This window comes from Streptomyces sp. R818 (assembly GCF_056172735.1).
The window spans coordinates 360741-410569 of sequence record NZ_JAOCNE010000002.1 but is presented as its reverse complement, the minus strand read 5'-3'; the positions used below and the strand labels follow the sequence as shown (position 1 = coordinate 410569).

Annotated in this window: 57 protein-coding genes and 3 pseudogenes; 25 read left to right on the top strand and 35 right to left on the bottom strand. The window is 72.0% G+C overall.

What is annotated here, in order from left to right; all coding sequences use genetic code 11:
- Both N5I75_RS04795 and N5I75_RS04790 read left to right on the top strand, forming a co-directional pair.
- A partial coding sequence (locus N5I75_RS04795) for a DUF6153 family protein (RefSeq protein ID WP_476674762.1) occupies window positions 1-152 on the top strand: 152 nt, incomplete at its 5' end.
- A gap of 131 nt (window positions 153-283) precedes the next feature.
- A complete protein-coding gene (locus N5I75_RS04790) occupies window positions 284-916 on the top strand; it encodes a DUF305 domain-containing protein (protein WP_476674599.1) in 633 nt (210 codons plus the stop codon).
- On the opposite strand, the pseudogene N5I75_RS04785 reads toward N5I75_RS04790, so the two are convergent.
- From N5I75_RS04785 to N5I75_RS04755, 7 genes and pseudogenes are all read right to left on the bottom strand, one after another.
- Window positions 861-1431, bottom strand: a pseudogene (locus N5I75_RS04785) (class I SAM-dependent methyltransferase). The gene N5I75_RS04790 and the pseudogene N5I75_RS04785 overlap by 56 nt on opposite strands.
- Window positions 1432-1472: 41 nt before the next feature.
- Entirely contained in the window at window positions 1473-3230 is a 1758-nt protein-coding gene (gene murJ / locus N5I75_RS04780) for a murein biosynthesis integral membrane protein MurJ (protein WP_476674760.1), read from the bottom strand.
- Window positions 3227-3766, bottom strand: coding sequence for an EF-hand domain-containing protein (locus N5I75_RS04775; RefSeq protein ID WP_476674597.1), 540 nt, complete (start codon window positions 3764-3766; stop codon window positions 3227-3229). Before N5I75_RS04775 ends, murJ begins: the two co-directional genes overlap by 4 nt.
- Before the next feature lie 270 nt (window positions 3767-4036).
- Window positions 4037-4873, bottom strand: coding sequence for a DUF2637 domain-containing protein (locus N5I75_RS04770; protein WP_476674595.1), 837 nt, complete (start codon window positions 4871-4873; stop codon window positions 4037-4039).
- Between the two features lies 1 nt (window position 4874).
- Window positions 4875-5102 (bottom strand): hypothetical protein, encoded by a 228-nt coding sequence (locus N5I75_RS04765; RefSeq protein WP_476674593.1) that lies wholly within the window; start codon window positions 5100-5102, stop codon window positions 4875-4877.
- 192 nt (window positions 5103-5294) lie between these two features.
- Window positions 5295-6035 (bottom strand): Crp/Fnr family transcriptional regulator, encoded by a 741-nt coding sequence (locus N5I75_RS04760; protein WP_476674591.1) that lies wholly within the window; start codon window positions 6033-6035, stop codon window positions 5295-5297.
- A 25-nt stretch (window positions 6036-6060) separates the two neighbouring features.
- Entirely contained in the window at window positions 6061-6714 is a 654-nt protein-coding gene (locus N5I75_RS04755; protein ID WP_476674589.1) for a chemotaxis protein CheB, read from the bottom strand.
- A gap of 145 nt (window positions 6715-6859) precedes the next feature.
- On the opposite strand from N5I75_RS04755, the gene N5I75_RS04750 reads away from it, so the two are divergent.
- Window positions 6860-7300, top strand: coding sequence for a VOC family protein (locus N5I75_RS04750; RefSeq protein WP_476674587.1), 441 nt, complete (start codon window positions 6860-6862; stop codon window positions 7298-7300).
- A gap of 103 nt (window positions 7301-7403) precedes the next feature.
- Here N5I75_RS04750 and gvpJ read toward each other — a convergent pair.
- A pseudogene (gene gvpJ / locus N5I75_RS04745) lies at window positions 7404-7667 on the bottom strand (gas vesicle protein GvpJ); the annotation flags it as partial.
- Between the two features lie 444 nt (window positions 7668-8111).
- On the opposite strand from gvpJ, the gene wrbA reads away from it, so the two are divergent.
- Window positions 8112-8711 (top strand): NAD(P)H:quinone oxidoreductase, encoded by a 600-nt coding sequence (gene wrbA, locus N5I75_RS04740; RefSeq protein WP_476674585.1) that lies wholly within the window; start codon window positions 8112-8114, stop codon window positions 8709-8711.
- A 42-nt stretch (window positions 8712-8753) separates the two neighbouring features.
- On the opposite strand, the gene N5I75_RS04735 is transcribed toward wrbA, so the two are convergent.
- From N5I75_RS04735 to N5I75_RS04710, 6 genes are read right to left on the bottom strand one after another with little or no spacing between them, the layout of a single operon-like run.
- Window positions 8754-10427: a SpoIIE family protein phosphatase gene (locus N5I75_RS04735; protein WP_476674583.1), complete on the bottom strand. Its 1674-nt coding sequence runs from the start codon at window positions 10425-10427 to the stop codon at window positions 8754-8756.
- Window positions 10424-12256, bottom strand: coding sequence for a hybrid sensor histidine kinase/response regulator (locus tag N5I75_RS04730; protein WP_476674581.1), 1833 nt, complete (start codon window positions 12254-12256; stop codon window positions 10424-10426). The genes N5I75_RS04735 and N5I75_RS04730 overlap by 4 nt, the downstream gene beginning before the upstream one ends.
- Window positions 12253-13329 carry an ATP-binding SpoIIE family protein phosphatase gene (locus N5I75_RS04725; RefSeq protein WP_476674579.1) on the bottom strand — a complete coding sequence of 359 codons (1077 nt, stop codon included), beginning with the start codon at window positions 13327-13329 and terminating at the stop codon, window positions 12253-12255. The genes N5I75_RS04730 and N5I75_RS04725 overlap by 4 nt, the downstream gene beginning before the upstream one ends.
- Window positions 13326-13745 (bottom strand): ATP-binding protein, encoded by a 420-nt coding sequence (locus N5I75_RS04720; RefSeq protein WP_476674577.1) that lies wholly within the window; start codon window positions 13743-13745, stop codon window positions 13326-13328. The genes N5I75_RS04725 and N5I75_RS04720 overlap by 4 nt, the downstream gene beginning before the upstream one ends.
- The gene (locus tag N5I75_RS04715) at window positions 13742-14122 is read right to left on the bottom strand and encodes an STAS domain-containing protein (RefSeq protein WP_398205496.1); all 381 of its coding nucleotides are present in this window, start codon (window positions 14120-14122) and stop codon (window positions 13742-13744) included. Before N5I75_RS04715 ends, N5I75_RS04720 begins: the two co-directional genes overlap by 4 nt.
- Window positions 14119-14967 (bottom strand): STAS domain-containing protein, encoded by an 849-nt coding sequence (locus tag N5I75_RS04710; RefSeq protein WP_476674575.1) that lies wholly within the window; start codon window positions 14965-14967, stop codon window positions 14119-14121. Before N5I75_RS04710 ends, N5I75_RS04715 begins: the two co-directional genes overlap by 4 nt.
- Before the next feature lie 121 nt (window positions 14968-15088).
- Here N5I75_RS04710 and arr point away from each other — a divergent pair, with 121 nt between their 5' ends.
- A complete protein-coding gene (gene arr / locus N5I75_RS04705; RefSeq protein ID WP_476674573.1) occupies window positions 15089-15499 on the top strand; it encodes an NAD(+)--rifampin ADP-ribosyltransferase in 411 nt (136 codons plus the stop codon).
- A 165-nt stretch (window positions 15500-15664) separates the two neighbouring features.
- Complete coding sequence (gene fabV, locus N5I75_RS04700) at window positions 15665-16882, top strand: enoyl-[acyl-carrier-protein] reductase FabV (RefSeq protein WP_476674571.1); 1218 nt, start codon at window positions 15665-15667, stop codon at window positions 16880-16882.
- A 7-nt stretch (window positions 16883-16889) separates the two neighbouring features.
- Here the strand turns inward: fabV and N5I75_RS04695 are convergent, their stop codons facing one another.
- Both N5I75_RS04695 and N5I75_RS04690 read right to left on the bottom strand, forming a co-directional pair.
- Complete coding sequence (locus tag N5I75_RS04695) at window positions 16890-17528, bottom strand: ATP-binding protein (protein ID WP_476674569.1); 639 nt, start codon at window positions 17526-17528, stop codon at window positions 16890-16892.
- 31 nt (window positions 17529-17559) lie between these two features.
- On the bottom strand, window positions 17560-19071 hold the full coding sequence (locus N5I75_RS04690) for an alkaline phosphatase family protein (protein ID WP_476674567.1): 1512 nt from the start codon (window positions 19069-19071) through the stop codon (window positions 17560-17562).
- Window positions 19072-19367: 296 nt separating this feature from the next.
- Between N5I75_RS04690 and N5I75_RS04685 the strand changes: the two genes are divergently transcribed.
- Window positions 19368-21014: a purine-cytosine permease family protein gene (locus tag N5I75_RS04685; RefSeq protein ID WP_476674565.1), complete on the top strand. Its 1647-nt coding sequence runs from the start codon at window positions 19368-19370 to the stop codon at window positions 21012-21014.
- A gap of 2 nt (window positions 21015-21016) precedes the next feature.
- On the opposite strand, the gene N5I75_RS04680 is transcribed toward N5I75_RS04685, so the two are convergent.
- Window positions 21017-21751 carry an SOS response-associated peptidase gene (locus N5I75_RS04680; protein ID WP_476674563.1) on the bottom strand — a complete coding sequence of 245 codons (735 nt, stop codon included), beginning with the start codon at window positions 21749-21751 and terminating at the stop codon, window positions 21017-21019.
- 126 nt (window positions 21752-21877) lie between these two features.
- On the opposite strand from N5I75_RS04680, the gene N5I75_RS04675 reads away from it, so the two are divergent.
- The 3 genes from N5I75_RS04675 (at window position 21878) to N5I75_RS04665 (ending at window position 24227) form a co-directional block, all read left to right on the top strand.
- Window positions 21878-22618: a hypothetical protein gene (locus tag N5I75_RS04675; protein ID WP_476674561.1), complete on the top strand. Its 741-nt coding sequence runs from the start codon at window positions 21878-21880 to the stop codon at window positions 22616-22618.
- A gap of 9 nt (window positions 22619-22627) precedes the next feature.
- On the top strand, window positions 22628-23143 hold the full coding sequence (locus N5I75_RS04670) for a DinB family protein (RefSeq protein ID WP_476674559.1): 516 nt from the start codon (window positions 22628-22630) through the stop codon (window positions 23141-23143).
- A gap of 115 nt (window positions 23144-23258) precedes the next feature.
- On the top strand, window positions 23259-24227 hold the full coding sequence (locus N5I75_RS04665) for an alpha/beta hydrolase family protein (RefSeq protein WP_476674557.1): 969 nt from the start codon (window positions 23259-23261) through the stop codon (window positions 24225-24227).
- 21 nt (window positions 24228-24248) lie between these two features.
- Here the strand turns inward: N5I75_RS04665 and N5I75_RS04660 are convergent, their stop codons facing one another.
- Window positions 24249-24437: a hypothetical protein gene (locus N5I75_RS04660; RefSeq protein ID WP_476674555.1), complete on the bottom strand. Its 189-nt coding sequence runs from the start codon at window positions 24435-24437 to the stop codon at window positions 24249-24251.
- 232 nt (window positions 24438-24669) lie between these two features.
- On the opposite strand from N5I75_RS04660, the gene N5I75_RS04655 reads away from it, so the two are divergent.
- The 6 genes from N5I75_RS04655 to N5I75_RS04630 all read left to right on the top strand — a co-directional run bounded on the left by N5I75_RS04655 (window position 24670) and on the right by N5I75_RS04630 (window position 31022).
- A complete protein-coding gene (locus N5I75_RS04655; protein ID WP_476674553.1) occupies window positions 24670-24807 on the top strand; it encodes an azolemycin family RiPP peptide in 138 nt (45 codons plus the stop codon).
- Window positions 24808-24897: 90 nt separating this feature from the next.
- On the top strand, window positions 24898-27039 hold the full coding sequence (locus N5I75_RS04650; protein ID WP_476674551.1) for a YcaO-like family protein: 2142 nt from the start codon (window positions 24898-24900) through the stop codon (window positions 27037-27039).
- A 49-nt stretch (window positions 27040-27088) separates the two neighbouring features.
- Window positions 27089-28162: a SagB family peptide dehydrogenase gene (locus N5I75_RS04645; protein WP_476674549.1), complete on the top strand. Its 1074-nt coding sequence runs from the start codon at window positions 27089-27091 to the stop codon at window positions 28160-28162.
- Window positions 28163-28203: 41 nt separating this feature from the next.
- Window positions 28204-29136 (top strand): AraC family transcriptional regulator, encoded by a 933-nt coding sequence (locus N5I75_RS04640; protein WP_476674547.1) that lies wholly within the window; start codon window positions 28204-28206, stop codon window positions 29134-29136.
- A gap of 108 nt (window positions 29137-29244) precedes the next feature.
- Window positions 29245-30249 carry an SDR family NAD(P)-dependent oxidoreductase gene (locus N5I75_RS04635; RefSeq protein WP_476674545.1) on the top strand — a complete coding sequence of 335 codons (1005 nt, stop codon included), beginning with the start codon at window positions 29245-29247 and terminating at the stop codon, window positions 30247-30249.
- Between the two features lie 107 nt (window positions 30250-30356).
- Window positions 30357-31022, top strand: coding sequence for an MSMEG_1061 family FMN-dependent PPOX-type flavoprotein (locus tag N5I75_RS04630; protein ID WP_476674543.1), 666 nt, complete (start codon window positions 30357-30359; stop codon window positions 31020-31022).
- Here the strand turns inward: N5I75_RS04630 and N5I75_RS04625 are convergent.
- Window positions 31013-31675 (bottom strand): hypothetical protein, encoded by a 663-nt coding sequence (locus tag N5I75_RS04625; protein WP_476674541.1) that lies wholly within the window; start codon window positions 31673-31675, stop codon window positions 31013-31015. The genes N5I75_RS04630 and N5I75_RS04625 overlap by 10 nt on opposite strands.
- 60 nt (window positions 31676-31735) lie before the next feature.
- On the bottom strand, window positions 31736-32773 hold the full coding sequence (locus tag N5I75_RS04620; RefSeq protein WP_476674539.1) for a sulfotransferase: 1038 nt from the start codon (window positions 32771-32773) through the stop codon (window positions 31736-31738).
- Window positions 32774-32894: 121 nt separating this feature from the next.
- Between N5I75_RS04620 and N5I75_RS04615 the strand changes: the two genes are divergently transcribed.
- Window positions 32895-33344: a universal stress protein gene (locus tag N5I75_RS04615; protein WP_476674537.1), complete on the top strand. Its 450-nt coding sequence runs from the start codon at window positions 32895-32897 to the stop codon at window positions 33342-33344.
- A 77-nt stretch (window positions 33345-33421) separates the two neighbouring features.
- The gene (locus tag N5I75_RS04610; protein ID WP_476674758.1) at window positions 33422-34399 is read left to right on the top strand and encodes an adenylate/guanylate cyclase domain-containing protein; all 978 of its coding nucleotides are present in this window, start codon (window positions 33422-33424) and stop codon (window positions 34397-34399) included.
- A 22-nt stretch (window positions 34400-34421) separates the two neighbouring features.
- Here the strand turns inward: N5I75_RS04610 and N5I75_RS04605 are convergent, their stop codons facing one another.
- The 3 genes and pseudogenes from N5I75_RS04605 to N5I75_RS04595 form a co-directional block, all read right to left on the bottom strand.
- Window positions 34422-34640 (bottom strand): lipocalin-like domain-containing protein, encoded by a 219-nt coding sequence (locus tag N5I75_RS04605; RefSeq protein WP_476674756.1) that lies wholly within the window; start codon window positions 34638-34640, stop codon window positions 34422-34424.
- A gap of 116 nt (window positions 34641-34756) precedes the next feature.
- Window positions 34757-34927, bottom strand: a pseudogene (locus tag N5I75_RS04600) (lipocalin-like domain-containing protein); the annotation flags it as partial.
- A 168-nt stretch (window positions 34928-35095) separates the two neighbouring features.
- Window positions 35096-36469 (bottom strand): lipase family protein, encoded by a 1374-nt coding sequence (locus N5I75_RS04595; RefSeq protein ID WP_476674535.1) that lies wholly within the window; start codon window positions 36467-36469, stop codon window positions 35096-35098.
- A 335-nt stretch (window positions 36470-36804) separates the two neighbouring features.
- Between N5I75_RS04595 and N5I75_RS04590 the strand changes: the two genes are divergently transcribed.
- On the top strand, window positions 36805-37545 hold the full coding sequence (locus N5I75_RS04590; RefSeq protein WP_476674533.1) for a maleylpyruvate isomerase family mycothiol-dependent enzyme: 741 nt from the start codon (window positions 36805-36807) through the stop codon (window positions 37543-37545).
- Here N5I75_RS04590 and N5I75_RS04585 read toward each other — a convergent pair.
- Window positions 37539-37808, bottom strand: a complete 270-nt coding sequence (locus N5I75_RS04585; RefSeq protein WP_476674754.1) for a TetR-like C-terminal domain-containing protein — start codon at window positions 37806-37808, stop codon at window positions 37539-37541. The two genes, N5I75_RS04590 and N5I75_RS04585, sit on opposite strands and share 7 nt — an antisense overlap.
- Window positions 37809-37990: 182 nt before the next feature.
- Here N5I75_RS04585 and N5I75_RS04580 point away from each other — a divergent pair, with 182 nt between their 5' ends.
- The 3 genes from N5I75_RS04580 to N5I75_RS04570 are packed head-to-tail and all read left to right on the top strand — an operon-like array spanning window position 37991 to window position 40103.
- Entirely contained in the window at window positions 37991-38434 is a 444-nt protein-coding gene (locus tag N5I75_RS04580; protein WP_476674531.1) for an SDR family oxidoreductase, read from the top strand.
- On the top strand, window positions 38431-39069 hold the full coding sequence (locus N5I75_RS04575; RefSeq protein ID WP_476674529.1) for a DUF6082 family protein: 639 nt from the start codon (window positions 38431-38433) through the stop codon (window positions 39067-39069). Before N5I75_RS04580 ends, N5I75_RS04575 begins: the two co-directional genes overlap by 4 nt.
- 50 nt (window positions 39070-39119) lie before the next feature.
- Entirely contained in the window at window positions 39120-40103 is a 984-nt protein-coding gene (locus tag N5I75_RS04570) for a GNAT family N-acetyltransferase (protein WP_476674527.1), read from the top strand.
- Window positions 40104-40130: 27 nt separating this feature from the next.
- On the opposite strand, the gene N5I75_RS04565 is transcribed toward N5I75_RS04570, so the two are convergent.
- The 5 genes from N5I75_RS04565 to N5I75_RS04545 all read right to left on the bottom strand — a co-directional run bounded on the left by N5I75_RS04565 (window position 40131) and on the right by N5I75_RS04545 (window position 44184).
- Window positions 40131-40319, bottom strand: coding sequence for a hypothetical protein (locus N5I75_RS04565; protein ID WP_476674525.1), 189 nt, complete (start codon window positions 40317-40319; stop codon window positions 40131-40133).
- A 108-nt stretch (window positions 40320-40427) separates the two neighbouring features.
- On the bottom strand, window positions 40428-41675 hold the full coding sequence (locus N5I75_RS04560) for a cytochrome P450 (RefSeq protein WP_476674523.1): 1248 nt from the start codon (window positions 41673-41675) through the stop codon (window positions 40428-40430).
- A gap of 61 nt (window positions 41676-41736) precedes the next feature.
- Window positions 41737-42549 carry an SDR family NAD(P)-dependent oxidoreductase gene (locus N5I75_RS04555; protein WP_476674521.1) on the bottom strand — a complete coding sequence of 271 codons (813 nt, stop codon included), beginning with the start codon at window positions 42547-42549 and terminating at the stop codon, window positions 41737-41739.
- Between the two features lie 103 nt (window positions 42550-42652).
- Complete coding sequence (locus N5I75_RS04550; RefSeq protein WP_476674519.1) at window positions 42653-43378, bottom strand: GAF and ANTAR domain-containing protein; 726 nt, start codon at window positions 43376-43378, stop codon at window positions 42653-42655.
- A gap of 26 nt (window positions 43379-43404) precedes the next feature.
- Window positions 43405-44184 carry a SigB/SigF/SigG family RNA polymerase sigma factor gene (locus tag N5I75_RS04545; protein WP_476674517.1) on the bottom strand — a complete coding sequence of 260 codons (780 nt, stop codon included), beginning with the start codon at window positions 44182-44184 and terminating at the stop codon, window positions 43405-43407.
- A 350-nt stretch (window positions 44185-44534) separates the two neighbouring features.
- Between N5I75_RS04545 and N5I75_RS04540 the strand changes: the two genes are divergently transcribed.
- Complete coding sequence (locus N5I75_RS04540; RefSeq protein ID WP_476674515.1) at window positions 44535-44885, top strand: hypothetical protein; 351 nt, start codon at window positions 44535-44537, stop codon at window positions 44883-44885.
- Between the two features lie 77 nt (window positions 44886-44962).
- Here N5I75_RS04540 and N5I75_RS04535 read toward each other — a convergent pair whose 3' ends face one another.
- The 3 genes from N5I75_RS04535 to N5I75_RS04525 form a co-directional block, all read right to left on the bottom strand.
- Window positions 44963-45163, bottom strand: coding sequence for a hypothetical protein (locus tag N5I75_RS04535; protein WP_476674513.1), 201 nt, complete (start codon window positions 45161-45163; stop codon window positions 44963-44965).
- A 289-nt stretch (window positions 45164-45452) separates the two neighbouring features.
- Entirely contained in the window at window positions 45453-45815 is a 363-nt protein-coding gene (locus N5I75_RS04530; RefSeq protein WP_476674511.1) for an STAS domain-containing protein, read from the bottom strand.
- A gap of 59 nt (window positions 45816-45874) precedes the next feature.
- On the bottom strand, window positions 45875-46117 hold the full coding sequence (locus N5I75_RS04525) for a DUF6480 family protein (protein ID WP_476674509.1): 243 nt from the start codon (window positions 46115-46117) through the stop codon (window positions 45875-45877).
- Between the two features lie 149 nt (window positions 46118-46266).
- On the opposite strand from N5I75_RS04525, the gene N5I75_RS04520 reads away from it, so the two are divergent.
- Window positions 46267-47076, top strand: a complete 810-nt coding sequence (locus N5I75_RS04520) for an SDR family oxidoreductase (protein ID WP_476674507.1) — start codon at window positions 46267-46269, stop codon at window positions 47074-47076.
- Window positions 47077-47244: 168 nt separating this feature from the next.
- Here N5I75_RS04520 and N5I75_RS04515 read toward each other — a convergent pair whose 3' ends face one another.
- Together N5I75_RS04515 and N5I75_RS04510 are read right to left on the bottom strand one after the other, a co-directional pair.
- Window positions 47245-47607, bottom strand: coding sequence for a DUF6479 family protein (locus N5I75_RS04515; RefSeq protein ID WP_476674505.1), 363 nt, complete (start codon window positions 47605-47607; stop codon window positions 47245-47247).
- A 90-nt stretch (window positions 47608-47697) separates the two neighbouring features.
- Window positions 47698-48402 carry a GAF domain-containing protein gene (locus tag N5I75_RS04510; RefSeq protein ID WP_476674503.1) on the bottom strand — a complete coding sequence of 235 codons (705 nt, stop codon included), beginning with the start codon at window positions 48400-48402 and terminating at the stop codon, window positions 47698-47700.
- Between the two features lie 204 nt (window positions 48403-48606).
- Here N5I75_RS04510 and N5I75_RS04505 point away from each other — a divergent pair, with 204 nt between their 5' ends.
- On the top strand, window positions 48607-49347 hold the full coding sequence (locus N5I75_RS04505; protein WP_476674501.1) for a dienelactone hydrolase family protein: 741 nt from the start codon (window positions 48607-48609) through the stop codon (window positions 49345-49347).
- Window positions 49348-49388: 41 nt separating this feature from the next.
- On the opposite strand, the gene N5I75_RS04500 is transcribed toward N5I75_RS04505, so the two are convergent.
- The coding region (locus tag N5I75_RS04500; protein ID WP_476674499.1) for a carboxylate-amine ligase at window positions 49389-49829 on the bottom strand (441 nt) is incomplete at its 5' end.

Here is a 49829-nt window from a genome sequence, read left to right as displayed (position 1 = left end):
GCAGTGTCGCCACCCCCTACGCCCCTCCCCCGCTGGTTCCCGCCACGGCTGTCCCCGCGCCGACGCACGTGCTGCACGCCACCGCGGCCGGCGCACCCATCAGCGGACGCGCGCCACCCGACCTGGCCGAACTCCAACTCCTGCGGATCTAGAACGTCCCGCACGGCACCTTGGCGCCCCGGAACTCCCGGGCCGACGCGGTGCCGCGCTCCGACCACGTTCCCTTCCGCCTCAACGCATGCCCGTACACAATCAGGGCTGCGCATCAAGGAGTTGCACCACCATGCGCAAGAACCTCATCCGCCGCTCGGTCCTCGGCGCCGTAGCGACCGCCGCCTCCCTCGCGCTCACCGCGTGCGGGTCGGACGACAACGCCTCCCCCGGACACGACGGGCACAGTTCGAAGTCCTCGGCGCCCGCGTCGCGCGCTGCGCACAACGTCGCCGACGTCGCGTTCGCCACCGGCATGATCCCCCACCACCGCCAGGCCGTGGAGATGGCGGAGCTGGCTCCTTCGCGGGCCGGGTCCACCGAGGTCAAAAAGATCGCGAGCGAGATCAAGCAGGCGCAGGCCCCGGAGATCAGGACCCTGTCCGGCTGGCTCACGTCATGGGGCGAGCGAGTCCCCGCCCAGGAAGCCGAGAACCACGCCACGCACGACATGAAGGGCATGGACGACGACATGACCGGCATGATGTCGACCGCGGACATGAACAGCCTGAAGACGACATCCGGCAGGGCCTTCGACACAGCCTTCCTGAAGATGATGATCGAACACCACGAGGGCGCTGTGACGATGGCGAAGAAGGAACAGGCCGAAGGCGCCTTCCCCGACGCCAAGAAGATGGCGACGTCCGTCATCACCTCCCAGACAGCCGAGATGTCCCGGATGAACGGTCTGCTCGGCAAGGACTGACCCGCCCGAACCCGGCGAGTCGTGCCATGAGGTCGAGTTCCGCCGGCCAGATGTAGCGGTGCGGGCTCTGGAACAGCCGCGCGGTGCGTGCGCCCTCCTCGAAGTCGAAGTGGTGGGAGACGACGTGCTGGGCGAGCACGTCGTAGGTGTCCAGGCTGATCCGACCGGGCCCGGAGGTGAGGACGACGGCCTCCCGGTCCGGCGGGAGCTTGTGCAGATCGGGCACCCACAGCTCGATCACGAACCGGCCGCCGGGTCCGAGGTGGCGGGCGGCGTTGCGGAAACACTCGACCTGCTCCTCCTGGGTGAGCAGATTGGAGATGGTGTTGAACACGAGGTAGACGAGGCTGTACTTCCCCGGGGCCACGGTGGTTGCCACGTCACCGATGACCACGGGGATGGTCGCCTCGTCCGCCTTGGTCCGCAGTCGCTCCACCATCGGGCGCGAACATGCCGGCCCCGGGTGTGTCATAACGCCGGGCGGCATCGGCATCCCAGATATCTCCCTGCTGCATGCCGCCCAGGCTCATCGCGCACCCCAGTCATGTCCAACGAGTTATCGCGCAACCCGTCTCGAACGGGCCACCGCGAGCAGCGAGTCGAGTTCCCGCACCCGCATCAGACGGGCGAGCGCCAGAAAGCCGCCGAGCAAGATGCCACCACCGACGAGCAGCGCCGTCAGCGTTCCCAGCACACCGTCGCCCAGGCAACGCGTCAGGGTGAACGCGGCGCCTCCGCCGACAGCCGCTGCCGGGGCTGCCGCGCCCACCAGCCGCATGTACGTGCTCAGGACGCGCGCACCGTCCAGGTCCCCTTCCAGCCGAGCGCGCAGCCGCCGCCAGGCCACCGCCGTTCCCACGGCGAAGGCGATGCCGTACGCGGCAGCCATCCCCGTCACGGCCCAGCGCGGCGGAAGGAGCGTGAAGCACAGCCAGGCGGCGACTGTGTTCACCAGCGCCACGACGACCGTGTTGTAGAAGGGTGTGCGGGTGTCCTCGAACGCGTAGAAGCCGCGGAGGATCACGTACTGCACCGAGTACGGGACGAGGCCGAGACCGAACGCCGTCAGGACGTGACCGATACCCCTGGCTCCCCCGGCGCCGGACCCGGAGTAGAGCAGCGCGGCCATCGGCAGTCCCAGGGCGAGAAAGGCGAAGGCGCAGGGGACGATCGCGACGGCCGAGGTCCGCAGACCGTAGGAGATGTCGTCGCGGACTGCGGCGATGTCACCGTCCTGTGCGGCGCGGGAGATCCGCGGGAGGACGGCGGTCATGACGGATACGGTGATGATGGCCTGCGGCATCTGCCACAGCAGGAGCGCGTAGTTGTACGCGGTGATGCCGGATCCAGTGTGTCCGGACTGCTCGGCGAGCGTGCCCGCCTTGGTGGCGAGCTGCGTCACGACGACCATGCCGATCTGGTTGACGAGGACGAAGAGCAGCGTCCATTTGGCCAGCCCCATCGCCCGGCCGAGGCCATGCCCCAGGAAGTCGAGACGGGGGCGGAGCCGGAAGCCCGCCGCGCGCAGGGAGGGCAGCATGGCCAGGGCCTGCACGGCGAGGCCCAGCAGGGTGCCCAGTCCGAGGAGCCGCACTCCTTGCGGGGTGATGGTCGCAGGGCTGACCTCGGATGTGGTGAAGCCGCCGAACGCCCAGAGGAAACCGGCGAACGCGGCGATGATCACTACGTTGTTGAGGACAGGGGTCCACATCATCGCCCCGAACCGGCCCCGGGCGTTGAGTATCTGCCCCAGCACCACGTGCGCGCCCATGAAGAACATGGTGGGGAGACAGTAGCGGGCGAACGCCACGGTGACGGCCATCCGCCGAGGGTCGGAGGCGATCTCCGGCGACATCAGGTGGACCAGCAGCGGGGCCGCCAGGACGCAGACGGCGGTGACACCGGCCAACACCACGACGACCAGCGTGAGCAGCCGGTTCGCGTACGCCTCACCCCCGTCGTCGTCGTTCTTCATGGCGCGCACCAACTGCGGGACGAACACGGCGTTCAGGGCTCCCCCGCCCACGAGTACGTAGATCATCGTGGGCAGGACATTGGCGACCTGATAGGAGTCGTTGAGCACGCCCACGCCGATCGCGGCGGCCATCACGAGCGTGCGCAGGAACCCGGTGACGCGTGACACGATCGTGCCCGCCGCCATCAGGGCACTGGACTTCACCAGGCTCGACGCGGTGCTCCCCGCTGCCCCCACCTTGCTACCCCGATCCCTCGGTCGACATGATCCGAAAGGAACACGTCGATCGAGGGGTGCTCGGTTGCGCTCGGTTGCGGCGAGCGGAATCGCTCCGATCAGGCAGGCAGCCTCCCGCACACCACGTTTCCCGGTGCCGCCGGATCGTCGCTGATCCAGAACTGTCGCCAGAGTGTCGCGAACTCCTCGCGGCTGAGGTGGCCGTCGCCGTTCAGGTCGAGGAGTTCGAAGACGCCTGTGACGTCGGCGGGCCGTCCGCTCCAGGTCTCGACGAGGCGGCGGTGTTCCTCGGCGGAGATGCGGCCGTCGCCGTCGGTGTCGACGGCCTCGAAGACGGTGTCGGCGGTCGCCGTGACGCTCGCGACCATGGTGGGCAACTTGTCGACGAGCGCGAGGAGTTCGGCCAGGTCGACGCCTCCGTTGCCGTCCGCGTCACCGACCTCCAGGAGCGCGGCCCACCACCCCATCGCCAGCGACTCGACCCGCGCTCCGAGCTCGGTGCCGGGGGCCGCCGCCGGCAGTTGCCTCCAGCGGGCGGCCAGCGCCCGGAAGTCGTCCTCGCGCAGATAACCGTCGCCGTCCGCGTCGAACGCGGTGAACATCCCCTTGAGCTTGCGCTCCTGAAACGCATTGGCCACGAGCAGCCTCCCTCGCCACAGCCGCCAACCATGAACCGCCCGCCCCGGCCGTGGTCGACGGCGGGCGGTCAACAACTGTAGGCAGGAGCACGCCGATAGCCCTACGGGCACATGTGCGCTAGCACTCACCCCCGAGGCCGCCGACGGCCGCGTCCCGCCCCGGCAGGTCGTCCGCCCGGGGCACCGGCCCTACGGGGCCGTAGTACCGAGGTACTACGGCCCCGTAGGGCCGGTGAGCCGCCGCTCCTCAGCGGCCCCGGCCCGCTGTCCTCAGCCGAGATCCGGTCGTTTCCGGGTCGGTTCGGCGGCGCGGACGCGGTGGCGGGGGTGGCTCTGGCGGGGCGGGCGGCTGAGGGTGATCTGGCGCATCAGCTGCTGGAAGCAGACGAGCGCGGCCAGGGCCGGGAGCGCGGCGGTGGCCGCGTCCAGGGGCCGGTGCCCGGCCTGCGCGACGCACAGCACCATGGCGACGACCGAGAAGAGCAGGACCACCGCCCAGGAGTGGGCGGCGCGGCGCCGGTGCAGACCGGCCCGCAGGACCGACAGCGAGGCGACGATCCAGGGCCCGTAGATGAGCAGCGGCCAGGCGTTGACCGTGTAGGCGGCGGTGCGGTGCACGGCGAGCTGGCGCAGCGGGTGGTAGCTGACCATGCCGCCGAAGACGCACACGACGGAGACGGTGACGGCGGCGAGCGCGGCGATCACCATGCTGGTCATGCGCAGCAGGCCGCCGCTGGGCCGTTTGCGGGCGTGGGAGTAGGAGCGGTGGCGGCGCACGGGCGGCGCCGGTTGCGTCTGCGGGGGCTCGGGCTCCGGGTCCTCGGGAGCGGCCGTCGCCGCCGCGGTGTCGTCGAGGTCCTCGATCTCCGTGATGACCGGTACCGGCGTCTCGACCGGGACGGTCTCCGCGTCCTGCGCGGCATGGGTCTCCTCGTCGATGGCCTCGCTCAGCAGATGGGCGAGTTCCTCGGTCGGATCCCAGTACGGGCCCACGGAGTCCAGCGGGGCCAGGGGCGTTTCCCACTGCTGCGCGTAACCGGGCTGCGCGGGGCTGTCGGTGGAGGGGCCGGGGATGTAGGGCTGGGTCCGGCGGTGGCGTCCTGACATCTCATGCACGGCGGTACTGCCAGGGGCCGCCGTACACCGAAGCACCCTGTTCGCCGCGGATACCGGCCGCGGCCGCGTACGAGGTCTCGATGCGCGCGAGCCGGACGAGAAGGTCCCGCACGGGCTCCGCGGAGTAGCGCAGGTCGACGGAGCGGTAGCCGTCGTGCAAGGTCGCGTTCGCCGCGTCCCTTCTCGGCGGCGTGTAGTACCAACAGCCCATACGGGTCATGCCCGTTGCCTCGACCCGCGCACCCGTATCGATCTGTGCACCCCTTGTCGGGCTTCCCGAGGGGACCTGCCGCCGCACTGTCGTCATATTGCGCACAACCGATCTTGCACGCCGAAAGATGTGCGGCATACGGGTGGCCGCAAAGTCGCATTTTGGGCCCTTCCGGCAAACGCTTGATCGGTTCCGCGACCCTTATATCGGAGCGCGCACGTCCCGGTGAGGGGGGAGAACGGCGTCGAGGGCTTCCCGGATGACGCGGTAGCAGCTGCAGGCGTGGGTCAGGAGGCGCTCGCGGTCCAGGATGGTGATGGTGCCGCGGCTGTAGCGGATGCAGCCGTCGGCGGCCAGGGCGCCGGCCACCTCGCTGACCGAGGACCTGCGCACGGCGAGCATCTGGGCCAGGAACTTCTGTGTGAGGTCGAAACGGTCGCTGTGCATACGGTCCGCGGTCATCAGCAGCCAGCGGGCGCAGCGTTCATGGGTGCGGTGGCCGCGGATGCAGCCCGCGTTGCGCGCCAACTGGGTGAACATGGCCTGGGTGAAGCGCTGCATCACCTGTTGCAGCGGCCCGTCGAGAACGGCGATCTCGTGCCGGAACCGGTCGGCGTCCATCCGCAGGGCGCGGCCGTCGACCTGGCACAGCGCGCGTTCGGCGGAGGTCGCGACGCCGAGGAAGATGGGCAGGCCCACCATGCCCTCGTCGCCGACGGTGGCGACCTCGACGGTCGGCCCCTCCAGATCGGTGACGATGGAGCACACCCCGATCACGGGGAAGTACACGGCCTCGATGCGCTCGCCCGGCCGGTAGAGCACGGTCCCGGCAGTCAGCTCGATCGGTTCCAGTTGGGAACGCAAATGCTCACGCGCGTTCTTCGGCAGGGCGGCGAGGATCCGGTTCTCCCGCGGGTCGTACGGGTCTGCCGTACCGGTCATCGTGAAGTCCGCCTCTCGTCCTGGGTCAGGTGGCGAATGCCGGGGGGATCGCTGCGGCCCAGGGCGGCAGCGACACCCGCATCATGCTCGCTGCGCCGGGCACCATCACCAGGCTGACCAGCGCGTGCGCCAGCACCGGCAGGGGCAGCACGAAGTCTATGCATCCGGTGGCCATCGCGGCGTTCGGCATGCCGGGCGCCTCCGATGTGGTGAGGTCCTGGGCGAGCGCCCGGCCGCCCGCGCCCCGGACGTGGCGGACGCCGAGGGCGCCGTCCTGCATACGGCCGGTCAGGACGACGGCCAGCACGCGCGGCCCGAAGGCGGCCGCGGCGGAGACGAACGTGGGGTCCCCCGCGTCGTGGCCCTCCATCCGGTGCAGCGTCACCGCGCCGTCCGGGGTGAAGGCCGCCCGGTGGCCCGCGGGCACCACGTGCACGACGCCGGGCGCCAGCCGGTCCTCCTCGCGCAGCAGCCGCACCGGGAGCGCGGAGCGGTAATCAAGGACCTTCGCCAGCGCGTCGCCCTCGCGTACCGGCCGGTGCTGGACCAGCACCAGCGCGGCGGGGAAGGACTCGGGCAGCGAGGACAGGATCTCGCGGTACGCACTCACGCCGCCCAGCGAGGCGGTCATGCAGACCACGTCGAAGGCGGCGGACGAACTCTGTGCGGCGGCGGACATAGCGGCAGTCTAATGCCCGCGACCGGACACAGCGCGCAGGTGGCGGCGGACGGTGGGCCGATGATGTCGAGAACGCGGCGTCGGCTCCGTCCCAGGGCAGGAGCAGCGGCCGGCGTCGGCCGCGCAGCCGAGGAGGAGAGAGATCATGTCTGTTCAGCGCATGGACAATGTCGGCATCGTCGTCGAGGACATGGACGCCGCCGTCGCGTTCTTCGAGGAGCTCGGCCTCGAGGTGGAGGGCCGGGCGCGGATCGAGGGCCTTTTCGCCGATCAGTGCACCGGACTCGACGGAGTGCGCTGCGACATCGCGATGCTCCGGACCCCCGACGGCCACAGTCGGCTGGAACTGGCGCAGTACCGCAGTCCCGCGCCGCTCGACGACGGTTCGCGGGACAAGCCGCACCACATCATCGGCACGCACCGCGTGATGTTCGCCGTCGACGACATCGAGGACACCGTCGCCCGTCTGCGCCCGCACGGCGCGGAACCACTCGGCCAGATCGCCCGGTTCGAGAACAGCTATCTGCTCTGCTATCTGCGCGGCCCGGCGGGCATCATCGTCGGGCTGGCCGAGCAGCTGCACTGAGGACGCGCCGGGCGCGCCGTCACCCGTCGTTCCGGTCCGCGCGGCGCAGCAGACTGACGCCCGCGGGACGTCGGACGCTGTCGCCCGACCCTCACTTGCTCTGCTTGCCGAGCAGATCCGGCAGGCCGAGGCTGCGGTTCGGCCCCGCCTCCAGGTCGAGGCGGTTGCACGCCTCCGCGAACCGCAGATACGTGTCGACGCTCGCCACGACGATCCGGATGTCGATCTTGAGGAGTTCGATGCCGATGACGGACACGCGGATGCAGGCGTCGATCACGAGGCCCCGGTCGAGGATCAGCTCCAGGACGTCGTAGAGGCCGCTGGTGCCGCCCTGACCGCTCCCCCGCCGTGCCGGGACCGTACTCATGAACTCGCCTCTTCTTGTCATCGGACAGGACGTCGTCGGGCAGAACGGCAGCCGATTCGGCGCCGGGCGCCGCAGTGGTGCCCGGCCCGCGCGCATCGTCACCGTCAACAGCCTCATGGGGTGGTCAGATGCCGGGTACCCGCGCTGTCACGCCGCTCATACGACCCACCCCTCACTGTCGTGTACGTACGCCTGCCTCTCGTTCGCCGTGCCCCGTGCGTGTGCCCGGCTCCCCGCGAATCACTCCTGCCGGGCGGTGCGCGTGCCCGGGGACGGCTCCGGCCGCGGGCAACGCCTCGGGGAGCGGGTGAGCCGGGCCGGGACCGGCGCGGGCTCGTGCGTTCGGCGGACTGCGGGTCGACCGGCGGCGTGTCGCTGCATGGCTGTGTGGTTTGCGGCAAAAGTGAGGCTCCCGTCCCTCCGCCCGAGTTCAGGAGCCCGTCCATGAGTACGCGCGTCGCCGTGATCTATTACAGTGCCACCGGAAACGTCCACCAGCTGGCCAAAGCGGTCGCGGAGGGGGCTGCGTCCCGCAACGCCGAGGTCCGTCTGCGCCGGGTCCACGAGCTGGCGCCCGACACGGCCGTCGACGCCAACCCCGCGTGGCGCGCACACGTGGACTCCACCAAGAACGAGGTGGAGGAGGCGACGCTGGAGGACCTGGAGTGGGCGACGGCGTACGCGTTCGGCAGCCCGACCCGGTTCGGCAACGTTGCCTCCCAGCTCAAGCAGTTCATCGACCTCACCGGCGGGCAGTGGCAGGCCGGTGTCTTCCACAACAAGCCCGCCACCAGTTTCACCTCCGCGATGAACCGGCACGGCGGCCAGGAGTCCACCATCCTGTCGCTCAACAACGTGCTCTACCACTGGGGTTGCGTCATCGTCCCGCCGGGCTACACCGACCCGCTCCTCTTCGCCGCCGGCGGCAACCCGTACGGCACCAGCTGGGCCAGCGGCGGCGGTGAGACCCCCGACGAGGCGACCTTGGAGGCCGCCCGCTACCAGGGCCGTCACCTGGCGGACATCGCCGAGCGCCTGCGCTGACCGCACACTCTGCCCATCGGCCGGGCTAAACGGCCCGGCCGGTCACTTCCCCGGCAGTTCCCGCGTCGCGAGGGTGATGAGCGCGACGTCGTCACGTCCGGTGGGCGGCAGGTGGGTGAGGAGGTGGCGGCACATGTCCTCGGGCGCGTCGGGACCCTTCGCGGCGATGGCTGCCAGCCGCTCCAGGGACACGTCGAGGTGTTCGCTGGGGTGCTCGATGAGGCCGTCCGTCGTGAGGATGAGCAGGTCGCCGGGGTGCAGCCGGATGGTGGAGGCGGGCGGCTGCGGGAGCCTGAGACCCAGGAGCGGCCCGTGCTCGTGATGGTAGGCGGGCTCGGTGCCCGGGCCGAGGTGGAGCGGCGGAAGGTGTCCGGCGTTGGCGATGTGGAGGGTCCGGGCGCCGGGGTCGGCGTCCGTGTCGGTCTCCAGGAGGGTGATGCACAGGGTGGCGGTGACCCCGGGCGCCACGGTGGTGAGCAGGGTGTCCAGGAGCTGGAGGATGACGTGCGGCGGGTGCCCCTCCAGGGCGTACGCGCGCAGGGCGTGGCGGAGCTGGCCCATGATCATCGCGGCTTCGAGGGAGTGCCCGGCCACGTCTCCGATGGCCGTGATGAGGCCGCCCGGAACGGTCAGGACCTCGTAGAAGTCGCCGCCGATCTCGGCCTGTTCACTCGCCGGCAGATAGCGGACGGCGAGCCGGGCGTGGGGTGTGTCGGGGAGCGCCTCGGGCAGGAAGCTGCGCTGGAGGGTGAGCGCGAGGGTGTGTTCCTCGCTGTAGGTGCGCAGTGTCTCCAGGGCCAGGGCGGTGGTGTGGGTGACCTGGCCGAGGAGTTCCTCGTCGTCCTGGAAGGCACGCTCGGCGGCATGTACCTCCGCGAGGCCCAGCGGGTCCACACCCTGGTCCCCGGTGTCCTGTGCCGCCGTCGCCGTGCTCGGTGCGGTGTCAGGGAGGGGGACGGCGATGCAGGTCGGCGGGCGCGCGCCCTTGGTGCGGGCCGCGGCGAGGAGGTAGCGGCGGCCGTCGGCGGGCGAGGTGTAAGGGGCGACCTGGACGCCGCCGCCGCTGAGCAGGGTCGCCGCCTCGGCGAGGACGTGTGCGTCCGGCTCAGCATGTGTGAGCGGGTGTCTGGAGGTGTGCACGGTGCCGTCGGGCGCGGTGAGCATCACGGTGGCCGGACGGCCCAGGACGGTGGCGGCGCCGGTCGCGGCCGCGCGGGCGAGGGCGGAGGTGTCGGGGGCGCTGTAGAGCGCCAGCGTGGTGCCGTGGAGCTGGTGGAGCCGCTCGGCGAGGGTCTCGGCGCGACGGCGCGCGCGGGTGTAGCGCAGGGTCGCCGAGAGCGTGGCGATGAGCTCGTCGGGGGCGATGGGCTCGGTGAGGTAGGCGTCCGCGCCGCGGTTGAGGCCCTGGGTGCGGTCGGTGGTGCTGACGGCGGTCGCGGAGATGTGCAGCACGGGTACGCCCGCGGTGCGCGGGTTCGACTTGATGCGCTCGCACACCTCGAACCCGGTCAGGTCCGGCAGCTGCACGTCGATGATGGCCGCCTCGGGGACGACGGGCGCCGTGCGCAGCAGTTCGAGGGCGCTGGTGCCGTCCTCGGCCTCGATGATGTCGTGTCCGGCCCGGCGCAGGGTGGTGCCGAGCACGTAGCGGGCGATGGGGTTGTCGTCGACGACCAGCACGAGCGCGGGGCCGCCGTCGGGTGCGGTGTGCGTCATGACTGATCGAGGTCCGTGTCGGACGTCGGCGCCCCGGCGCTGCCTGCGGCGTCCGCTCCCCCGCCGGAGGTGAGGGCGGCGGTCAGGGCGGCGGCGGTGAGGTGTGCCTTGGACAGGATCGTCCGGCCGCGCAGCCGTGCGTGGTCCACCTCGTGCGGTTCCGCGGAGGTGAGGACGACGACGGGCAGGGGCGCCGTGTCGGGGTCGGCGTCGAGCGCCGCGAGGAGCGCGTAGCCGTCCGGCGCGGGCATCATCAGGTCGACGACGACGGCGTCCGGGCGCAGGTCCCGGATGGTGTCCAGGGCGTTGCCGCTGTCGTTGATCTCGGTGTGCCGGTCGGCGAGCTCGCGCAGGACGGGGCGCAGGGCGGCCAGCGACGCCGGGTCGTCGTCGACGACGACGACCGACGCGAACGGACGGCGCGCCGCGGGCTCGCTCTCGGGGGCCACGCCGGGCCGCTCGGGCGCGGCCTCGGGAACGCGGGGCCGGGCGGGCAGCTCGACCGTCACCAGGGTGCCGTGGCCGGGGCGGCTGGTGAGGCTGAGCCTGCCGCCGAGGATGCTGGTGAGCCGCCGGGCGTAGGGCAGCCCGAGGCCCGTGCCGGCCCGGCCGCGCTGATGCTGTCCACGCACTTGGTAGAACTCCTCGAAGACTTTCTCCACCTGGTCCTCTGGAATACCCACCCCTGTGTCGCGCACGCTCAGCACGAACCAGTCCGTTTCCTCGCGCCGCTCCGCGGTGACCTCCAGGTCCACCTCTCCGTGCTCGGTGAACTTCAGCGCGTTGGACAGGATGTTGCGCAGGACCCGGGTCAGGATGACCTCGTCGCTGATCAGCTCGACGGGCAGACGCGGATCGGCGATGCGCAGGGCGACGCCCGCGCGGGTCATGCCCTGCATGGTGCCCCGCAGCAGGTGCAGCAGCGTCCGCAGGTCGACCGGCGCCCAGTGCGGGTCGAGCCGGCCCGACTCCGCCTTGGCCACGTCGAGGAGCTCCTCCACGAGCGCGAGCATAGTCGTGCCCGAGGCCGAGATCATGGTGATCTGCTGGCGCTGCTCGTCGGTGAGCCGGTCCGATTCCGGGGCGAGCAGCAGCCGGGCCAGGGCGATGACCGAGTTGATGGGCGAGCGCAGTTCGTGGCTGACGTTGGCCCAGAACCGGGTCTTGGACTCCGACGCCTCCCGCAGCTGGCGGGACTTGTCCTCCAGTTCGGCGTAGAGGGCGACGACCCCGCTGTTGGTCTCCTCCAGCTCGCGGGCGAGTTCGGAGTACATGGCGACGACGCCGCTGTTGGTCTCCTCCAGCTCCGCGTTCAGGCGGGTCAGCTCGTCCTGCTGGGTGCGTGACTCCTCCAGGGCCCCGAGCAGGTTGCGGTTCTGCAGCCGCAGGACCTCGCCGAGGTCGACGCCGTCCACACCCTGCAGGGCCGCACGGCAGGCCGCCGCCACCTCGTCGGGGCTGTCCGCCGCGGGGGCCTGCTGGGCGAGGACGACGCCGCGTCCGTCCGGGGCGAGCGTCACCGTGTCGAGCAGCCGCTCGGCGGCGGCCGCGACGCCCCGGGTGAGCGGTCGCGCGCCGCTCCAGGTCAGCCGCGCCTCGACGCGCAGCCCGCCGGCCGTCGCCAGGAGGCCGAGGCGCCCGCTGAGCCCCTCGGCCCCGAGCAGGTCCTGGCCCGCCTCGCTGAGGACCGTCGCCATCCGCACCAGCGCCGGCCCCTGCACCCCGGCGGCGCGGCACACCGCCTGCAGGCAGCGGCGCATCATCAGCACGCTCTGCTGGTCCTCGAGAGGGGTGGCGTACAGCTCGTACGCCACCGGGGGCTCGTTCATCGCGACGGTGCGGGGACCACGACGATGCCCGCGTCGTCGCGCCGCAGACCGGCCTGGTTGAGGATCTGGCCCGCGATCACGGCCGGATGCCGCCACAGCAGCCCCGGCAGGTCGGCGGGCGACCAGCGCTGGTGCAGCCCGTCGGAGTGCATCACGAGCGCGCTGCCCGCCGCCAGGTCGGCGGAGTAGGTGCGGACCGTCGGGATCTGCGCCCCCACGATCCCCGGGTGCGAGAGCAGCGCCGAGCGCCGGGACGCCTCGACGACGAACGCGCTGATGTTGCCGACTCCGCACAGGTCGACGCGGCCGGCCCGGCGGTCCACGCGCGCGACCGCCAGGGCGGCGCCGCGCGTGCCCCGCAGCCCTTCGTGCAGTTGCCGCAGGAGGTCGCCCGGGTGCTCGGCCCCCGACTGCCGGAAGATCTGGCGGGCGCGTTCACCGACCCGCGCGGCCAGGGGCCCGTGCCCGAGCCCGTCGCACATCAGCACCATCATCGGCCCGTCGCCGAGGGCGTCGCCCGCGCCGATCCGTACCGCCCAGGTGTCGCCGCACACGGTCTCGCCGCTGATCGGCCGGGTCAGCCCGGCCGCCACCGGGCGCACCTCGGTCTTCCCGGCGCCCCCGTCGCCGCTCAAGCCGTACGACAAGGAGCGGTCGGCGTGGAAACGCGCGAGCAGGGCCGTTCCGCGCCCCGGCAGCGAATGCACGTCGAAGGTGTCGGCGAGCCGCTCGATCGCCCCGAGGCCGATGCCGAGCGTGCCGCCGCTGGAGTAGCCGTCGCGCACCGCGCCGGTCAGGTCGGCGATCCCGGGCCCGGTGTCCAGGCACAGGCACTCCACCGCGACGTGGTTGCCCATCCGGCTGGTGCGCAGGGCTATGGCCCCGTCGTCGGCGTGGTTCAGCAGGTTGGTGGCGATCTCGGTCACGGCGAGCGACACCTCGGCGACCCGGCTCTCGGCGAGGCCGATCCGGGTCGCGAGCGCCGCGGCCTCCCGGCGGGCGGTGGCGGCGAGGGCGCTGCCCGCCCTCAGCCACACCACGTCCTCTGGTTCGATGACCAGGGAACTGCTCACCGGTTCCACTTGACCACTCTGACCGTGGTGCCGTGCGGACCGGTCTCCAGGTCGAACTTGTCGACGAGGCGGCGCGCACCGCTGAGCCCGAGGCCCATGCCGCCGCCGGACGTCCACCCGTCGGTGAGCGCCAGGTCGACGTCGGGTATGCCGGGACCCTCGTCCTGGAACTCCACCCACACGCCCTTGCGGCTGCCCTCGGTGGTGATCCGGCTGCGGATGACGCCGCCCTTGCCGTACACGACCATGTTGCGGCCCAGCTCACTCGCGGCGGTGACCAGCTTCGTCTGCTGCACGAGCGGCAGCCCCGCCTGCTGGGCCATGGTGCGGACCATCTGGCGCGCGGTGACCACGTCCGCATTGCCGGCGACGGTCACCGACTCCGCCGGGGCCCCCTCGGCCCCGTACTCGCTCATGCCTGGACGCCGGACTCAGCAGCACGCAGTCCGCGCAGGAGGGCGAGTCCCTGCTCCAGGTTGAGGGCCGTGCGGACCCCCTTGAGCGACAGTCCCAGCTCCACCAGGGTGATCGCGACCGCCGGGCGCATCCCGCACACGATGGTCGTCGCGCCCAGGATGCGGGAGATCGACGCGATCGTCGCCAGCATCCGGCCCACGAACGAGTCGACGATCTCCACCGCGGAGATGTCGATGATCACGCCGTGCGCGGCGGACGCCACGATCCGCTCGGACAGATCCTCGTGGAGGTCGAGGACCGTCTGGTCCTCGAGGTCCGTCTGGATCGACACGAGCAGCACATCACCGATCTTCATGATCGGTACACGGTCGCTCACAGTGCGCCCCCGGCGGCGAGGGCCCGCTGACGCTCGGCGTCGGCGAGGGCGAAACGCAGCGCGTCCGCGAGGGTCGCCTTGGTCGGGATGTCGCCGAACTCGACGCCGAGCGCCACGAGCGTCTGCGCGATCTGCGGGCGCACACCGGAGATGGTGCAGGTCGCGCCCATCATCCGCGCGGCCACGACCGTCTTGAGCAGGTGCTGGGCCACCTGGGTGTCCACCGTCGGCACACCCGTGATGTCGATGATGGCCTGGGTGGAGTTGGAGTCCACCAGCGCCTGCAGCAGCTTCTCCATCACGACCTGGGTGCGCGCCGAGTCGAGCGTGCCGACCAGCGGGACGCCGACCACGCCCTCCCAGAGCTTCACCACCGGCGTCGACAGTTCGAGCAGCTGCTCCGCCTGCGAGGAGATGATCTCCTCACGGGTACGGGCGTGCTCCTCGACCGTGAACAGACCGAGGTCGTCGAGCAGGCGCGCCAGCGCCAGGTAGGCGTCGCTGCCCGTCTTGTCCGTCGTCAGGCTGGGCTCGAGGACCTGCTTGAGCGCGAACACGCTGACCGCGGTCTCCGTCGGCGTGAAACCCTGCCGCGCGCGGTTGCGGGACAGCTCCACGAGGAGGCTGCGCACCTCGGAGAAGGCGCTGCTGCGCCCCGCGAGTCCGCCTCCGGCGATCGCGTTCGTCATCGCGTCGTAAAGTTCACCCAGTTCGCGAGCCAGCTCGGCATCGCTCAACCGGCCGTGCAGCGTCGCGCCCACGGTGCGCACCCACGTCGCAACGAACTCCTCACGCTGCGTCGTCAGGAGTTCGTGCAGGCGCTGCGCGCCTATCTCGCTCGCCATGTCAGCCCTTCAACCGGATGCCCAAATGGTCAATCCGGCTGAGCTTACGTCATGGCACGCCCGATTTCGCGCTTGCCCCCGACCCCTCCCCGTCGCCGCGTCCGCGCTGTAGCCTGCCGCGATGCGCGAGGTGCTGGACGAGGGGCCGTTCTTTCACGGGACGAAGGCCGATCTGCGGGTCGGCGACCATCTCACCGCGGGTTTCCGGTCCAATTACCGGCCGGAGATCGTGATGAACCACATCTACTTCACCGCGTTGCGCGACGGCGCGGGCCTCGCGGCCGAGCTCGCCGCCGGTGAAGCGGCCCCGCGCGTGTACCTCGTCGAGCCGACCGGGGACTTCGAGAACGATCCGAACGTCACCGACAAGAAGTTCCCCGGCAATCCCACCCGCTCCTACCGCAGCACGGATCCGCTGCGGATCGTCGGCGAGGTCACCGACTGGACGCGGCAGACGCCCGAGGCGCTCCGGACGTGGCGGGAGCGGTTGGCGGCGATGCGTGCGGAGGGACGCGCCGAGATCATCAACTGAGGGCGCCTCCGGGGCGCGCGCCAGTGGGGAACCCACCAAGCCGGGCCGCCCATCGTTGTCGCGACGGGGACCGCCGGGGCCGCACGCCGAGCAGCAGACTGGCGGGACGGGGTGACCGAGGCGGCCGCCGCGTCCACATTCCGCGACGACATCCGGGACACCACCGTGAGCGAACGTGTCATTGCGCCCAAGAGCCGGGGCTTCCTCTTCATCGACTCCCATCCGCGCGGCTGCGAGGAACTGGTCGACGCCATGTGGCGGGCCGTCCCCGCCCCGTCCTCCCCCGCCGACGGCGAGAATGGCGGTGACGGGCCGGTGGCCCTGGTCATCGGCTCGTCCGCCGGGTACGGCCTGGCGGCGACCATCGCGGGGCTGGCCCGTGTCGGCATCCGCGGGATCGGCGTGTGTTTCGAGAAGGCGCCCGCCCGCCGCACCGGAACAGCCGGCTGGTACCGCACCGCGGCCACCGCCCGGCTGGCCCGGCAGCACGGGCGGGACATGGTCTTCCTCAACGGTGACGCGTTCGGCGACGCGATGAAGGAGCAGGTGGCGGGTGTTCTGACCGAGCGGTTCGGGGGGCGGCTCGACTACTTGATCTACTCGGTGGCCGCGCCCCGCCGCACCGACCCGGACACCGGCGACGTGCACGCCTCGGTCCTCAAACCGGTCGGCGCGCCGTACACCACGAAGACGCTGGTCTTCGACGAGGACGGTGCTCCGGAGGTCAGGGACGTCACCACCGCACCGGCCGAGGGCGACGACGTCGAGCAGACGGTGGCGGTGATGGGCGGCGCCGACTGGGAGCGGTGGATCACCTTCCTGGCCGACCGCTCCCTGCTCGCCGACGGCTTCACCACCGCGGCCCTGTCCTACATCGGCTCGCCGCTCACCGCGGCGATCTACCGGCGGGGCACCATCGGCGCGGCGAAGGACCATCTGGAGGCCACCGCGCGCACGCTGCACGAGCGTCTCGCCAAGACCGTCGGCGGCCGGGCCGTGACCTCGGTCAACGCCGCCGCCGTCACCCAGTCCTCCACCGCCATCCCCGGTATCGCCCTGTACGTGGGTCTGCTGCGCGGCGTCCTCGGCGACGCCATGGTGGACCCGGTCGGGCAACTGGTCGAGCTGTGGGACCAGTTGACCGGTGCCCGGCCCCTCAACCTCGATGCCGAGGGCCGGGTCCGTCTCGACAGCTGGGAGCTCGATCCCGCCGTGCAGGAGGCCGTGGCGGAACGCTGGGCCCTGGTCACCGGCGACACCCTCGGCGAACTCGCCGATCTCGACTGGTTCGGCGACGAGGTCCGCCGCCTCTACGGCTTTTCGGTCCCCGGCGTCGACTACACCGCCCCGGCCGAGACCGAGGTGCCCTGGCCCGCCCTCTGACCCCCGGTCATCCCTCGCGCCGGTCGTCGATCTCGACGGAGAGCTGTGGCCACGCCGCGACGAGCCGCCCCAGCTCGTCGGCCCTGAGGCGGTGGTCCGTACGCAAGGCCGCGTCGGGCAGGAAGTGGACGACGGTCCCGGTCGTGCGGTCGTCGGCGACCGGTTCCAGGCCGGTGACGGGCACGCCGTGTGCGTAGCGCTGGGTCCAGGACCCGGCGCGGCGGCGGTTGGTGTGGACGAGCCAGGTGCTGAGCGCGGCGACGACGGACACGCCCCGGCGCGGATGGGTGTCGGGCAGCGGCGGCGCGGCGGGGTCGTCGAAGAAGCGGAGGTCCTTCGTCGCCATCACCGGCTTCTTCACCGCCTGGCCGTGTTCGTCGATCCGTGTGTCGGTGCCCCGTCCGTCGTCGCCGACGGCTACGGAGCCGTCGGCGCACAGCGTGATCCGGCACCGCCCGCCGGCTCCGTCCTCGGCCTCGTCCGCCGCGTAGGCGACGACTTCGAGGATCAGGTGCCGGAGGCCGCCGGGGGCGAACGCGGCGGGGCGGTGACGGATCTGCGCGAGGTGGCCGAGGTCGACGGTGCCCGCCCAGTCGTGCGTGGTGGTGCGCCAGGAAGCCCTCGGCGCGCTGCTCGGTGTGCCCATCCGCAGAGTATGGAGGTCGGCGCGCCGGGTGTCAGGACTGGCTGATCCCGACGCCGTCGATCGTCCAGTACCAGTTGTTGCCACCGGTGTAGCGGAACCGCACCTTCGCCCTGCTGACCCCGCTGGGCACCTGGAGCGTGAGCTGCTCGGTGCGCGAGGACGTGTCGGCCGTGTACGTCTTCACGGTGACCGGGGCCCCGCCGTCGTAGGAGACGAGCACCTCGCCCTTCTGCGGGGACTCCTGCCGGTAGAAGGTGGTGTACGTGAGGGTCGCCGGTCGGCCGCCGCTGACGGGGAAGTCGGGGCTGATCAGCGTCGAGTCGAAGGTGCCGGAGACGGCCTTGTCGGACCACTCGTCGCCGTCGGCGACGGCGAAGACGTTCCTGGCCCGGATGTTGGACTCGCGCTGCTGGTCGCGTTCGGTCTTCGTCCAGAACTCGTCCGTGGTGAAGGTCCAGCCGCGCCACTCGGTGACGCCGCCCGTGCCCATGGCGGAGTTGTCGACGGACCAGCCGCTCGGCGGGGTGTGCGTGAAGCCGGTGACGCCCGCGCCGACGCCGGTCTCGTCGACGGGTCCGGTGAGCTTCGCCCGCAGGCTGTCGAAGGCGTCGGCGCCCGGCTGCTGGAGGGGGCGGCCGTCCAGGCCCCAGGCCGGGTCGATGGCGATGCCGAGGTGGGCGAGGGCGCTGGCCGCGGCGTCGGGCATCTTCACGTCATGGCGTGTCGAGCCGGCCGTCGCCGCGGAGCCGACCGCGATCAGGAAGGTCTGGCGCTCCTGCCAGGTGGAGCCGCCGTGGCCGCCCGCGTCGGTGTGCCCGTGGTCGGCGGTGATCAGAATGAGCCAGTCCTCGTCGGCATGTGTGGGACGGGTCTTGAGGGCGTCGACCAGTTGCCCGACCTGGCCGTCGACGCCGTGGATCGCGGCCAGGTACTGCTGGCTCGCCGCGCCGTAGGAGTGCCCGGCGTGGTCGACGTTGTCGAGCTGTACGAAGACCGCGTCCGGGTCGGCCGACGTGAGCTGGGCGACGGCGCGGCTGGTGGTGCCGGTGTCGTACTCGGCGCTCGGCGTGGAGACGCGGGTGTCGACCTTCGAGGAGAACACGGTGTCGGTCAGGGGCGCCCAGGAGGAGACGGCGTACGTCGTCAGGCCCGGCTTCGCGGTCTCGATCCGGGTCAGGAAGTCCGGGTAGGCGGCGAACTTGTGGCCGGTGAAGCTGTTGTCCTTCACGTTGTGCTTGTCGGGCCAGACGCCGGTGATCAGCGTCGACCAGCCGGGCCCGGAGAGCGTGGGCGCGAGCGGGTTCGCGTAGAGGGCGCTGGGGGCGGTCAGTCCGGCGGCCATCAGAGCTTTGAGGCGGGGCGCGTCGGCATCGCGGACTCTGCTGAGAAGGGTGCCGTCCAGGCCGATGACGAGGACCTTCGGGGTCTTCGCCGCGGCGGACGCGGTCGTGGCGAGGGTCGCGGGGACGGTCAGGGCGAGCGCCGTGGTGGCGGTGCCGATCAGAAGTGAGCGGCGGGAGACGCCGGGCGTGCGAGGCGACATGCGGTCCTCCGGGATGGGATCTCGTGGGGTGCGACGCCTCTGAGTTGACAGGCGTTTTGGACCAGACCCGTTATCTTTCGGTGACACGAGGGCGAATAGCCATGGACATTCGTCGCCGGGCCCTGGACTGAAGCCCTGCACTCAACTGCCGTGCGTGCACGCGTCGTTCTGGCGGACCCGGAAACATCGTGTTCACGACAAGGCACGTCACAGGTAACAACCGGTTCCTAGCGTGACCGGCCGTGGGGAGCCCCGCCCCCGCACTCACCCCCAGAGCCCCCACCGGGAGGCCCGGCATGAGCACGACCGCGTCACGACGGACCACGACCGAGACCCCGAACACCGCCGCCGACCAGGCGGTGCGGGAGACCCTGGAGGACTACACCCTCCGCTTCGCGCCCCGCAGTTACCGCCGCTGGACCCCCATGGTCGTGGCCACCACCGCGCTCGGCGGCATCGCGTACATGGCCGACTTCTCCATCGGCGCCGGCATCGGCCTGACCCACGGCACCGGGAACGCGCTGCTCGCGATCGCCGTCGCCGCGGTCGTCATCTTCGTCACCGGCTTCCCTCTGGCGTACTACGGCGCCCGCTACAACATCGACCTCGACCTGATCACCCGCGGCTCCGGCTTCGGCTACTACGGCTCGGTCCTCACCAGCGTCATCTTCGCCAGCTTCACCTTCATCTTCTTCGCCCTCGAAGGCTCGATCATGGCGCAGGGCCTCGAACTCGGCCTCGGACTGCCTTTGTGGCTCGGCTACCTGGTCTCCACACTCATGGTGATCCCGCTGGTGATCTACGGGATGAAGGCGCTGAGCAAGCTCCAGGTGTGGACGACGCCGGTATGGCTGCTGCTGATGGTGGGCCCGCTCGTCTACCTGGTCGCCACCGACCCGGGCACGGTCGACCGGTTCCTCGCGTACGCGGGGACCGACGGCGACGGCGGCGTGAACACCGCGTCCGTACTCCTCGGCGCAGGCGTCTGCCTCTCCCTCATCGCGCAGATCGGCGAGCAGATCGACTACCTGCGCTTCATGCCGCCGAAGACCGAGGCGAACAAGCGCACGTGGTGGACGGCGGTCGTCATGGCCGGGCCCGGCTGGGTGGTGCTCGGCGCGCTGAAGCAGGCCATCGGCGTCTTCCTCGCCGTATACATCCTCGCCGCGGTGGGTCCTGACGTCGCGCCCGAGCCGATCCAGCAGTTCAAGGGGGCCTTCGACGCGATGCTGCCCTCCTGGCTCGTGCTGCCGCTGGCCGTGGTGCTCGTCGTGATCAGCCAGATCAAGATCAACGTGACGAACGCCTACTCGGGATCCCTGGCCTGGACGAACTCCTTCACCCGCGTCACCAGGCACTACCCGGGGCGGATGGTCTTCGTCCTGGTCAATCTCGGCTTCGCGCTCGCGCTGATGGAGGCCGACATGTTCAGCTTCCTCAACAGCATCCTGAGCTTCTACTCGAACTGCGCCATCGCCTGGGTCGTCACCGTCGCCACCGACATCGGCGTCAACAAGTACCTGCTGAAGCTGTCGCCGCTCGCACCCGAGTTCCGCCGCGGGATGCTCCACGCCGTCAACCCGGTGGGGGTCGTGGCCTTCGTCGCCGCGTCCGGCCTGTCCATCGCGATGTACTTCCACGCTTTCGGCGACGGCCTCCAGCCGTACTCACCCGTCGCGGCGGTGGTCATCGCCTTCGTGCTCACCCCGCTCATGGCGATCGTCACGAAGGGCAGGTACTACCTGCGCCGCACCGACGACGGCATCGACGCCCCCGCACTCGACCCCGACGGCAACCCGAGCGCGCTCACCCTCGACTGCCACGTCTGCCACCAGTCCTACGAGCGCCCCGACCTGGCCGCCTGCACCACGCACGGCGCCATGGTCTGCTCCCTGTGCCTGAGCACGGACAAGGTCGGCGACCATGTGCTGCCGGCCGGCTGAACTCAGACGGCGGCGTCCAGGAGCTGCGGCCCGTTGTTGCGCACGTTGTTCACGGCGGTGGAGACGGCGCGCGTCTTCAGGTGCCCGTCCGCGGGGCGGGTGAGCAGGGCGCGCAGGTCGTCGGTGTCCTGGTGGGAGGGGTCGAGCCAGGTGCCGTAGTGCTCGGGGGTCAGGGCGAGCGGCATGCGCGGGTGGATGCGGCCGGCCTCGTCGGTGGCCTCGGTGGTGATGATGGTGGTGGTCAACAGCCAGGCGTCGGGGTCGTCGTCACCGGTGACGTCGGGGTTGCGCCAGAACTCGTACAGGCCCGCAAGCGCCATCACCGACTCGTCGGCGGGGTGGATGAAGTACGGCTGCTTGCGCGTCTTGCCGGTGGCCTCGTCCGTGACGGGGTCCCACTCGTAGAAGCCGTCGGCGGGGAGCAGGCAGCGGCGCTTGGCGAAGGCGGCGCGGAAGGTGGGCTTCTCGTGGACCGTCTCCACCCGCGCGTTGATCATGCGCGCGCCGATCTTCGGATCCTTCGCCCACGAGGGCACGAGCCCCCACCGCAGGACCCGCAACTGCCGGCCCATCTCGTCGCCCCCGCGCCCGCCGGCCCGCTCGAGGATCGCGTACACGGCGTCGGTGGGCGCGACGTTCCAGCTCGGCTCGACCACCTCCTCGGGACGCCACTCCTGCACGTCGAACAGGCGGGAGAGGTCCTGGGGGCCACGGGTGGAGACATATCGACCGCACATACCGCCACTGTGCCATCCCGGGGTGCCGCTGTGCGCCGATCGCGGGGCCCATGATCTCGGCGCGGCCACGTCACACGCGCCGACGGTACGTGGCTGGGCCTGTCCCTGGGCGTACAGGAGCGGCGTTTGCCGGGGCTGTGCGTCTTCACTGCCGGGACGCGCCTTCTGCTCTCCCAGCCGGCGCGGCCCGTGCTGCTCGCCGTCGTCGACGAGGATCTGCAAGGTGTGGACTTCCGGCGCGCCGGGGGCTACCGGCCCTTCGTCCCGCCGCTGCGCGCCGATGCCGCACGCGCGTTGGCAGGCGATCCGCAGCGGTGGGCGCACCGCTTCGCGGGGTACCTCGCCGACGCGCCGGGCAGCCCGCTGCATGACGGGCGATGGCTGCTCTCCCGCGAGAGCCCGTTCGAGCGGTGGCGCCACGACAGCGAGTCGCAGGCCGCGTACTGGAACTGGATGCTGGTCGAAGGCCACCCGGACGGACACCTCGACTGGTTCGTCCACTCCATCTCCTGGGACGTCCTGCTGCTGCCCCTGCCCGATGCCGATGACGGCCGGGTCAAGGCGTACCGCAAGCAGGCCCGTGAAGGGACGCTGCCGCCCGTTCTGCTGTGGTGGGTGAGCGGCCTGGACTGCCATCTGGTCCTGGACGGTCACGCGCGGCTCGCCGCGGCGATCGCCGAGTCCGTCGAGCCGCCGCTGCTGCACCTGCACCGCACGCTCCCGAGCGACGACCTGGCCACCGCACAGCAGCCGACCTGGGCCTGGCCGCTGCCCGGCGGGGAGGAGCAGTGGCGTCGCATCGCGCGCGAGGCGACGGGGCGCGGAGAGGCCGTAAATGAGGCGGCAGTTGAGGACCCGGCGCCCTAGCGTGCGGGCATGACACCTTCACTTGAGCGTCCCCCGTTCGAGGCCGACGAGCGCACCGCGATCACCGGCTGGCTCGAACTGCAGCGTCGGATCCTGCGGTGGAAGTGCGAGGGGCTGAGCGAGACCGACGCGCACCGCTCCGTCGTACCGACCTCACCGGCGATGACGATGGCCGGGCTCATCAGCCACATGCGGTGGGGCGAGCACCTCTGGCTGGAGGTGGTGTTCCTGGGCGGCGACAAGACGCTGAACCCGTCCTGCGACGAGACGGAGGAGGACGCCGAGTGGCGCACTGACGGCGTCCCCCTGCGGCAGCTGCTCGCGGAGTACGAGGCCCAGTGCGTCCGGAGCGACGAGATCGTGGCGGCGGCCTCCCTCGACGATGTCGGCCGCCACCCCGAATTCCACTCCGCCAAGGCCAATCTCCGGTGGATGCTCCTCCATCTCGTCGAGGAGACGGGACGTCACGCCGGGCACGCGGACCTCGTGCGGGAGCTGCTCGACGGGGCGAAGGGCTACTACTAGGCGCCGCCCGCATTGCAAAGCGGAGCGATGCTCCGTATTATCTGGAGCACCGCTCCGCTTCATGCTGCGCGGGCCGGCCGGGCGGCAGCGACCCGGACAGACGCGAAGGACCCCCATGAGCAGCAACGCCCCCGCTTCGACCGACACCCCGATCGTGCGCGCCCTGGACGAGATCGTCGGCGCCGGTGACCGCGTCGTGTCCGTCGCCCCCATCGCGCTGGACGCACCCGGCCGCGTCCTCCCCCTGAAGGTGCGGGTATCCGCCCCGGCGACCGGGGAGAACCTGCCGATCCTGCTGTTCTCGCACGGCAACGGCTTGAGCCTCGACGGGTACGGCCCGCTGACTGCCTTCTGGGCGTCGCGCGGCTTCGTCGTCGTGCAGCCGACCCACCTGGACTCCCGACGGGACGGAATCCCCTTCGAGCACGCCGAGTTCGGACAGGTGTGGATTGAACGCCGCGAGGATCTGGTCCGCGTTCTCGATCAGTTCGACACCGTCGAGGGGGCCGTACCCGGGCTCGCCGGGCGCGTGGACAGGAGCCGGGTCGTCGTCGCCGGGCACTCCTGGGGAGCGCAGACGGCCCAGATGCTGCTCGGCGCCCGCGTGCTCGACGGGTCCGGCAGGGCCGGCCAGGACTACGCGGACCGGCGGGTCAGGGCCGGTGTGCTGCTGGCCGCGACCGGGATCGGCGGCGAGGAGCTGCACCCGTTCGCCAAGGAGCACTTCCCGTTCATGAACCCGTCCTTCGCCGAGCTGACGACGCCGACGCTGGTGGTCGCCGGTGACCGGGACCAGTCCACGCTGTCGAGCCGCGGCCCCGACTGGTTCACCGACGTCTACGCGCACGGCCCCGGCGCCACCGACCTGCTCACCCTGTTCGGCGCGGAACACTCCCTGGGCGGCGTCTCGAACTGGGAGGCGGCGGAGACCACGGACGAGAACCCGGAACGCGTCGCCGTCCTCCAGCGTCTGACCACCGCCTATCTGCGCGGCGCGCTCGACCCCTCCGACACCGGCTGGAAGAGCGCCGTCTCCGCCCTCGCCGACGCGGGATCGGCCATCGGCCGCGTGGACAGCAAGTAGCCGGCGCGGGGCGCCCTCCCGTCAGCGGCCCTGGCGCAGGCGCGCCGCCGTCGCCTCCAGCGCCTTCCGCTGGGTCCGGCTCTTGCGCACCAACGCCCGCTCCTGCAAACGGAGTTCGGCCGAGCGTCTTCTGATGCTCTGGGCCTCGTGGCGCGCCTCGCGCAGATCCGCTCCGCCGGCCGAGTCGAAGTAACGCTTCGCCTGTACCATCCGGACCCACTCTCCTGGGGTTGGCCGCCCTTCCGACGAGGGCGACCACGGCCAACCTACTGGACGGAGTCCCGGAGCCGGTGTCCGCGCCTCCGCACGCCCCCCGGCCGCGCCGCACGGGCCTCAACTCCATCCATCAGAGTGGTTAGCCGACGGATGCCTGTGCCGCGCCGCCCGGCGGTCCTTCCATGGGCAGTGCACATCCGCAAAGCAATCTTCCAAGGAGGACATCGTGGAATCGACGACCCTGGAGATCGACACCACCGCCGGGTCCCTGTTCGAGGAGATGGCGGTACCGGAGGCCGAGGAGGCCTTCGCGGGCCACAGCTGCCTCTGCTGGGCCGCCGAGGCCGAGCCGACCCGGGAGTAGCGGCTCCCGGCTCCTGGCCGCCGCGCCGCGGCCAGGAGCACCCCGTGCGGCACGGCACCCGGTTCTCCTCCTCGTCGCGGAAGGCAGTACATGGACGCTCCGATCGAGTCACAGCGTGAACTGCGGGCCGATGTACGGCTCGTCCCCCGCGACGACCGGCTCTACGTGTGCGCCAGCACCGAGACCCTCCGGGTCGCTCTGCGGCTCCCCCCGCCGTCCGGCACGGACGAGCGGACCGTCCGCCTCGACGCGGTGCCCGAGCAGGTGTCGCAGGCGTTGCAGGAGCGCGGAATGGCGCACGGCAGCGGACGGGAGGTCCATCCGCTGTACGGAGAACTGGCCGCTCTCCGCGACCGGGAGGTGGCGCTCGTCCCGCCCCAGGCGCTGGGGACGGAACTGGGCGCGCAGTTGGCGCGTGCCGGTGTCCGGACGGTGCCCGAGGGGCAGGAGCGCGCGGCGGCCGTCTCGGTGGTGTCCCTCTCCCTTCCCGAGGATCAGCTGACGTCCCTGGTGCGGGCCGGTCTGGAGACCGGGACGCCGATGGTGACGTATCTCAGCACCCCCGCACGGCTGTTCTTCGCCACGCTCGCGCCGCCGCACACCGCCTGCGCCGTGTGCGTGGTGCGCCGGCTCCGCGCCAACCACACCTGGCAGGCCATCGCCGACCTGCCCCTGGACGTCCTCTTCGGCGCGGCGCACGACCCGGCCTGGCCGAGCACGCCCGTGGCCGTCGGGCTGCTCGCCCACGCCGTGCTCGCGCTCATGTCAGGACCCGCCGCTGCCGCGCAGGGCACCGGCACCCTGTGGGAGATCGAGCACGGCTCGCTGGACCGCGCCGGGCACCGCCTTCTGCACCTGCCGAACTGCCCGGCCTGCGCCCATGTCGTCCCGCTGCCCAAGCGGCCCGAGGAGCCGGTCCGTGCGGACGACGCGGCCGGCTGGGAGCGGATGCGCGACGCCGTCGACCCGCTCACCGGCGTGGTGCCCCAGCTCCGGGTGGAGGAGCGGGACAGCGCGCTGGGCGGTGCCACGTACGCGCGTACCGCCGGGATGACGAAGACGCGGTGGTTCTCCCCGGTCTCCGCCGAGGCGCGCGGCGGCGCGGTCAAGAGCGACCCGGTGACGGCGCGGGTCTGCGCGGTGGGCGAGACCATGGAGCGGTACGCGGCGGGCGTCTACGACCCGGGCAAGCTGCTGCGCGCGTCGTACGCGGCGCTCGGCGACGAGGCGGTCGATCCCCGTACGCTGCCGCTCGGTTCCGCCGCGGAGTACGCCCGGCAGGACCGCCTCGGCCCCTGCGACCCGGACGCCGAGATCGACTGGGTGCCGGGCAGGTCCCTGAGCACGGGCGCCGTCCGCTACGTACCGGCGTGCGCCGTCTACCTGCCCTACCGCTTCCCGCCGGGCCACCGCGCCTGGTACGACCCGATCTCCACCGGCCTCGCCGCGGGCGGGAGTTACCACCACGCGGTGTACGGCGGTCTGATGGAGGCGGTCGAGCGGGACGCGACCGTGCTGTTCTGGGCGAACCGGCTCACTGTTCCCACGCTGGACCTCGACGCGCTGCCCGAGGGGCCGGCCCGGGACCTCGTCGCGCGGGTCCGCGCGCAAGGGGTGTCGGTCACGGCCAAGGACCTCACCACCGATCTCGGCATCCCCGCCGTGGGGGTGCGGTTCCTCCGGCACACCGAGCGGCGCCCCGTCACCACGCACGCCGCGCGCGCCGACCTGGACCCGCGGGCGGCGCTGCTCGGGGCGCTGGAGGAGGGCTGCCTGGGCTGGGCGGGCGCCCGGCTGTGGCAGGAGCACCTCGACGACGGCGAGTCCATCCCCGGCCCGGACGACGTGCTGACGACGCTGAAGGAGTTCTCCCTCTACTACTGGGCGCCCGACCGGGTACGGCATCTGGCGTTCTGGGACGAGGGTCCGGTGCGGGCGCCCGCCGCCGCGCGGCCCGGCGCCGGGTTCGCCGCCGACGTGGCGGAGGGCGTCGCGCGGCTGGCCCGGCGCGGTTACGAGGCGGTCGCCGTGGACATCACCCCCGTCGATGTCGCCGAGTGCGGTGTGACGGTCGTCAGGACCGTGGTGCCGGGCCTGTGCCCGATCACCTTGCGCAGCGACTTCCACCGGCGCGGCGGCCCCCGCGTCTTCGAGGCGCCGGTCGCGACGGGTGCCCGGACGACCCCGCTGACGGAACCCGAGCTGAACACCCTGCCGCTGCCCTTCATGTGACCCCGCGCGCCGCCCCGGCCGCCCGCCACGCCCTCGGAACCGGAGACATGTGAAGCCCCGCGAACCATCCGCGCCGCCCCTGCGGACGCAGGACGAGACCCGCTACCGGCGCAACCCCGACCTGGTCCTTGAGTGGCAGGAAGGAGCGGGCGCGGTGCTCGTCGACTGCCGCCGCTGGCGGAAGTTCACCGCCCGCCCGCCGCTGCTCGCCCTCCTGGACGTCCTCGCCGCCCCGCTCACCGCGGAGCAGGCGCACACCTTGTGGCCCGGCGAGGGCAGGGACACGGAGACGACCCGGCGCCACCTGGAGCAGCTGGCCGCGGCCGGCATCATCCACTCCTCCGCCGACCCGGCCCCGGTCGCGCACGGACTGACCCCCTACGAACTCGCCGCACACGCCCGGGCCGCCCGCGGCCCCGCCCCGCACGCCCAGCAGGGCGAGCCGCCCGCCGCCCGACTGCACCACCCCGAGGCCGCCGGGACCGTACGGCTCACCGGCGACAACGTCTTCCCCAGCCATCCGCTGCGCACGGTGCTCTCCCAGCGGCGCTGCCTGCGCACCTTCGCCCCCGGCCCGCTCCCCCTGGCCCTCCTCGACGCCTTCCTCGCCCGCTCCGCGCGCGTGCGGGAACGCCTCGGCCCGGCCGAGTGGGAGCAGACCCGGCGTCCGTCCCCGTCCGGCGGCGGACGGCACAGCGTCGAGATCTACGTCCTCGCGCGCGACGTCGCCGGGCTCTCCCCCGGCATCCACCACTACGACCCGTTCGACCACGCGCTGCACCGGCTGTCCGCGTGGGACGAGAGCGCGGCGGCCCTGCTCCACGAGACGGCCACCGCCCCCGGCTACCTGGACGACCCACCGCCCGTCGGCCTCTACCTCGCCTCCCACGCCGCCCGCACCGGCTGGAAGTACGAGGGGCTCGCCCTCAGCCTCGTCTACCGCGACACCGGCTGCCTGCTCCAGACCATGTGCCTCACCGCGACCGACCTCGGCCTGGCCGCCTGCCCGACCGGAGTCATGCGCCCCACCGCCGGCTCCGCGTTCCTCGGCCCGCACCGGAACAGCCTGCTGCACGTGGGCAACCTCGCGCTCGGCGCGGCGGCGGACGGGGCCGGGGCGTGAGCGGCCGAGCTGTTGCGCGGCGGCCCTGATAGGAAAGAGGCGTGGACCCGTTGGAGGACGTACTGGCCCTGCTCGGGCTGCGCAGTCACCTGTCGGCCGGGCTGCGGGCCGGCGGGCGGTGGGCCGTGCGGTTCCGGGCGCCGTCCGGGGTGAAGTTCAACGCCGTCCGGCAGGGCGCGTGCCTGTTGCAGGTCGAGGGCGTCGCGGACCCCGTCGCGCTCAAGGAGGGCGACTGCTATCTGCTGACCCGGCCCGCCCCGTACGTTCTGCGCGGTGACCTCGACGCCGTGCCGGTGGACGCGGAGTCGGTGTTCGCCACGACCGAGGACGGCCTTGCCCGCACGGGTGACGGCGAGGACGACGAAGTCCTGCTGATCGGCGGGCACTTCTCGCTGAGCGAGCGCTCGCCCGCCCTCCTGCTGCACGAGTTGCCGCCGGTCGTCCACGTACCGGCGGACAGCGAGCACGCGGAGACGCTGCGGTGGGCGCTGGACCAGATCAGCGAGGAGTCGCTGCACCGGAGGATGGGCTCCTCCCTCGTCGCCGAACACCTGGCCGCGGTCATGCTCGTCCACATTCTGCGGCTCCACCTCGCGCGCAACCCGCGGACGACGGTGGGCGTCCTCGCGGGTCTGCGGGACCCGGTCGTCGCCACCGCGCTGACCTCGATGCACGACCGTCCCGAGCGGCCCTGGACCGTGGCCGAACTCGCCCAGGTCTGCGCGGTCTCCCGCTCGACCCTCGCCGCGCGCTTCAAGGAGCTGGTCGGTCAGGGCCCCATCGACTACCTCGTCCGGTGGCGCGTCGAACTCGCCGCTCTGCGCCTGCGCCGCTCCGACGCCACGGTCGCCGTCATCGCCCGCGCTGTCGGCTACGGCTCCGAGAGCGCGTTCAGCACGGCGTTCAAGCGGGTCACCGGGGTGTCGCCGCGCGTCTACCGCCAGCAGAGCGCGGCCGATCCGTCTGGACGATGACGAAAGTCTGCCGGTTCTTCACTTATGGAGGGTCCACCGCTCCCCTGCCTACGGTGAGGGGGACACCGGGGGACACACCCCGTCCCGTACGAGAAGGACCGCCCCGCCATGAGCAAGCAGTACCCCGTGACCGCCCCGGATCACCGCGTGACCGCTCGGGTCTCCACCCCGTTCCACTCCCACGCCACCACGCACGAGGTCATCGACGGGGTCGATCTGACCGGCCGGCGTGCCATCGTCACGGGCGGCGGTTCGGGTATCGGCGTGGAGACGGTGCGGGCCCTCGCGGCCGCCGGGGCGGAGGTCACCATCGCCACCCGCGACGCCGCCGCGGCGGCGCCCCTCGCCCACGAACTCACCCGCGCGCCCGGCAGCGGCCCGGTGCGCACGGCTCCCCTCGACCTGGCGGACCTCGCGTCGGTCCGCGCCTTCGCGAAGGCGTGGCAGGGGCCTCTGGACATCCTCGTGGCGAACGCGGGCGTGATGGCGCTTCCCGAGCGCCGCGTGACGGCCGAGGGCTGGGAGACGCAGCTCGCGACCAACTACCTCGGGCACTTCGCCCTGGCCGTGGAGTTGCACGGACATCTGACGGCGTCGGGCGCCGCCCGCCTGGTCGTGGTGAGTTCCGGCGCGCACAGGGACGTCCCGTTCGACTTCGACGATCCGCACTTCGCGCGGCGCCCGTACGACCGCTGGACCGCCTACGGGCAGTCGAAGACCGCGGACGTCCTGCTCTGCGTGGGGGCCCGCGCGTGGGCCGGTGACGGCATCACCGCCAACGCCCTGAACCCCGGCTGGATCAGCACCAACCTCCAGCGGCACATCGACGAGGACACGATGCGGGCCATGGGCGCGATCGACGAGAACGGCGACATCATCAAGACGCCCTACTACAAGACCGCGGTCCAGGGCGCCTCGACGTCCGTCCTGCTCGCCGCCTCTCCCCTGGTGAACGGTGTGACCGGCCGCTACTTCGAGGACAACCAGGAGGCCCCGGTGGTCTCCGGCGCACCGGGCGAGCGGATCCCGGGCGGCGTCGCGGCCCACGCGCTCGACCCGGAGGCGGCCGATCGCCTGTGGGAGTACGCGAGCGGTGTTCTGCGCGGCGCGTGAGAACGCTGCGCGGCGCGTCAGGGCGAGGCCAGCCGTGCCCGATGCCGTCCGTGGGAGAACGCGCACCGGGCCGCGCGTCGCGTCGGCCGTCTTCTAGGGTCGTTCGTATGACGACCGACACCGGGACCACCGGTCCGCTCTTCGAATCCCTCCGGGCCGACGCCCTCACCAGCCCGGAACAGCTGCGCGAGATCTACCCGCAGCCGAGCCCGAACTCCCTCCGCAAGGAGACCGACCGCCTCACCGAGGAGACCCGGACGCTGATCGGCTGCTCCTCGCTGGTGCTCATCGGCAGCGCCGACGCCGAGGGCCGGGCCGACGTGACGCCGCGCGGCGGCCCGGCCGGGTTCGTCTCGGTCCTCGACGAGCGGACCCTGGCGATACCCGACGCGACCGGCAACAAACGGCTCGACACCCTGCACAACGTGCTGCGGACCGGCCACGTCGGCCTGCTCTTCCTCATCCCCGGCCGCCCGACCACGCTGCGCGTCAACGGGCGGGCCTGCGTCTCGGCGCGCCCGGACCTGCTCGACCGGCTCACCCCCGTCGGCAGACCACCGCTCACGGCGATCGTGGTCCGGGTCGACCAGGCCTATCCGCACTGCCCGAAATCACTGATGCGCGCCGACGTCTGGCGTCCGGAACGCTGGCTGCCCACCGAGGCCCAGCCGTCCAGCGCCCAGGTGACGCTGGCCCAGCTGAACCTGCCCGATCTGACCGTCGAGCAGATCGAGGAGAGCGAACGCGAGTCGCTGCGCCTGCGTTACGAGTGAACGCGGCCCGAGCCCTCGGAGTCAGGGGTGGCCTGGGCGTCCCCTGTGCCCCCTGTGTTCCCTGTGTCCTCTGTGTCCTCTGCGTCCTCTGCGTCCTCGTCCAAGCGCAGCTCGTGACGGACCTTGTCCAGACGCCGCTGCCGTCGACGCAGCATGAACGGGTTGACCAGGAACACACTGAGCAGGACGAGGTAGAAAACGGCCGACACGTAGTGGTGGTCCATGAACTGCAGCACGGCGTTCCCGAGCCAGGCCAGCGCGGCGAACCCACTCAGGACCAGCACCCACCGGCGTCGCTGGGCACTGAGCGAACGGCGCTGACGCGTGGCGAAGTCGATCGCGGCCGGCCGTTCCGCGGGATCGTCCGGGGCCTCGCCGCGCTGCACCTGGCGGCCCACCCGCAGGTAACGGGCGAAGCCCAGACCGAATCGCGCGGCCCTGCGCCGCGTCCACAACGCCACACCCATCGCCGTCCCCAGGACCAGGAGACCGTAGATCGCGCCGAACAGATAGCCCTGCGAGACATTCATCCCCCGCTCGTCGGCGAGCGCGCCCGCCAGGAAGCCGCACAGCGCCGCCGTCAGCAACGCGGCCGACGCGCCCCTCACCGCGCCTAGCCTGTCGTGCGCGTTCGACCTCTCGACCCCCGGCATGTCCGGCCCCCCTGCCACCCGTCCGCTCCTTGTCGGTCCGGCTACCCCCGTCGGCCTCCGTCACCCGCGCCGCGCCGCCAACTCCCGTGTCCCCGGGGCGCAGCTCGTCGTCAGATCGTCGAGTTGGGCGGGGGTCAGCTCGCGCGCGGCGGTGCCCCGGCGGCTGGCGTCGAGGTGGGCGCATGCGCCGTTCAGCCACGGGGTGTGCGGCTCGACCCCGATGAACGCGGCGAGCCGGGTGAGTTCCGCCCGGGGGTTGTCGAGGAGGTCCTCGTAGGAAAGCGTCGCGCGCTGCTCGGCGGGCAGGGTGTCGAGGAACTGTGCGCCCTGGACGACGAGTTCGGACCACAGGGTGCCGAAGCGACGCAGGGGGAGGTCCCGGTCCCGTACGAGGGCGGGGTCGAAGCGCTCGTCGAGCAGAGGGGCCAGATCCGGCGGCAGCGCGCGCACGTGCTCGGGCGTCAGGTCACCGATGTTCTCGACGCCCGTACGCTCCCTGATCTCACGCATCAGGGTGATCACGCGGTATCCGGGGTGGCGGCTCATGGACAGGGCGCAGTCCGGCCCGTTCCGGGACAAGTGGACGAATCTCGCGTACGGGAAGGCGGCCCGCAGCTTCGGCGCCCACCCCGTGGAGTAGCCGGAGCGCTCCACGACGGCGTGCCGTCCGAAGCGTGCGCGCAACCAGGCGAACAGCGCTTCATGGTGCCCGGCGGCGCTCCGGTCGGGCCATTCGACGACCGCCGCGCGGATCTCGTCGAGGAGCCCGTCAGGGTCGTCGGTGAGGTGGGGCAGCACCATGAGGGAGAGCGCCGGGATGCCGGTGGTCCGCGCCGTGTACCGGCCGGGGCGGCGGGTGTAGAGGAACTCGGGCATCAGCAGGCCGCTGCGGATCATGCCCGCGAAGTAGGGCGTGGGCCGGTCGAGGGCCGCCCGGAACTCCGCGCCCGACAACCGGCCCTCGGGAAAGGCCGTGTCACCGACCGAGGCCATGTACTCGTTGAGGCTGAGCACGTCGGGGTGGGCGTTGAGGACGCGGGACAAGGCGGTGGACCCGCTGCGCCCCGTTCCGATGACGAAGGTCAGGTTGGACAACATCACTCCCGGGGGCGTCGACCGGCACACACCTTCAAAGACCTACCCGTCGCATCTTGCCCGGGACACGAGCCACGCCATACCTTACTTTCAAGTAAGTTTACTACTGGGTAAGGGGATTGCCTTGACCGCCTATCAGACTGTCCTGGTCGGGACGGACGGCTCGGAGTCGTCGTTCGCCGCGGTCACGAGCGCCGCCCGGCTCGCCGCCGCCTGCAAGGCCCAGCTCGTGATCGCTTGCGCGTACTCCCCTATGCGCGGGCCCGAGCTGAGCGCCGCGCAGGACCAGTTGGGGCCCGAGGCGTACCAGGTGGTGGGCTCGGCGCCCGCCGAGGACACGCTGCGGGCCGCGAGCGACAAGGCGCGGGCCGCGGGCGCGGCGGACATACGGTCGGTCGCGGTGCAGGACGAACCCGTTCCGGCGCTGATCAAGGTCGCCCAGGAGTACGCGGCCGACCTGGTCGTCGTCGGGAACCGGGGTCTGCGCTCGCTCGCCGGACGCATCCTCGGCTCGGTGCCCGCGGACATCGCCAGGAAGGCCGGTCTCGACGTGCTGATCGTGCACACCACGTGAGCGCGGCGGAGCTGGTGCCGGACGCTTCTGACTCGCCCGATCCGTACGACTCGGCCGAGCCGCCCGGTGGCAGTGAAATGCCCCGCGTCATCGAGGAGTTGCTGCTCGGTGGTGGGCGTCTGTGGACGAGACCGGACATCGCCGAGCGGTCAGGAGTGCCGCCCGAGCGGTCGGCGCGGATCTGGCGCGCGCTCGGGTTCCCGGTGGTCGACGACGACGCGCGGGTCTTCACCGACGCCGACGTCGACGCCCTGCGCGCGGGCGAACGCCTCATCGCGGCCGGGCTCATCACGGAGGAGAGCGAGACGATGATGGCCCGCGCGCTGGGCCACCATCTGTCCCGGCTCGCCGACTGGCAGATGCACACCCTCCTGAGCTGGCTCGACCGCGACCCGGGCGCCCCCGACGGCGACGCCGCCCTCATCGAGCACGCGGCGGCGCTGCTCCCGGAGCTGGAGCTGTTGCAGCGGCACGTGTGGCGCCGCCACCTCGCGGCGTACGCGGGCCGGACGCTCGACGACGGCCCGGCGCCGCCGCACGAGGGCGCCGACGTCCGTCATCTGGCCGTGGGCTTCACCGACATGGTCGCCTACACCCGGATGACCCGTGGCCTCGGCAGCGCCGAACTCGCCCGCGTGCTCGACCGGTTCGAGACGCTGACCGGCGACGTGATCGCGGAGGGCCGGGGCCGGGTGGTCAAGACGATCGGCGACGAGGTGCTCTTCGTGTGCGAGTCGGCGTCCGGGGCCGCGGGCATCGCATTGGAGCTCACGGCCCGCGCCCAGGGCGAACAGAGCCTGCCGCACCTGCGGACCGGGCTGGCCCACGGCGCGGTCCTCAACCGCTTCGGCGACGTGTACGGAGCCGCGGTGAACATCGCGGCGCGGCTCACCGCGGTGGCCCGCCCCGACACCGTCCTCGTCGACACGGCGTTCGCGGGCGAACTGGCGGGCACGACCGCGTACGACCTGAAGGTGCTGCGCCCGGTGTCGGTGCGCGGCTACAGCAGGTTGCGTCCCGTCCTGCTGCGGCCGGCCCGCACCCGATCTCGATGACGACAGCTGACAGCAGGTGGCGCTACTGGGCGCTGCGGACGTCGAAGAGTTCGCGCCTGCGCCAGATGAGGACAGGCTGGCCCTCCGCCTGGGCGGGCGGGCGGAGGGTCAGCAGGTCACCGTCCAGCTCGTAGGTACGACGGAGGACCAGGCCGAGCCAGCCGGGGTCGAAGCTGCACTCGACATGGTGTTCGACGGTGCGGGTGGCCGGGTCGAGGACGTAGCGGCCCGCGTAGGCGATGAAGGGCGGGAGGGGGCCGGTCCGGCCTGCGCGGGATCGGTCGCCTCCGGTCCAGCCTTGGCGGGATCGGTCGCCGCCGGTCCAGCCTTGGCGGGAGCGGCCTCCGCCGGACCGGCCTCCGCCATCAGCTGGGCGGAGACCAGACCTTGTGGTGTGTAGATGCCGAGGCCGGTCGGGTGCGCGCCGAAGGGCCGTTCCACCTGCCCGTCCGCTGTCCGCACCTCGAAACTCACCAGGTCCCAGGCGCCGGTCAGCGATGCCGTCGACGTTCGTACCACTTGTGCCATGTCCACCATTCCTCGATCGGTCGACCAGTCGATCGGTCGCGGGATTTCGTCGCGGGATTTCGTCGCGGGCTTATAGGGAGGGGCGGGGGCGCTCGCCCGCTGTCAGCTGTCAGCTGTCAGATCCTGCGCGAGCGACACACGAGCGCCACCACCCGTTCGGCAACTGCACTATGGAAGCAGGCAGTTGCCCAGTTCGAGCCGTCCGGCGAAGCGGTCACCGAGCCACTTCACCACGTCGTCCTTGGCCTGCTGGTCGGTGAGCAGGTGGTCGCCCGGGTAGAGCTTCCACTGCGTGGTGATCCCCGCGGCGCAGTACGCCTTGCGCGTCGCGTCCTCGGTCTCGGTGGGGATGACCTCCTCCAGCAGGCCGCGGTACTGCAGTACGGGGAACTTGATCTCGTAACGGGCGCCGGAACCCTTCCGGCCGATCCCCGTACCGAGCTTCTGCTCGTCGACGACCTGGCCCCACGTCTTGCCGTCGGTACCGGTCAGCGCGTAGATCTGCTCCAGCGACAGGCCCCGCTCGGTGTAGCCCTCCAGCTTCTGGCCCGCGAACCCGGCGACGGTGCCGGCCAGGCAGAGCGACTTGGCCCGCGCGACGGCGGACCGGCCCGAGCTGTTGAGCAGTTCGTCGAAGGGCATCGCCGGGTGCGAGGCCGCGAGCCCGATCACGGCGTCGGCGAGGAACCCGGCGAAGGCGCCCCCGTTGAGCCCCTTGGCGACCACCTTCAGGTCACCCGGAACGCCGCCCGACGCATCGCCGACGACATTGAGCTCCGGCGCGTACGAGCTCGCGAGCTGGGCGGCCCACAGGCTGGCCGCGCCGCCTTCGGAGTAACCCCACAGGCCGACCGGCGCGGACCTGGCGACACCGCTGCCGGGCACCTCCGACGCGGCGCGCACCACGTCGAGGAGGGCGTGCCCCGCGTCGCCCCCGGAGACGTAGGGGTGGGTCTGGCCCGCCAGGTACCCGGCGCCGTCCGTCGCCGCGACCGCGTAACCGGCCTTGAGGAGCGCGGCGATGTTCTCACCCTCGTACATGTCCTGGTAGGCGCCGGACAGTTGCTTGGAGAAGGCGCACTGGGGCCCGAGCCCCAGCGTGCCGGGGTTGAAGGCGACGACCGGCCTGCTGCCGGTGCCGCGCCAGGCCGCGTCGGGGACGGCGACCGTGCCGGACACGGCGACCGGAGCCCCCGCGTTGTCCTTGGAGCTGTACTGCACCTTCCACGCGTGCAGGGGGATGGAGCCGGGCACGTGCGGCAGGGCCGTCGCCTTGCAGGCGATGACGCTGCCTGGGGTGTCCGTGACGGAGGCGGGCGGGCGGTAGATGTCGTCGTCGGTCGCGGCGCAAGCGGTCGCGGTGGTGGTCTTGGTGGTGGTCTTGGTTGTTGCCGGGGGCGCCGCGTCGGCCGTCGTCGCGGGTACGGCGAGCACGCCGCCCGCCAGAACCACCGCGAGGAGCGGGCCGAGGGTCCGCGCGCCGCGCGCCCGTGCTCGGCTCGCTCGTGATCCGCTGACGCCTGTTCCTGGTCTGCGCGCCATGTGCTGTGCTCCCTGGAGTCGTTTGCGATCGGTTGAGTTCGGTCGAGCGGTGTGGTCACGGTGAGGCTCGCAGCGGCGCGACGGGCTCGATAGTCAGCGGAGGCACACCCTTGCCCCTGGAAACTGTGCGTGCGGCGCAAGGGAGGTGGACGGTGTGCGACCGCGCGAGGGCTGCGAGGAGTGTGGGGGTATTCGATGGCGTGCCGCAGCCTTCGCCTGACACGCTGCAATCATGAGCCCTGAGACCAACGGCATCCCGGACACTGCCTGGCTCGGCCGTCCGATCGACGCGCGCGCACTGTTTCGGTCCCGAACTGGGCGCGCTGCTCGGGACATTGCGCGGCCTGGCGCCTTCCGACTGGGGCAGGACGGCGGCCGGACGCTGGACGGTGCACGATGTCGCCGCCCACCTCCTCGGCGACTGCTACAGCCGTCTCGGCCAGGTCGGCCGGGGCCTTTTCGCCGAGGGCGAGTCGGTCGAGGCGTTCATCCACCGCACGAACCAGGAATGGGTCGATCTGCACGCGGACGACAGCCCCGCCTCGCTCATCGCCGCACTGGCGGACGCGGGCACCCGGCTCGCCCGGCGGTTCGCCACGGCCGACCTCGACGCGGCCGCTCTGGGCGTGTCGTGGGCGGGCGTCGACCCCGCGCCCGCCTGGCTGGACATCGCGCGGGAGTTCACCGAGCACTGGACCCACCGCCAGCAGATCCGCCACGCGGTCGGCCTCGGCACCGACCCCGAGCCGCGCGCCTCGGGCGTGGTCCTGGACACCTTCATGCGGGCTCTGCCGCACACGCTCCGGCACACGTCGGCGCCGACCGGTACGCAGGTCCGGGTGAGTGTCGAGGGCCCGGCAGGCGGCACGTGGGTGGCGACCGCCACGACGGGCCGGTGGTCCTTGGCCGAAGCGGCGCAGGACCACCCCGTGGCGGCGATGACCCTGGACGTGGACACCGCCTGGCGCCTGGCGACGCGCGGCATCGACCCCGCGCTCGCCCTGTCCCAGGCCCATGTACGGGGCGACCGGCGGCTCGCGGAAGCCGTGTGCCGGATGGTGTCGATCGTCTACTGAGGCCAGGTCGTCCAGCGAGGCCGTACGAGGGAGTCGGCGAGCCGGACGGCCTCCAGTTCGCCCAGCGGGGCGTGTCCGAGGAGGAAGCGGTACCAGAAGACGCCGTAGACCTGGTCCACCATCAGGTCGAGGTCGCTGTCCGGCGTCAGCTCGCCGCGTTCGCGTCCGCGCGCGAGCACTTCGCGCAGCGTGGTCCGGCGCGCCTGGGTGAACTCCCGGATGAGGTCGGCCAGATGGGGATCGCGGGCGGCCTCCTGGGCCAGAGTGCGCAGGGCGGGGCCGACCGGTGCCGCCCTGCGCCTCCGCGAAGGTCGCGGCGATCAGTGCCCGGAGATCGTCGCTCAGCGAACCGGAGTCCGGTACGGGCACGGCTCGCTCCGCCCGGTCGGTCAGCGCGTCGAGCAGCACCGCGCCCTTCGAGGGCCACCAGCGGTACAGCGTCCGTTTGCCGACCCTCGCCTCCCGCCTCCCGCGCGATGGCACGGACATCGATGCCTTCTTCGCCACCACCGCTCCCGTCGACCACCTGGTCATCGCGGTCAGCGGCGCGGCCGGCAGCGGCCCGTTCGCCACGCTGGATCTCGCCGAACTCGCGCTCGGCTTCGACGCGAAGTTCTGGCCCCAACTGCGCATCCTGCAGGCGGCGTTACCGCACCTGACCGAGCACGCGTCCGTCACCTTCATCACAGCCGCCTCCGCCCGCGCCGCCTTCCCCGGCACCTCCGGTCTGGCCGCGATCAACGGGGCCCTGGAGGCGATGATCCCGCCCCTCGCCGTCGAACTGGCCCCGCGCCGTACGGGCAGCTCGTCCCGCCTTCCGCTGGAACCGGCTATTCCTCCTCGACCCGGGGCACATCAGGCGCAAACCGTACTCAAGGGGGACGCATGAAAAGTTCCAGGTTCCTGCGCCGGCTGCAGTACGCCGTCTTCGCCGCCCTGTTGCTGGTGCTGACGCTGGTGACACCCTTCGTCATGAAGTGGTGGGCGCCCGACGGAATGCCGTGGCCGGAGCTCAGCCAGATCAGTCAGACCTACGCCGCCGTGTCGATCCCGCTCTCGGCGGCGGCCCTGCTGGGTGTCGTCTGGTCCCTGGTGATGCAGGCCCGTCAGATGCGGGCGGGTCTCGCCAACGACTACCGGGCCTCGCACCGGGACCTCCTCATGCGCGCCCTCGACGACCCCGACCTTGACGTGTGCTGGGAGCCTCCTCCAGTACCCCTCACCCGAGCGCGACGACGCCAGTACATCTACGCGAACGCGATCCTCGTCAACTGGCGTGCCGAATACCTCAGCGGATGGCTCTCCGACGACGACTTCCTGATCAACGCCACACTGGTGATGCGGGGCGAGATCATGCGGGAGTTCTGGCGGATGAACTCACCGTGGTGGCACGAGGTCGCGACCGGGACGGAGAGCCGACGCCGCAGGCGCTTCGTGGCCCTCCTCGACGAGGCGCTGCGCCGCGCGGAGAACAGCGGCCCACCCGTGAGCCCCGCCGACTACTACTTGCCGGAGCCGAGCTGACGGGCCGAAATGAGTGGCGCGGGCGCCGCGCCGTTCGGGATCATCCCGGCATGGCAGATGACCTTCCGGCCGGTTTCGCGTTCCGGCCCTGTCGCGGTGGCGAGGACCACGAGGCCATGGCCGGGGTGCGGCTGGGGTGTGCTGAGCGGGATCGGGTCGACGCTCGTTCCGTCGTCGAGGGGCTGCCCACGGCGGCCGAGATCGGCGAGGCCTCGGCCCGGGTGGAGGAGCCGTCCAGGAATCAGATGCTTGTGGTGCGCGATGGCGAGGTCGTCGGCTATACGACGATCCGGTGGTGGCAGGAGCGGGACGACACGTGGCTCTATCTGCACCGCGGCCATCTCCTGCCCGAGCATCGCGGCCGGGGCGTTGGAACAGCGATGGTGCGGCAGGCCGAGCAGCGCGTCCGGCAACTGGTCGAGGAGCACGGCACGGCGCGGACCGCCGTGATCGGCGCCAACGCCATGGCCTCCGAGGAGGACTCCACCACCCTTCTGCGCACGGCCGGATACCGACGGGTCTTCAGCCTCGTCGAGCTGGAACTCGCCGACCTGCGGCGACTGGCCGAGGTGGAGCACCGGCCGCCCCCTGGCGTGCGGACGGGGCCGGTTCGCCCCGGCCATTACCGTGCCGCCTGGCAGACCGTCGTCGACTCGTACGCCAACGCCGGTTTCACCCAGAAGTGGCCGTTCGAAGAGTTCGTCGCCACCGCCGACCCGGCCTGCTGGCGGGCCGCCTTCGACGGGCAGGACGTGCTCGGTGTGGCGCTCTGTTCCCTGCGCCGCCACGACCGCACCATGGGCGGGGTCGACGAGCTGAGCGTCCGGGCGGACCAGCGGCGTCTCGGCATCGGGCGGGTGCTGCTGCTCGACGGGCTGCGACGCCTCCGTGAGCAGGGGGCCACGGCCGCCAGGCTGTTCACCGGCACGGCCAACCCACACCGGTCCTACGACCTCTACGAGAGCGTCGGCTTCCGGCGACGGAACGAGTACGTCCGCTACCGGAAGCCGCTCGGTAACGGCTGGCTCGACTGACCCAGCCGACCCAGCCGACCCCGGCTCTCAGGCCGGGTGGTCCGGCTGCTGCTCGGGAGGCGTGCCGCCGCCCTTGGCGCCGCGGTCCGTGCCGTGGGCGTGGCCGGGGCCGCCGTTCACGCCGGTGGGCTGTGCCGCCTTGCGGGCCTCGCTGTCCTGCGGCGTGCCCGCCCCCTTGTCGCTGCGCCGCAGCTCGGGCTGTTGCGGATTCGACATCGGCTTCCTCCTTGCGTCACACGTGCCTGGATGTGTCGGGATGTGTCTTCTTGTGTGTCTGGGACACGTGGTGCGACACGGGTGACACGTATGCGTCGTCCGAAACGTTCAGTCCGCGATGACCTGGAGGATCATCCCGCTGCGCGGCCGCGCGGGGATCCGGTTCAGCGGGATCGTGAGGTCCTGCGGCGGCACTCGGTAGTCCAGCGCGGCCAGGCGCTGGGCCAGCGTCTCCAGGATGCCCACGGACATGGCCTCGCCAGGGCAGCGGTGGCCCGTTCGCGCGTCCGCGCCGCCCTGGGGGATCAGTTCGTCACGGGCGGGCGGGTGGTCGAGGAAGCGCTCGGGACGGAAGGCGTACGGGTCCTTGAAGAGCCGTTCGTCGTGGTTCTGGCCGTAGACGTCGAGGATGACGAGACCGCCCGCCGGGACGGTGCGGCCCTGCCAGGTCAGGTCGGTGACGGCCCGCCCGCCCAGGAACGGCGCGAAGGGGTAGAAGCGGCGGACCTCGTGCGCGAAGGCGAGGGCGAACGCCGTGTCGCCCGACCTGAGCCGTTCCTTGTGCTCGGGCCACCGGTGCAGGGCGTGCGCGGCGAAGGCGACGAACCAGCTCAGCGCCGCAGTCGGGCGGATGACGTTGAGGAGTTCCACGGCGGCGACCCGGGGCGTCAGCTCCTCCTCGGCCGAGCTGTCGCCGGACGTGTCACGGTGGCGGCAGACCCGGTCGAGCACGGACCCCGCCGGTGCCTCGACCGCGCCGGACCTGACCTCCCCGACCAGGTCGGCGAACCGCTTCTCCTGACGGGTGCGGGCCCGGCGCGCCCGGAAGTGCCGGGGTCCGGCCGTCGCGAAACCGTCCACCATCGCCAGCAGGTCCCGCGCCAGTTCGTCCTCGTCGCCGCCGGCGAGCGGGACGCCGGCCCACCGGCAGACCCCCTTCGTGAGCACCCTGGCCACCGCGTCGAAGAGCACCACGTCCGACTGCGCCGCCCAGTCCGGTACGGCCTCGTCCCAGGCGGCCACGATGTGATCCGCCGCGCCCGTCACCGCGTCGTCCTCGAGGAGCGGCAGGAAGAACGCCTTGCGGGAGCGGTGGGCGTCGCCGTCCAGGGTGTGGACGGCGCCGTGCCCGAAGAGGGTGCTGAGGACCGGGCCCGGCAGCGCTCCGTGGCGCCGGACGTGCGCCTCGTCGTAGAAGAAGCGGACCGCCTCGGGGCCGCGTACGGCCAGGGCCGGTTTGCCGAGGACGCGCAGGCTGAGCGCGGTATCGTCCTCGGCGCGCAGCAGATCGGGCAGCCAGGCGTACCCCTCGGTCAACAGGGCCAGGGACTCGGGAACCAGTCGGTGGGGGCTCATGGGTCCGGAGTGCCCAGAACGGCCCGCGTGACACAGGTGGACGAGCGTGGCGCGGCTCTCGTCACTCCTTGGGCCCCTTCCCCTCGTCGGGGCCGGTCCCGGGCTCCGCCATCCGCCGGTGGGCGGCCGCCTTGACCCCGTCGGGCACCACCTTTCCGGCCAACTCCTGCGCCTTCGTCATCAGCGAGCCGGTGACGACCTTCTTCTCGCCCTTCACGATCGCCTCGTACGCCTGCTCGGCCACCTGGGCAGGGTCGTCCTTCTTCATGGCGCCCATCCGGGTGTCGTCCGCCATGCCGGCCCTCCGGAAGAAGTCCGTCTCCGTCGGTCCGGGCATGAACGAGGTGACGGTCACGCCGGTGTCCTTCACCTCCTCGGCCAGCGCCTGGGCGAAGGACTGCACGAACGACTTGGACGCGTTGTACGCGGGTTGGAAGGAGCCGGGCATCGTCGACGCGACGGAGGAGGTGAAGGCGAGCCGGCCGCTGCCGCGCGCCACCATGGCCCGCAGCAGCGTCTTGGCCAGCCGGACGGTCGCGGTGACGTTCAGGTCGATGACGGCCTGGTCGTCGGCGAGGTCGGTGTCGACGAAGGCTCCGCCCTGCCCCACACCGGCGTTGAGCACGGCCACGTCGACCGTCAGCTCTCCGAGTGCGTCGAGGAGCCGGTAGCGCCCCTCGGAGGTGCGGAGATCGGCGCGCACGACGTGTACGCCGGCGCCGGTCTCCCGCAGGTCGCGCGCCGCGGACTCCAGCCGTTCGTCCTCGGCGTTCACCACGAGGTCGTGGCCGTGCCGGGCGAACTGCCGGGCCAGTTCGAGGCCGATTCCGCTGGAGGCGCCGGTGATGAGGGCGAGTGGCCGCTTTTCAGTCATGGCCTACGAGTAACCGCCGCGCCCCGCGCCAAGCCCGCGGCGCCGGGAGCTTCACCCGCACCGCCGCGTCCCAGGGGCGCCGGCCGGGCGAACCCGCTCCGCGTCAGCCCTGACGCCGGAGTTCGGGTTCCGCGGGCGGATGGCCCGTGACGCTGGTGACGAGCTGGGTGCACAGGTCCCGGAGCTTGACGTTGCGGTGCTGGGAGGCGGAGCGCAGGATGCCGAACGCCTCGTCGGCGGTGCAGTGGCGCTGGCCCATGATGATGCCGAGGGCCTGGTCGATGACGCTGCGCGAGCGCATGGCGGTCTGCATCTGCTCGGCGAACTGCCGCGCGCCGGTGAAGCGCTGCGCCAGTGCGATGCCGCCGGTGGCCTGGGCGGCCAGGGAGCGCAGGGCGTCGAGGTCGGCGTCGTCGAGGCCGTCGGGCGGAGCGGCGTAGAGGTTGAGCGCGCCCGCGGTGTCGGTGTGGGCGGCGATCGGGAGCGAGAGGGACGAGCGGATGCCGCAGGACACCGCGTAGGCGGGGTACTCACCCCACCGGCGTTCGTGCAGCATGTCGCGGACGGCGATCTCCTCGCCGCTGCGCAGGGACTGCAGGCAGGGGCCGTCGTCCTGCCCGTACTGCTTCTCGTCGAGTTTCGCCGCCACCGTTCCCACGCTCACCACGGTGAGCGGCCGGCCGTCCGGTTCCAGCGTCACCCCCGCGCCCTCGCACGGGGCCAGGTCGAGCGCGGCGTCGGTCAGCGACCGCAGGAAGTCCTCCACCGAGTCGATGTCGAGGAGCCACTCGGTGATGCGGCTGCTGTCGTGGGTGCTTCCGGTGCTCATGGGTGTCCCTTCGGCACGCCTGCGCGCTACGCGGCGGCGCGGTCGCGGACGCGGGCACAGCTGTGGCTGATCAGGCGGGAGATCTGCATCTGCGAGACGCCGATCTTCTCGGCGATGCGGGCCTGGGTCATGTCCTCGAAGTAGCGCAGGTAGAGGATGTGGCGTTCGCGCTCGGGCAGGGCGCGCAGCCCGGCCTTCGCGGCCTCGCGCGCCTCGATGCGGTCGTACGCGGCTTCGACGCCGCCCAGGGTGTCGGCCAGGCTGAACGCGTCGCCCTGCTCCTGCCCCGAGGCGGTCGCGGCGTCCAGGGACAGGGCGCGGTAGCTGTCGAGCGCCTCCATCCCGGCGCGGACCTCGTCGAGGGTGAGCCGCGCCCTGGCGGCGATCTCCTCCAGGGCGGGCTCACGTGTGCGTCCGGGCTGCTCCAGGAGTTCCCGGCGGGCGACGCGGACCTTGTTGCGCAGTTCCTGGACGCGGCGCGGGACCCGGACGTCCCATCCGTGGTCGCGGAAGTGGCGGCGTATCTCCCCGGTGATCGTCGGTACGGCGTACGCCTCGAAGGCGCCCTGCGCGGGGTCGTAGCGCTCGACCGCCTTGACGAGGCCCATCGCGGCGACCTGCTGGAGGTCCTCCAGGTGCTCGCCGCGGTCCTTGAACTTGCCCGCGATCCGGTGGGCCATCGGCAGCCACGCCGTCACGAGCTCCTCCACGAGGAGCTCGCGCTCCCGTCCCGCGGGCGCGGCGACCAGCCGGTCGAACGCTGCCGCGGTGTCGGGAGCGTCGCTGTGGGGGCGGCGGACGGCCATCGGGTGCTCCATTTCGTACGGGTGATGTGACCGCGGGATGCGGCACCCCGTGACGACAGGCATCCGGATCGGCCGATCCCGCAATGCGCCTGTTGTCCCAAGCACTCAGAACCCGGCTGCCCTGCGCCTCCGCCGGCAAACGGAGATCGGCGCCGGCGGGCACAGTCCGGCCGCGCCGCCTCGCGGCGCCCTGGGCTGTCTGCCGTATGTCGAGCATCGCCACACGTGCGGGTCACCGCATCTCGGGACACGTGTCAGCGGCGCCGGGCGGACACCGGCCACCCGCACGGCCGTGCCGGGACCGGCCTCGTGCTGTTGCGGGGCCGCGCGCGCCGGGTTAGCGGTATGCCATGACCAGCAACGCTGACCTCATCCCCGCCCCGGCCGATCTGATCACCGAGGCATGCGAGCTCCTCGAGTACGGGCGCAGCAAGGACTGCGCGGACTCACGGTCCCTGCTCGACGCATTGCGGCAGGCCCGCCAGGACTACTCCGACCGTCCGGCCCTGCCGCTCCCGGCCTCCCTGCTGCATCAGCTCCAGCAGACCCTGCTCACCCTGTGCTTCCACGCGGGTGTGGACTTCCCGCCCGGTGAGAAGGTCGTCCGCTTCAGCCGCGGCGCCGATCACTTCCGCGTACTCCTGCACACCACCGCGGCACACGGTGCGGACGACGACACGTACGTCACACATCTGGCGTAATCCGGCGCCGGTGCGAGAATAGGTGTGGGGCCCGGCCCGTGGTCGAGGCCCCACCAGCTTGCTCACATCGTGCGCCGTCAGTCGGGCCGGGTGTGCGCACCTCGCTCCGTCGTCGCGTGCTCGGCGTCGTTCTCGAGCATGTTCCGCGCGGTGCGGCGCATCTCAAGGGTGCGCGCTCTCATACGGACCGCTTGTTCACGCCGGTCCTTCGCCCACCGGCGCAGTGTCACGGCCCGGTTCCCGGCCTGGCGCCAGTACATCCGGCCTTGTTCGGACACGCCCCAGGACCATGTCGGTCCGCCCCCTCCGCTCACAACCGCTCCTCCCGGGGCGACGTGTGCCGCCTCTCCACCGAGGATGCCTCATCGGGCGCCGGGCGGGTGTGGCGAGGTTTCCGCAGACTTCCGTCCCGCGACCGGATCACCGTCCCCGCGCTCGCCGCGCCGCCAGCTCGAGCGAGTACGGCAGCACGGCCGACAGGACCGCCACGAGGACGCCCCACAGCAGGATGTGCGGGGCGCGTTGCCTCGGCGCACGCCGCGGCCGGCTGACCGGCCCGCGCGACGCTCAGGCGAGGGCGGCCTCGGCGTCGGGGTAGAGGTCGATGACGCTGTCGATGCCCACGATCTGCAGGATGCGCAGCACATTGGCGCCCACCCCGGCAAGGCGCAGCCAGCCCCCGGCGTCGACCGCTCTGCGGTGGGCGCGCAGCAGGATGTTCAGTCCCGCGGAGTCCATGAAGGTCACCGAGCTGAGGTCGACGACGATGTGCGGGACGCGGCCCGCGAGGGCCTCCACCGCGGCCTCGCGCAGCGGCGGGCCCGTCTCGTGGTCGATCTCCCCGCTCACGGTGATGACGCGGGCGTCGCCCCGGGTCGCGGTGGTGACCCTGAGACGTCCCGCTGCTGTCCTGTCACTGATCTCCGGCACGTTTTCCTCTGGGGCGGCTGCGGCTTCCTGTACGACCACGCTACCTGCTCGCGGTCGCGTCACAGCAGCAGGACCAGCGCGTATACGAGGAAGAAGGCCGCGATCAGCACCACGACGGCGATGATCGCCGTCAAGGGGCCCTTCGCCCAGCCCTTCGTCGGGTTGTGCGTCTCGCGGGGTCCCGCCCCCGGCATGCTGCTCTCGGCGGGCGGGGTCTCCCCCGGCGGTACGCCTCCGCCGGGCTCGAGCCCGGTGGAGCTGCGGGGGTCCGGATCCGGGTCCGGGGAGTGGGGTGCAGTCATGCGTCCCAAGTTCCCACGACACGCCAGGACTCACCTCCGGTCCCAGGACGGTCCGGGATCACGCGGCACGGTTGGGGCGGGTGTTCGCGGACACCCGCCCGTGCACGCGCCCCGACCTGGGCGCGGAACGCCGTACGTGAGGAGCCTCCATGACCGCCCCCACCGCCTCCACCGATCGAGTGGCCGTCGTCACCGGCGCCGACTCGGGCATCGGCCGGGCCACGGCCGTCCGGCTCGCCGAGGCCGGGATGGACGTCGGCATCACCTGGCACAGCGACGAGGAGGGCGCCGAGCGGACGGCGGAGGAGGTACGCGGCCACGGGCGCCGCGCGGCCGTCGCCCGGATGGACCTGACCCGGCTGCCCGATGCCGCGACCGTCGTCGACGACCTCGCGGAGCGGCTCGGCAGGCTCGACGTCCTCGTCAACAACGCCGGTACGGGCACGTCGACGCCCTACCTCGACCTGCGCCACGAGGACGTGACCCGTGTGCTCGACGTGGACCTCGTCGGCCCGTTCCTGTGCGGTCAGCACGCCGCGCGGCGCATGATCCGGCAGGGCGGGGGCGGCCGTATCGTCAACGTGACCTCGGTGCACGAGCACCAGCCCCGGGTCGGCGCGGCCCCGTACTGCGCCGCCAAGGGCGGGCTCGGGCTGCTGACGCAGGTGATGGCCCTGGAGCTGGCGGAGCACGGCATCACCGTCAACGCCGTCGCGCCCGGCGAGATCGCCACGCCCATGACCGGGCAGGAGGACACGGACGTGCACGGCGAGAGCAGGCCCGGCATCCCGCTCGGCCGGCCCGGTGACGCGCGCGAGGTCGCCGCCGTCATCGCGTTCCTGGCGGGACCCGACGCCTCGTACGTGACCGGCTCCTCCTACGTGGCCGACGGCGGGATGCTGCGGATGGGACCGCAGGCCGGTTCGCATCTGCGCAGTGACGAGTGGCGTCGCCCCTGAGGGCGGCGGGGAGGCCGGGGCCGGCGCGGGTGTCGGCCGGTCCCGGAAACTCGGGACGGCGGACAGGAGCGCCCATATAGGCATTCCCGCAGGACCCCGACGCCTACGAAGTCATCCGCACGGATGAATGGCATCAGCCTCCGGGGCTGCCTTTCCGGGGGCGTTTCGTCAGCTGCCGAAGCCGCCGCTGCCGAAGCTGCTGTTGTTTCCTTTTCGGTGGTCCTCGGGATCCTGCGACTCGCTCCTGTGCGTGCTCGATGTGCCGTAACCGCCCTTGAGCTCGTGCGGGAAGAGCCGGCCGCCGTCCTGCGGCACCTCATCGGGGTCGCGGTACTCCTGCACCTCCCCGACCGGACCGCCTTCGGGCAATTTCGGCTGTTCCTCCGGTGTGGGCCTGCGCGACTCACGATTCTGGATACGGCGGCCCAGGACAAAGGCGCCGAGGAGGACGAGGACAACTACAATGCCCGCGATCCACATCAGGTAAGACGACGTCGACGACACAGCCAGTTCCCACTCAGTTTTCTCCATGGCTGTGGTGTACCCGCCCAGCCGGAAAATTAGCTTCCGCTTACGTCTCCCGGCTCAGCGGCAATAAGCCGGGCTATTGGCGGACGGGAATTACGTCGGCTCGTCGAAGAGGTCGGCGCTCACCTGTGGGAGCGGGCGTCCGCTGGCGAACGCGCGGGCCCGCAGCAGGGCCAGCGCGTCGGGGACGGCGATGTTGCGGCGCGCGGCGAGCCGTCCGGCCGCCTGCCGGGTTCTGCCCCAGTGGGCGTCGATCACGTCGGACGGCTCCCACGGCAGGGGCTCTGTGCCGCCGAAGTGCCGCAGGGCACGGTTCAACAGGATGTCGGTGACGCTGCGGGCCGCCGCGAGGGCCTGCGCCATGCGCTGGTCGCCGGGGTGCCACGGGGTGTGCCGCAGCAGATCCACGGAGCCGATCGGCTTCCGGGCGCCGGACGGAGTGAGCGGCAGCGCCAGGACGAGCGCCACCCGGGGCAGCTCCTCGCGCAGCCGGGAGCCGAAGATCGGCCACTCGGTCAGATACGCGGCCGGGTCCGCGCACACGACCGGCGTCCCGGACTGGGAGGTCGCCATGCACGGCCCCTCCCCCGACTCGTACTGCAGCTCCTCGAGACGCAGCGCCTCGTCCCCGCTGGCGCACAGCAACTGGCGCGCCTCGGTGTGGGTCATCAGGGACATCGAGGCCCCGTCCATGCCGAGGCTCTCGCACAACGCCTGACACAGCCGGTGCGGCAGACCCGCCTCGTCCCCCGCCGCCGCGGCCCGCTCGATCGACCGCACCACACGCGCTACACCCATGCGCCCCGGGTGCCCCCACCAGGTGCGATCGAAAACCGGTTGGTGCTCCGCCGCGCCCCTGTTACGTTTCGAGCGGCCGTGCGAGAGACGAGGAGGTGGCACCCGTGAACGCTGTATCGACATGGGTGCTCTCCTCCGGGGCCACGGTCGGGCGACGGGTCGTCCGGGAGCGCCGTTCCACGCGCACTCCCGAAAGGCACGACCATGGACTTCACTGCTGAGCGACACCTCGACGACGGTGTCCGCGAGCGCACCTTCACCCTCGGGGAGATCCCCGGCATCCTGTGGACGCCCGCGTCGGCGTCCGCGCAGGCGCCGGTGCCGCTGATCCTCCTCGGCCACCCGACTCTCGGCCTGGGGAGGATGTACCCCCGCCTCGCCGCCCGCGCCCTGCGTTCCGCGGCGGACGGTTTCGCCGCCGCCACGATCGAGCTCCCGGGCAGCGGGCAGCGGCCGAGCCGGCCCGCAGCCGAGGAGGCCCGCGCCGAACTGCGCCGGGTCAGGGCGGCGGGCGAACCGGTCACCGACGAGCTCGTCGACGCCCTCGTCCTCCCGCTCGTCGACGAGGCGGTCCCGGAGTGGCAGGGCGCTCTCGACGCCCTCCTGTCGCTGCCGGAACTCGACGGCCCGGTCGGGTACTCGGGCGGCATCATCTCCATCGGCGTACGGCTCGCGGCGGTCGAACCACGTATCGCGGCGGCCACCCTGTTCGCCGGGAGCTTCGTGCCGCGCGCCACGCTCGACGAGGCACGGCGGGTCACCCTTCCGCTGCACGTCCTGCTGCAGTGGGACGACGAGGGCAACGACCGGCAGGCAGCCCTCGACCTGTTCGACGCCTTCGGCTCCGAGGAGAAGACCCTGCACGCCAACATGGGCGGCCACACCGGCGTCCCGGCGTACGCGGGCGACGCGGCGGCGCGGTTCTTCACCCGGCATCTGAAGTAGGGCCGCGGCCGTACGGCGGCAGGGCTCCGCAGCCGCCCGGCTCAGGTGGCGGTCGTCTCCGTGGTGATCAGTTCGGTCAGTCCGGGGAGGCCGCCCTCCGCGAGGGCGCGGCGCTGGCGGTCGGCCGGGGTCCCCTCCTGGAGGAGCCGGTGCACCAGCGAGGTCACCTCGCGGGTGTCACCGGCCTCGTCCAGGGCCGGGGCGAGATGGTCGAGCAGCATCGCCAGTACGTCGCCCGCCTCGCGGGGGCGGCCGGCGGGGTCCATGAGCCGGCCGCTCAGTCCGTACCGCGCGGCATGCCAGTTCATGGCCTGCAGCAGCTCGTGCGGGCACTCCGGGGAAGCGACGCCCTCCTTGTGCTCGCGCAGCGCCGTGGCCACGAGGGCGCGGACGAGCCCGGCGAACATGACGGCCGTGTCGGCGCGGAGCTGCACGTCGGCGCAGCGGATCTCGATGGTGGGGTAGCGCTCGGACAGGCGTGC

Excerpts from the sequence above, each read along its gene's own strand:
- N5I75_RS04680 (WP_476674563.1), bottom strand. The coding sequence starts at position 21,751 with ATGTGCGGTCGATATGTCTCCACCCGTGGCCCCCAGGACCTCTCCCGC.
- N5I75_RS04505 (WP_476674501.1), top strand. The coding sequence starts at position 48,607 with ATGGACTTCACTGCTGAGCGACACCTCGACGACGGTGTCCGCGAGCGC.
- N5I75_RS04670 (WP_476674559.1), top strand. The coding sequence starts at position 22,628 with ATGACACCTTCACTTGAGCGTCCCCCGTTCGAGGCCGACGAGCGCACC.
- N5I75_RS04635 (WP_476674545.1), top strand. The coding sequence starts at position 29,245 with ATGAGCAAGCAGTACCCCGTGACCGCCCCGGATCACCGCGTGACCGCT.
- N5I75_RS04755 (WP_476674589.1), bottom strand. The coding sequence starts at position 6,714 with ATGTCCGCCGCCGCACAGAGTTCGTCCGCCGCCTTCGACGTGGTCTGC.
- N5I75_RS04570 (WP_476674527.1), top strand. The coding sequence starts at position 39,120 with ATGGCAGATGACCTTCCGGCCGGTTTCGCGTTCCGGCCCTGTCGCGGT.
- N5I75_RS04625 (WP_476674541.1), bottom strand. The coding sequence starts at position 31,675 with ATGCCGGGGGTCGAGAGGTCGAACGCGCACGACAGGCTAGGCGCGGTG.
- N5I75_RS04690 (WP_476674567.1), bottom strand. The coding sequence starts at position 19,071 with ATGTCGCCTCGCACGCCCGGCGTCTCCCGCCGCTCACTTCTGATCGGC.
- N5I75_RS04575 (WP_476674529.1), top strand. The coding sequence starts at position 38,431 with ATGAAAAGTTCCAGGTTCCTGCGCCGGCTGCAGTACGCCGTCTTCGCC.
- N5I75_RS04765 (WP_476674593.1), bottom strand. The coding sequence starts at position 5,102 with ATGACCCGTATGGGCTGTTGGTACTACACGCCGCCGAGAAGGGACGCG.
- N5I75_RS04515 (WP_476674505.1), bottom strand. The coding sequence starts at position 47,607 with ATGGAGAAAACTGAGTGGGAACTGGCTGTGTCGTCGACGTCGTCTTAC.
- N5I75_RS04770 (WP_476674595.1), bottom strand. The coding sequence starts at position 4,873 with ATGTCAGGACGCCACCGCCGGACCCAGCCCTACATCCCCGGCCCCTCC.
- N5I75_RS04560 (WP_476674523.1), bottom strand. The coding sequence starts at position 41,675 with ATGAGCCCCCACCGACTGGTTCCCGAGTCCCTGGCCCTGTTGACCGAG.
- N5I75_RS04685 (WP_476674565.1), top strand. The coding sequence starts at position 19,368 with ATGAGCACGACCGCGTCACGACGGACCACGACCGAGACCCCGAACACC.
- N5I75_RS04565 (WP_476674525.1), bottom strand. The coding sequence starts at position 40,319 with ATGTCGAATCCGCAACAGCCCGAGCTGCGGCGCAGCGACAAGGGGGCG.
- N5I75_RS04520 (WP_476674507.1), top strand. The coding sequence starts at position 46,267 with ATGACCGCCCCCACCGCCTCCACCGATCGAGTGGCCGTCGTCACCGGC.
- N5I75_RS04790 (WP_476674599.1), top strand. The coding sequence starts at position 284 with ATGCGCAAGAACCTCATCCGCCGCTCGGTCCTCGGCGCCGTAGCGACC.
- N5I75_RS04610 (WP_476674758.1), top strand. The coding sequence starts at position 33,422 with ATGCCCCGCGTCATCGAGGAGTTGCTGCTCGGTGGTGGGCGTCTGTGG.
- N5I75_RS04695 (WP_476674569.1), bottom strand. The coding sequence starts at position 17,528 with ATGGGCACACCGAGCAGCGCGCCGAGGGCTTCCTGGCGCACCACCACG.
- arr (WP_476674573.1), top strand. The coding sequence starts at position 15,089 with ATGCGCGAGGTGCTGGACGAGGGGCCGTTCTTTCACGGGACGAAGGCC.
- N5I75_RS04735 (WP_476674583.1), bottom strand. The coding sequence starts at position 10,427 with ATGACGCACACCGCACCCGACGGCGGCCCCGCGCTCGTGCTGGTCGTC.
- N5I75_RS04545 (WP_476674517.1), bottom strand. The coding sequence starts at position 44,184 with ATGGCCGTCCGCCGCCCCCACAGCGACGCTCCCGACACCGCGGCAGCG.
- N5I75_RS04595 (WP_476674535.1), bottom strand. The coding sequence starts at position 36,469 with ATGGCGCGCAGACCAGGAACAGGCGTCAGCGGATCACGAGCGAGCCGA.
- N5I75_RS04650 (WP_476674551.1), top strand. The coding sequence starts at position 24,898 with ATGGACGCTCCGATCGAGTCACAGCGTGAACTGCGGGCCGATGTACGG.
- N5I75_RS04620 (WP_476674539.1), bottom strand. The coding sequence starts at position 32,773 with ATGTTGTCCAACCTGACCTTCGTCATCGGAACGGGGCGCAGCGGGTCC.
- N5I75_RS04720 (WP_476674577.1), bottom strand. The coding sequence starts at position 13,745 with ATGAGCGAGTACGGGGCCGAGGGGGCCCCGGCGGAGTCGGTGACCGTC.
- N5I75_RS04665 (WP_476674557.1), top strand. The coding sequence starts at position 23,259 with ATGAGCAGCAACGCCCCCGCTTCGACCGACACCCCGATCGTGCGCGCC.
- N5I75_RS04525 (WP_476674509.1), bottom strand. The coding sequence starts at position 46,117 with ATGACTGCACCCCACTCCCCGGACCCGGATCCGGACCCCCGCAGCTCC.
- N5I75_RS04550 (WP_476674519.1), bottom strand. The coding sequence starts at position 43,378 with ATGAGCACCGGAAGCACCCACGACAGCAGCCGCATCACCGAGTGGCTC.
- N5I75_RS04555 (WP_476674521.1), bottom strand. The coding sequence starts at position 42,549 with ATGACTGAAAAGCGGCCACTCGCCCTCATCACCGGCGCCTCCAGCGGA.
- N5I75_RS04630 (WP_476674543.1), top strand. The coding sequence starts at position 30,357 with ATGACGACCGACACCGGGACCACCGGTCCGCTCTTCGAATCCCTCCGG.
- N5I75_RS04660 (WP_476674555.1), bottom strand. The coding sequence starts at position 24,437 with ATGGTACAGGCGAAGCGTTACTTCGACTCGGCCGGCGGAGCGGATCTG.
- N5I75_RS04510 (WP_476674503.1), bottom strand. The coding sequence starts at position 48,402 with ATGGGTGTAGCGCGTGTGGTGCGGTCGATCGAGCGGGCCGCGGCGGCG.
- N5I75_RS04540 (WP_476674515.1), top strand. The coding sequence starts at position 44,535 with ATGACCAGCAACGCTGACCTCATCCCCGCCCCGGCCGATCTGATCACC.
- N5I75_RS04730 (WP_476674581.1), bottom strand. The coding sequence starts at position 12,256 with ATGAACGAGCCCCCGGTGGCGTACGAGCTGTACGCCACCCCTCTCGAG.
- N5I75_RS04760 (WP_476674591.1), bottom strand. The coding sequence starts at position 6,035 with ATGACCGGTACGGCAGACCCGTACGACCCGCGGGAGAACCGGATCCTC.
- wrbA (WP_476674585.1), top strand. The coding sequence starts at position 8,112 with ATGAGTACGCGCGTCGCCGTGATCTATTACAGTGCCACCGGAAACGTC.
- N5I75_RS04710 (WP_476674575.1), bottom strand. The coding sequence starts at position 14,967 with ATGGCGAGCGAGATAGGCGCGCAGCGCCTGCACGAACTCCTGACGACG.
- N5I75_RS04750 (WP_476674587.1), top strand. The coding sequence starts at position 6,860 with ATGTCTGTTCAGCGCATGGACAATGTCGGCATCGTCGTCGAGGACATG.